Annotated in this window: 48 protein-coding genes and 1 riboswitch (2 of these 49 cut by a window edge); of the genes, 2 read left to right on the plus strand and 46 right to left on the minus strand. The window is 33.5% G+C overall.

Going from position 1 to position 57671, the window contains the following annotated elements:
- From STERM_RS11255 to STERM_RS22520, 16 genes are all read right to left on the minus strand, one after another.
- Window positions 1-2505 carry the 5' portion of an autotransporter domain-containing protein gene (locus STERM_RS11255; protein WP_012861738.1) on the minus strand. The gene continues 4185 nt to the left of window position 1, outside the view, so 2505 of the gene's 6690 nt are visible here — the first part of the coding sequence; its start codon is at window positions 2503-2505; its stop codon lies beyond the left edge, outside the window.
- A 1033-nt stretch (window positions 2506-3538) separates the two neighbouring features.
- On the minus strand, window positions 3539-4099 hold the full coding sequence (locus STERM_RS11260; protein WP_012861739.1) for a DNA-3-methyladenine glycosylase I: 561 nt from the start codon (window positions 4097-4099) through the stop codon (window positions 3539-3541).
- A gap of 42 nt (window positions 4100-4141) precedes the next feature.
- Window positions 4142-5038, minus strand: coding sequence for an SPL family radical SAM protein (locus STERM_RS11265; protein ID WP_012861740.1), 897 nt, complete (start codon window positions 5036-5038; stop codon window positions 4142-4144).
- 15 nt (window positions 5039-5053) lie between these two features.
- Window positions 5054-5521, minus strand: a complete 468-nt coding sequence (locus tag STERM_RS11270) for a GyrI-like domain-containing protein (RefSeq protein ID WP_012861741.1) — start codon at window positions 5519-5521, stop codon at window positions 5054-5056.
- Window positions 5522-5658: 137 nt separating this feature from the next.
- A complete protein-coding gene (locus tag STERM_RS11275; RefSeq protein WP_012861742.1) occupies window positions 5659-6090 on the minus strand; it encodes a toxin-antitoxin system YwqK family antitoxin in 432 nt (143 codons plus the stop codon).
- 101 nt (window positions 6091-6191) lie between these two features.
- Entirely contained in the window at window positions 6192-6665 is a 474-nt protein-coding gene (locus tag STERM_RS21910) for a ribosomal protein L7/L12 (protein WP_012861743.1), read from the minus strand.
- Entirely contained in the window at window positions 6665-7633 is a 969-nt protein-coding gene (locus tag STERM_RS11285) for a helix-turn-helix transcriptional regulator (protein ID WP_012861744.1), read from the minus strand. The genes STERM_RS21910 and STERM_RS11285 overlap by 1 nt, the downstream gene beginning before the upstream one ends.
- Before the next feature lie 539 nt (window positions 7634-8172).
- Window positions 8173-8442: a hypothetical protein gene (locus STERM_RS11290; RefSeq protein ID WP_012861745.1), complete on the minus strand. Its 270-nt coding sequence runs from the start codon at window positions 8440-8442 to the stop codon at window positions 8173-8175.
- 23 nt (window positions 8443-8465) lie between these two features.
- Window positions 8466-8753, minus strand: a complete 288-nt coding sequence (locus STERM_RS11295; RefSeq protein ID WP_012861746.1) for a hypothetical protein — start codon at window positions 8751-8753, stop codon at window positions 8466-8468.
- An 11-nt stretch (window positions 8754-8764) separates the two neighbouring features.
- A complete protein-coding gene (locus tag STERM_RS11300; protein WP_012861747.1) occupies window positions 8765-8974 on the minus strand; it encodes a hypothetical protein in 210 nt (69 codons plus the stop codon).
- Window positions 8975-9169: 195 nt separating this feature from the next.
- Window positions 9170-9607: a precorrin-2 dehydrogenase/sirohydrochlorin ferrochelatase family protein gene (locus tag STERM_RS11305; protein ID WP_012861748.1), complete on the minus strand. Its 438-nt coding sequence runs from the start codon at window positions 9605-9607 to the stop codon at window positions 9170-9172.
- A 26-nt stretch (window positions 9608-9633) separates the two neighbouring features.
- Window positions 9634-11664, minus strand: a complete 2031-nt coding sequence (locus STERM_RS11310; protein ID WP_012861749.1) for a DUF2207 domain-containing protein — start codon at window positions 11662-11664, stop codon at window positions 9634-9636.
- A gap of 52 nt (window positions 11665-11716) precedes the next feature.
- Window positions 11717-12331, minus strand: a complete 615-nt coding sequence (gene yihA, locus STERM_RS11315) for a ribosome biogenesis GTP-binding protein YihA/YsxC (protein ID WP_012861750.1) — start codon at window positions 12329-12331, stop codon at window positions 11717-11719.
- Window positions 12332-12543: 212 nt separating this feature from the next.
- The gene (locus STERM_RS11320) at window positions 12544-13284 is read right to left on the minus strand and encodes an amino acid ABC transporter ATP-binding protein (protein WP_012861751.1); all 741 of its coding nucleotides are present in this window, start codon (window positions 13282-13284) and stop codon (window positions 12544-12546) included.
- Between the two features lie 4 nt (window positions 13285-13288).
- A complete protein-coding gene (locus STERM_RS22515; RefSeq protein WP_012861752.1) occupies window positions 13289-14086 on the minus strand; it encodes an amino acid ABC transporter permease in 798 nt (265 codons plus the stop codon).
- Window positions 14087-14167: 81 nt separating this feature from the next.
- The gene (locus STERM_RS22520; protein ID WP_012861753.1) at window positions 14168-15007 is read right to left on the minus strand and encodes a transporter substrate-binding domain-containing protein; all 840 of its coding nucleotides are present in this window, start codon (window positions 15005-15007) and stop codon (window positions 14168-14170) included.
- Between the two features lie 61 nt (window positions 15008-15068).
- Window positions 15069-15232: riboswitch (Lysine riboswitch) on the minus strand.
- Window positions 15233-15374: 142 nt separating this feature from the next.
- On the opposite strand from STERM_RS22520, the gene STERM_RS11335 reads away from it, so the two are divergent.
- Window positions 15375-16688, plus strand: coding sequence for a PTS sugar transporter subunit IIC (locus STERM_RS11335; protein ID WP_012861754.1), 1314 nt, complete (start codon window positions 15375-15377; stop codon window positions 16686-16688).
- Window positions 16689-16756: 68 nt separating this feature from the next.
- Here STERM_RS11335 and STERM_RS21275 read toward each other — a convergent pair whose 3' ends face one another.
- From STERM_RS21275 to STERM_RS11465, 26 genes are all read right to left on the minus strand, one after another.
- Complete coding sequence (locus STERM_RS21275; RefSeq protein WP_012861755.1) at window positions 16757-17251, minus strand: MarR family transcriptional regulator; 495 nt, start codon at window positions 17249-17251, stop codon at window positions 16757-16759.
- A 221-nt stretch (window positions 17252-17472) separates the two neighbouring features.
- Complete coding sequence (locus STERM_RS11345) at window positions 17473-19440, minus strand: alkyl/aryl-sulfatase (protein ID WP_012861756.1); 1968 nt, start codon at window positions 19438-19440, stop codon at window positions 17473-17475.
- A 638-nt stretch (window positions 19441-20078) separates the two neighbouring features.
- Entirely contained in the window at window positions 20079-20672 is a 594-nt protein-coding gene (locus STERM_RS11350; protein ID WP_012861757.1) for a TetR/AcrR family transcriptional regulator, read from the minus strand.
- Between the two features lie 230 nt (window positions 20673-20902).
- Entirely contained in the window at window positions 20903-23212 is a 2310-nt protein-coding gene (gene lon / locus STERM_RS11355) for an endopeptidase La (RefSeq protein ID WP_012861758.1), read from the minus strand.
- A 15-nt stretch (window positions 23213-23227) separates the two neighbouring features.
- Window positions 23228-24454 (minus strand): ATP-dependent Clp protease ATP-binding subunit ClpX, encoded by a 1227-nt coding sequence (gene clpX, locus STERM_RS11360; RefSeq protein WP_012861759.1) that lies wholly within the window; start codon window positions 24452-24454, stop codon window positions 23228-23230.
- 13 nt (window positions 24455-24467) lie between these two features.
- Window positions 24468-25040 carry an ATP-dependent Clp endopeptidase proteolytic subunit ClpP gene (gene clpP / locus STERM_RS11365; RefSeq protein WP_012861760.1) on the minus strand — a complete coding sequence of 191 codons (573 nt, stop codon included), beginning with the start codon at window positions 25038-25040 and terminating at the stop codon, window positions 24468-24470.
- 53 nt (window positions 25041-25093) lie between these two features.
- On the minus strand, window positions 25094-26386 hold the full coding sequence (gene tig, locus STERM_RS11370) for a trigger factor (RefSeq protein ID WP_012861761.1): 1293 nt from the start codon (window positions 26384-26386) through the stop codon (window positions 25094-25096).
- 8 nt (window positions 26387-26394) lie between these two features.
- Window positions 26395-28077 carry a single-stranded-DNA-specific exonuclease RecJ gene (gene recJ, locus STERM_RS11375; protein ID WP_012861762.1) on the minus strand — a complete coding sequence of 561 codons (1683 nt, stop codon included), beginning with the start codon at window positions 28075-28077 and terminating at the stop codon, window positions 26395-26397.
- 4 nt (window positions 28078-28081) lie between these two features.
- A complete protein-coding gene (rbfA, locus tag STERM_RS11380; RefSeq protein ID WP_012861763.1) occupies window positions 28082-28444 on the minus strand; it encodes a 30S ribosome-binding factor RbfA in 363 nt (120 codons plus the stop codon).
- Between the two features lie 10 nt (window positions 28445-28454).
- On the minus strand, window positions 28455-31805 hold the full coding sequence (gene infB / locus STERM_RS22820; RefSeq protein ID WP_012861764.1) for a translation initiation factor IF-2: 3351 nt from the start codon (window positions 31803-31805) through the stop codon (window positions 28455-28457).
- Window positions 31792-32313 (minus strand): DUF448 domain-containing protein, encoded by a 522-nt coding sequence (locus tag STERM_RS11390; protein ID WP_169305403.1) that lies wholly within the window; start codon window positions 32311-32313, stop codon window positions 31792-31794. The genes infB and STERM_RS11390 overlap by 14 nt, the downstream gene beginning before the upstream one ends.
- Before the next feature lie 23 nt (window positions 32314-32336).
- On the minus strand, window positions 32337-33413 hold the full coding sequence (gene nusA / locus STERM_RS11395) for a transcription termination factor NusA (protein WP_012861766.1): 1077 nt from the start codon (window positions 33411-33413) through the stop codon (window positions 32337-32339).
- A complete protein-coding gene (locus STERM_RS11400; protein ID WP_012861767.1) occupies window positions 33410-33883 on the minus strand; it encodes a ribosome maturation factor RimP in 474 nt (157 codons plus the stop codon). Before STERM_RS11400 ends, nusA begins: the two co-directional genes overlap by 4 nt.
- A 313-nt stretch (window positions 33884-34196) precedes the next feature.
- On the minus strand, window positions 34197-34595 hold the full coding sequence (locus STERM_RS11405) for a hypothetical protein (RefSeq protein WP_012861768.1): 399 nt from the start codon (window positions 34593-34595) through the stop codon (window positions 34197-34199).
- 31 nt (window positions 34596-34626) lie between these two features.
- The gene (gene truB / locus STERM_RS11410) at window positions 34627-35496 is read right to left on the minus strand and encodes a tRNA pseudouridine(55) synthase TruB (RefSeq protein ID WP_049768982.1); all 870 of its coding nucleotides are present in this window, start codon (window positions 35494-35496) and stop codon (window positions 34627-34629) included.
- A 73-nt stretch (window positions 35497-35569) separates the two neighbouring features.
- Window positions 35570-37066, minus strand: coding sequence for a cardiolipin synthase (gene cls / locus STERM_RS11415; RefSeq protein WP_012861770.1), 1497 nt, complete (start codon window positions 37064-37066; stop codon window positions 35570-35572).
- Window positions 37041-38534 (minus strand): sensor histidine kinase, encoded by a 1494-nt coding sequence (locus tag STERM_RS11420; protein WP_012861771.1) that lies wholly within the window; start codon window positions 38532-38534, stop codon window positions 37041-37043. The genes cls and STERM_RS11420 overlap by 26 nt, the downstream gene beginning before the upstream one ends.
- Before the next feature lie 48 nt (window positions 38535-38582).
- Window positions 38583-39254, minus strand: coding sequence for a response regulator transcription factor (locus STERM_RS11425; RefSeq protein ID WP_012861772.1), 672 nt, complete (start codon window positions 39252-39254; stop codon window positions 38583-38585).
- Between the two features lie 95 nt (window positions 39255-39349).
- The gene (gene sfsA / locus STERM_RS11430) at window positions 39350-40054 is read right to left on the minus strand and encodes a DNA/RNA nuclease SfsA (protein ID WP_012861773.1); all 705 of its coding nucleotides are present in this window, start codon (window positions 40052-40054) and stop codon (window positions 39350-39352) included.
- A 114-nt stretch (window positions 40055-40168) separates the two neighbouring features.
- A complete protein-coding gene (gene rph, locus STERM_RS11435) occupies window positions 40169-40867 on the minus strand; it encodes a ribonuclease PH (RefSeq protein WP_012861774.1) in 699 nt (232 codons plus the stop codon).
- Between the two features lie 16 nt (window positions 40868-40883).
- A complete protein-coding gene (glyA, locus tag STERM_RS11440) occupies window positions 40884-42125 on the minus strand; it encodes a serine hydroxymethyltransferase (RefSeq protein WP_012861775.1) in 1242 nt (413 codons plus the stop codon).
- A 248-nt stretch (window positions 42126-42373) separates the two neighbouring features.
- Entirely contained in the window at window positions 42374-42688 is a 315-nt protein-coding gene (locus STERM_RS11445) for a 7(1) septoil knot domain-containing protein (protein WP_012861776.1), read from the minus strand.
- Between the two features lie 311 nt (window positions 42689-42999).
- Window positions 43000-44226, minus strand: coding sequence for a competence/damage-inducible protein A (locus STERM_RS11450; RefSeq protein ID WP_012861777.1), 1227 nt, complete (start codon window positions 44224-44226; stop codon window positions 43000-43002).
- Window positions 44227-44358: 132 nt separating this feature from the next.
- A complete protein-coding gene (locus STERM_RS11455; protein ID WP_012861778.1) occupies window positions 44359-45132 on the minus strand; it encodes an SDR family NAD(P)-dependent oxidoreductase in 774 nt (257 codons plus the stop codon).
- A gap of 1 nt (window position 45133) precedes the next feature.
- Window positions 45134-45559, minus strand: a complete 426-nt coding sequence (locus STERM_RS11460; RefSeq protein ID WP_012861779.1) for a MerR family transcriptional regulator — start codon at window positions 45557-45559, stop codon at window positions 45134-45136.
- A 436-nt stretch (window positions 45560-45995) separates the two neighbouring features.
- The gene (locus STERM_RS11465) at window positions 45996-53303 is read right to left on the minus strand and encodes an autotransporter domain-containing protein (protein WP_012861780.1); all 7308 of its coding nucleotides are present in this window, start codon (window positions 53301-53303) and stop codon (window positions 45996-45998) included.
- 967 nt (window positions 53304-54270) lie between these two features.
- Between STERM_RS11465 and STERM_RS11470 the strand changes: the two genes are divergently transcribed.
- Window positions 54271-54966 (plus strand): type 1 glutamine amidotransferase, encoded by a 696-nt coding sequence (locus STERM_RS11470; RefSeq protein WP_012861781.1) that lies wholly within the window; start codon window positions 54271-54273, stop codon window positions 54964-54966.
- Between the two features lie 125 nt (window positions 54967-55091).
- Here STERM_RS11470 and STERM_RS11475 read toward each other — a convergent pair whose 3' ends face one another.
- From STERM_RS11475 to STERM_RS11490, 4 genes are all read right to left on the minus strand, one after another.
- On the minus strand, window positions 55092-55958 hold the full coding sequence (locus STERM_RS11475) for a DUF6920 family protein (protein WP_012861782.1): 867 nt from the start codon (window positions 55956-55958) through the stop codon (window positions 55092-55094).
- A 19-nt stretch (window positions 55959-55977) separates the two neighbouring features.
- Window positions 55978-56664 carry a hypothetical protein gene (locus tag STERM_RS11480; protein WP_012861783.1) on the minus strand — a complete coding sequence of 229 codons (687 nt, stop codon included), beginning with the start codon at window positions 56662-56664 and terminating at the stop codon, window positions 55978-55980.
- Window positions 56665-56747: 83 nt separating this feature from the next.
- Complete coding sequence (locus STERM_RS11485; RefSeq protein ID WP_012861784.1) at window positions 56748-57458, minus strand: ABC transporter ATP-binding protein; 711 nt, start codon at window positions 57456-57458, stop codon at window positions 56748-56750.
- Window position 57459: 1 nt separating this feature from the next.
- On the minus strand, window positions 57460-57671 hold the 3' portion of the coding sequence (locus tag STERM_RS11490) for a GntR family transcriptional regulator (RefSeq protein ID WP_012861785.1). The gene runs 148 nt beyond the window's last position; 212 of the gene's 360 nt are visible here — the last part of the coding sequence; the start codon falls outside the window, past its right edge — the gene reads right to left on this strand; it ends in the stop codon at window positions 57460-57462.

The following is a 57671-nucleotide window of genomic DNA, read 5'->3' on the forward strand; positions in this document are numbered from 1 at the left end:
ATATGAATTCGGATTTAGATTAAATGTAAGAGTTCCCCCGGCGGAATTAAACATATTAGTTATATCTGCAGGATTTATAGGAGCATTTAATCCGCTTCCTACATATTGAAATCCAATACTGCCCGCCCCGACATTTACTGCTGTATTCCCGGTAATACTATAACCGCCGCCGTTCTTTGAATAAAATGCATATGCATCAGTTCCGCTTACATTTAAAACCAGTCCCCCGATTTTAAAATTTGAACTTACCACACCATCGGAAAAAAGTGCTATTGAATTATCTCCGCTTACAGTTAATTTATTGGAAAGAGTCGTATTCGTTGCAGCTCCTTTAGAATATACCCCGATTCCTTTATCCCCGTAAACCTCTATTTCTCCTGCATTAACAAACGTCCCCTCATTATATACCCCTGCTGACAGATTCGTGGAAGTATTTTGGAGCAGGAGCTTTCCAGCGGAAGAGTTCGTTCCCTGACTGGCAGAGCCTAATACTGACATTCCTACAGCCCCTGCATCATTAGAACCTATGGGTTTTACTCTTTCCGAATTATTAATAATGACTCCGCTGTTAGTTACCCAGCCGCCGTTATATGCCACAAGTCCTTTTGCATTTTTAGCAGTATTGGTTATAGTTATGTCTGCATTATTCACTATTTTTCCTACCTGAGAGGCGGACTGTCCAGTTCCGTTTGCCATAAATAATATATTATCAATACCGTTTGTTATAACTCCGCCCAGTGTTGTTACTCCTGTATCATAAGAACCTATTCTGGCTCCCACGCTTGCATCAATTATAGTTGTATATCTGTCACTACGCACAAGAATACTGTCTATTGAGTCATCACCATAAGTTAAGGATTTTATCTGTATACCTGTCAGCTCTATATCATTGGTTTGCAAAACAGCAAAAGAAGAATTTCTTAATATTCCCACATTCTGCTCACCATCAACCCGTAAATTCAGATTGCTTATATTGTCAACATAACCCACAGCACCTATTTTTTTGGATAATGATAATCCTATGTTTTTATTTCCCTTGATATTTATAAGTCCGTCTCCCCCGGCTCCGTATTTCCCGGAATCACTTTTCTCCCCGTGAATTCTTACATTATCAAAATAATTTTGTGAAGAGGAAAAAATATCATAAACTCTTACTCCGTAATTTTCTGTTCCGTTTATTTCAATATCTCCCGTATACATATCCGAATTCAGGGGTCCGTCATTATAAGCGCCGAAATCTATACCTATACTGTTGGAACTGTTACTGCCCAATATTATTTTCCCGAGATTATAGGTCTGAGACGGCGTACCAAAATCACCATATGCAAATTCTTTTTCCAAGGTTATTCCTATCATCTGTGTACCGTTATTCAGATATATATTCCCGCTGTTTATAAGCATGGAATAAGTTGTTGAGGGAATAGGCGAAGAAAATCCTGCCAGTATTTGATGTTCCAGACCAATCAGATAACCGCCTCCTGTATTATTAAGTTCCAGATTGCCGGAAAAATCCAGATACTGTGTCGTACTGATTGCATATGGATTATAACTGACAAATCTTGTCTGTCCGGCTATTGTATGATCTATCTGCCAGTCTCCTTTTATGGTTACGCTTTGATTTATTACACTGCTGTATAAAGCCGGCGGAACACCTGTTCTGGCTACTGTACTGTTCCATGTCGTCAATGCTCCATTCCCGTATCTGATATTTCCTGAAAAACTACCGCCGGGACCTGTTATCAAAGTAGTCAGTGAATCTGCAATTACTTCTTTATAATTATCTATCATAACATCAGAAGTTGTTGTCGTCCTGAAAGCAGAAGAAGTTCCCTGTATAAATCCCGTAACCTGAAACGAAAGCTGCGGTACTGAAAAAGGCGGTGTTATGTTTACATCTAATTCAGCCGGCTGGAATTTACTCATTGATACCAAAGGAGTAAGTGACGGTGATGGAATTATTACTGTATTAAAGCTTCCGGATACAGTCGGACCTGAATTTGGTTTGACATTAAAATCCGAAAAATTTCTGTTTGTTACATTTATTGGAATATTTACCCCCAGATTTATTTCCTTCGGCTGCTGAAGCTCCTTATATGGCTTTCCGGCTGTACCGTCTTTGAAGCCGCTTGTTACTATATGGCTGCCTGTTGTGTCATAATATCCTGTTACTTTTGAATGATACAATGCATTTTCCGAACTGTTATCCCTGCCCTCATTATATTCGTCATAAAATCCCGCAAAGAATACCTGCCATTCGAGATATTCAGGCTTTACTATGTAATCATTCTGTAAATATAAATCTTTTAATTCTTTATTTTTTTGCTTAAGTATTTTTTCTATTGTTTGGTAAGTTTTTTCATTCGATTTACTGGTTTCCATATTTTTTACTATGCTATTATACATTCTGTCATATTTTGCCGAAGATATCCCTGATGCAGGCGCATAAGACGATGCCATTGCATTTAATGCCAGAAACGATACTAATAATTTTTTATTTTTTTTCATTATTCCTCCTACGCTATTAATTCCTCTTCATCCTGTTTTTATTCTGTCCGGTTTAGTACATCAGTATTCTCTTTTTTCCAATAGTATACATACTGAACCCTGAAATTTTTGTAAGAATTTTTCATATGACTAATATCCGCTGCCCTGTGTTCTGATCATAATCCTTTGTTATGCTTTCTTCCAATGATCTTTCTATTCTTGTTTTATTACAGTGAATAGTAAACAACAATACCAGCAATAAAAAATCAATATTTTTTTATTTTACCTCCTGTTTTGAGAATTTATTAAGATATTTCAAAACCTTGTTCTGTTTTAAATCTTTTTTAGCTTTACAATCCGATTTTATCAGCTTCCTCCATTTTGTCTTCACAGCTTACCATAGTTGTTATTACAAATATAAGCTTACTTCTCCTTCCTCCTTTCAGAAAATAACGATACTTAAGCAGGTTACTATTCGTATTTGTTAAATTTTACGAATAAAAAACTATTCTTTTATATGTCAAATATTAATCTGATAAATAGTTACTGAAAAATTTTTTCTATTAAAATTGACTTTAAAGATTAAATTTAGTAAAATATTCATAATTGTTTATTTGTAAAATTTAACAAATACGTCTTTTTTTTTAATATTTTATATAATTATACCACTTTTTTATAATTATTTTCTCTGCCTTATAAAATTTTAATATTTATTTCTATAATCAGATATTAATAATGAAGTTTTTTTATTAATAAGATTGAATCTTTTTTATAAAAGTTATTATTAAAATCTTTTTTTTATAAAAAAACAGTATATTTTTATATTCAAAATTAATCATTATTTCCATTTTTATTGCATGAACATTTGTTAATACATCTAAATTTTTCAAAATTTCTATATTATTCATATCTAATTTCTTTTTATATTAAGAAAAAGTAATATATAAATCCATAAAAAAATAAAGACTAACAGTTAATAACTGAAAGTCTCCATTTCATCAGCAAAATATCTATTTAATAATAATTTTTCAAAAAATATATCTTCCATTAGAAGTTATTTTTTCTTAAAACTGCATGTCACTATATGATCGTCTATTATGCCCACAGCCTGTAAATATGAATAAATAATAGTAGAACCTACAAACTTAAAACCACGTTTTTTCATATCCTTGCTTATCTTATCCGACAGTTCGGTTTTCGCTGGGAGTTCTTTCATGTCTTTCCATTTGTTTACTATCTGCTTATTATTTACAAATCCCCATATATATTTGTCAAATGATCCGAATTCTTCCTGTACTTTTATAAAGGCCTTTGCATTCTCTACTGTAGAATTCACTTTTAGTTTATTCTTGACAATTCCGTCGTTCTTTAGCAGCTCATCTATTTTATCCTGTTTATAATCCTTTATTTTGTTATAATCAAAATTATCAAAAGCTTTTCTAAAATTTTCCCTTTTGTTTAAAATAGTTATCCAGCTTAATCCTGCCTGAAATCCTTCCAGAATAAGCATTTCGAACATATATGAATCATCATGGGACGGTACTCCCCATTCATTATCATGATACTCTCTTTCGGAATCTTTATTTGCCCATCCGCATCTTACTGTTTCTTCCATGTAAATCTCCTTTCATCTGCCGTTTTTCTTGTAATATATATCTTAAAATAACGTTCCTTTTATTCCGTTGCTTTTATATTCTCTTATTATATCATGCATTTCATAAAGAAGTCCGTATTTTTTACACTCTGCCTTAAAAAAGCTATACATATCTCTCATATTTAATATATTACAAAAATATTTATTCCCGTATATGCGTATGTACTTACTTTTTAATCCGGGAAAATGCTCATCCAGCTTTTTGAAATAATATGTTCTCTGATTCTGACGCAGAGTCACTCCTCCGCCAAAAAACACAAATTTTGCCCCGCTTTCATAAGAAAGCCTGATAACATCGGAAATATTCTGCATACTGTCTGTTATGAAAGGAAGAACGGGCATCAGCAGAATACCCGTAAATATTCCTATATCCGAAAGCTTTTTCAATGCTTCAAATCGCTTTGAACTTACTGCAACATTAGGCTCTATTTTTCTTGCTGTTTCATCATCTGCAGCAGTTACTGTCATCTTTATACATATAGGTGAAAATATCGAAATTTTCCCTAAAATATCATAATCACGTGCAATAAGATCACTTTTTGTGGTAAGATCCACACCCCAGCCGTACTTATAAATCAGCTCCAGACTTTCTCTTGTCAAATTCAGCCTGGCTTCAAGGGGATTATACGGATCGCTCATAGCCCCTGTTGATATAACACCTTTCAGTCTTTTGCTTTTTATTTCCTTCTCCAGAATATGAAGTGAATTCTTTTTTACTGTTACCTTATCAAAATTCTCTATTCTGTAACAGTCGCTTCTTGAATCACAATAGATGCAGCCGTGACTGCATCCTCTGTATATATTCAGGTTATAATCCGCGCCAAACCATCTCTCCTTGTGTTTATTCTTGGTAAGGAGCGTTTTTGCTTCTATATATTCTATATCATCAATTATATTCATACTACCCCTGTTTATCTATTTTATAGGTACATATATATCTAATTCCGACTCATCCGAATCATCTATCCATCTCTCATCATAATATTCAAAGCTGTATTCCGGTATACATTCCAGCTTTTCCTCAGGCATCCATTTCATATATATATCCCCTATAAACTTACTTATATTATCTCCTTCTATTTTTCCTTTAAATGTATAAACAGCATATTTATTTGCCGGAAGTTTTATCTCTTCGAATCCTTCCGGAATTTCTGTATATGATTCCTTTTCCATCCCGATAGTATAATCAAATAATTCTTCAGTCATTCTCATATTATCCGAAAGTCCGTAGCTGTTCATATGCTCAGGATTAAATTTTCCTTTGGCAGCCTCGAAGAATTCACCCCACGCTTTTGGAAGATCTCCTACTGTTTTCGGGCCTACATCTTTTGTTTTTTTTCCGTATATTGTTATTTCCGGAAGTTCTTTTATTACAGCTTTCATAAATATCACTCTCCTGTTTTATTTTCTTTAATTATACTGTCTTTACTATGACAATAGTATGTCATATTGCCTAAATAAGTTTTTATTTTATAATTTTTATAAAAAAAATTCCCCGTTTTAATGAGGAATTTTATGAATTATCTTACTAATTCTCCGTTTTCATATTTATCTACCTGTTCGATATTTCCATTTTCATCATAATATGTAATATCTCCGTCAGGTTTTCCGTTCTTGTAGTTACCTTTTGAAGCTATATTTCCGTTTTCATGAAATTTTACAAATAATCCCTGTACCACATTATTTTTATCTGTTTGATAAATTAATGCCGGTGTATTCGTAGCTACAAAGAAGTCAGCCACTACTTTAACTCCGCCTTTTTGCTTATATGCTCTTTTATATGAAACAGCAAGTGTTCTGTCATTTATAGGTGCACCTGTTTCATCTACATACGTTATAAAAGTTCCTTTTTTATAATTCAATTCATCATAGACTTTAAGGCCTGTACTTTCATATGAAAAACCTATTATTGTTACAAAAAGAAATAAGCAAAGGAGCAGTATTTTTTTCATAAAATCACCTCATCATTATTTTTGTTGTACTACTATAGTATAATATAACATAGTTTGATTTTCCATATTTTTAAATTAAAATAAAATTATTTTTTTATTTTTTATTTAAAATTATTTTTTTCATGCTTTTCTACAAGGTCTTTTGCGTCTTTCAAACCTAATCCTGTTAATTCTCTTACTCTTTTTATCTTTTCAATTTTGGAAATATCAGAATCAAGCAGCTCTTTTAAAGATAATTCATTATTTCCGGGTATTTGGTCAGTTAAGCTTTCTTCACTCGGAAATATTCCTCTTTCACTTCTCTCTACTAATTCCTTTGAACTTTTTAAGTCCAAATTTGTAAGTGAATGAATCTGCTTTATCTTCTCCAGCTTATTATAATTTCCTCTGAGTATTTCATCTATTTTTGTTTGATTATTTATATTTCTATCTGAAAACACTGTATTTTCATTATTGCTCTTTATTTCGACATAACCGCTGAATTCACTCTGCTTCATATTTTTCTTTTCTTTTTCTCTTTTTTCATAATATTCTTCTACATCTGTCTTTTTTTTGAAAAAATCAAATATCCCCATTATTCATCCTTTCCATTATACATGTTATACATGTTTTTTATTCTCTGTATTATTTCATTCCTTAATTCTTCCGGTTCCAGCACTTCCACATTATCACCAAGGCTCAGTATGAACTCAAGAAACCATTTATCTATTCTCCAGTTCAGCTTTATTATAACATAGTTTTCTATAGATGTAATATTGTACTTTTCCCTGCTTTTCTTTATATCCAATACTTCATAATTATCCAGAAAAAATTTAGCTATCTCAAAAAAATTTTTCTTATACTTTAATATTATTTCATTATGTATATAATCACTGAAAAATCCTTTTTGCGAATATATTTTTTCTGAAATATCCGGATCTTCTGTAAACTTTTCATTTGTAATTTTTATTTCAAGTATTCTTGATACCCTGAATATCCTCAGTTCCTTCCTGAGAAGACAATTGGCAAAAAGATAAACCGAATTACCTTTTATAGAAATAATATACGGCTCGAGCTGTCTCTCGCTTATCACATTATCACTGTTTATATACTTTACCTCTATAATATTTTTGCTTTCAATCGCTTTTTTTATTGAGGATATATTTTCCTTTTCTCTTTTATGCATAAGATAGCCTTCTTCTATCTTAAAATAGTCAAGTTTTCTCTGTTCTTCCATCTCTTTGTCAGAAATTATGTTTTTGAATTTTTCTATAAGCAGCTTTGTTTTACTGTCCTTATAATAGTAATTATTTAATATAGATATTATTCTTGTCAGTTCAGACTTTGAAAAATTTATATTTTCCAGCTTAAAATTTTCTATTATACTTATACCGCCTTCAAATCCCATTTTTCTCTCTATAGGTATCCCCATATTTTCCAAAATATCAAGATCACGGTATATTGTTCTCTGCGATACTTCAAATTCCTCGGCCAGTCTTTTGGCGCTTACTTTTTTATATCTATTCAGATAGTATAGTATATTTAAGATCCTGTCTGTTTTCATATATCCCCCTGTCCCGGTTATTTTATAAAGAAAATTAATTTATTTAAATATTTATCTGAAATTCTGACCCGTTTATAATATGTTATTTAAGGAAAAAATACAAAGATTTTTATATTGATATTCCAGATCATTTTAGCCATAAATTTGGTTCAGTATCTGTTTTATTTATATTCTGAGTATAACAAAAATTCATTATTATTACAATTGAAATGAACATACTTTATTAAAATTCCCAATAAGTTAATAAATCAGTTTTGGCAGCAAATACAGCAGCCTGTCTGCTTCCTGCTAAACAGGCTCTTATAGTATCATTAGTTCTATAATCATATCTTTATATAATTAATTTTTTTTATTCTTTTTTATGATCTTTCTGGTGATATTTTCTTTTTTTAGAAACCTTACATTATTATCCTGCTTATTATCCTATTATTTTTTCTCATCACTAATAAAGCAAGTCAATTCATAAAATCACCAAATTTTTCACAAAATAAAAAACAGCACTTATGCTGTTTTTTATGTAATTAACTAAATATATAAGTTTATCTGATATTGTTTTCTGCCTTGTACTGCTCGATTCTAAATAGAAGATCTTCTATTTCCTGTATTTCAGCTACTTTTTTATCTATTTGCTTATCCACCTTAGTCAGCTCTTTTTCCAGTCTTGTTCCACTGTTTAAATGCTGTCTAAGATTTGTCCACTTTCCTCTTGCTCCTTCTCTTAATTCTCTTCTATACTCATAAGTAGGAGCTGCACTTGCCATCATTCCTGCAAATACACATAAAGTCATTATAATCCCAAATTTTTTCATAAATTTTCTCCTCTTTGTCTTTCTTATCTTTTTCTTCTCATTCTTGCCTGTTCATCTGGCATTAATTCTTCCTCTTCAGCTTTTATTCTATCAAGCATAGTATACCAGTAACCTCTTTTTTCAGGTAGTGTTACATATACTGATTCCTGAGCTCTTCTTAAAGCTTTTTCATATGATGAGTATACACCGTCCTGATCATAATCTTTTGTTATACTATCTTCAACAGATTTACTCACCTGAACATCACCCTCTGCACCATACGCTGCAAAAGCCATTGTTCCCACTAAAAAAACCAATAGTATTTTTTTCATAAAAATTCTCCTTACTTTCTTGTTTTATTTAAGTACTTAAGTACTTTGTTATATTCAGTTTTATGCCATGCCACATCTTTTTTAGCTCTATAATTTTCGATTTTATCGGCTTTCTCCATTTGTGCTTGCATATCAGGCATTTCTGGTATAGCTTTTTCTTTCTTAGCTCCCAGAGACATTATACTTAATGCCATTAATACAGCAATGATTAACTTTTTCATAATTCTCCTCCTGCGTCCTTCTGTTTAATTTTATTTTATAAAACTTCATTATTTTATAAATTCCTCTACTAAATTTTAGCATTTTTTTGGATTTTGTCAACCATTTTTTATTTCCCAAATTTTTATTTCTTTAAATACTTAACTTTCAAAGGATTTGTTTTTTAAAAATTAATCATAAAAATTCATAAATAAACACTATTTTATTATATTTTTAATTTCATCTCTTAGTTTTTTTGAATTCTTACAATTTTTACCATGACTTGATACCAGTATTTGATAATCTTCATCTTCCAATATTGCTCCAAAACGTACATTCATTTTATTTTTGGATGTCACATTATTTACCAGAATATTATTCTTTATACAAAATTCTGCTATTTCTTCATTCAGCTCTTTATCGTCTGTTGCTGCTACTACCAGCATATATTCCCGTAAATTCTCATCGGAAAATCTCTTTTCTCTTATATCGATATTCCCTATTTCCCTTATCTTTTCTTCTTTTATTTCCTCAGCTATTACTGTAATGTCAGAATTATATCTGGACAGTGTTTTTATCTTTTTATAAGCAATCTTTCCTCCGCCTATTACAAGACACTTTTTATTCTCAATATCTATACATACAGGAAAAAACATCCTTCCGCCTCCCAAAGTTCAGAATTTTACCAGCTTCCGCCGCCTCCGCCGCCATGTCCTCCGCCAGAGGAATGACCTCCTGAGGAGTAGCTGCCTCCGCTTCCGGAAGAGGATTCATGAGAGCTTACAGCACTTGAATATGACCTTATTACATGGGTTCTTATTGTATCAGCCCTGTATCTTCTTCTAAAATTATTATTTATTTCATCATGTGAAATATAACTGTTTAATGATATACTTTCCATCAGCTTTTCCATACCATATGTCAGATCTAATGCTGCTATATAAGGATAAATTTTATCTATATAGCCTGTCATTTCCTCTGAGCTCAGAATATTTCTTACATCAGATTTATAATTATTCACGGAAGCTTCTATATTCTCCAGCTCATAATTAATGCAGACACCGTATTCCGTATAACGTTTTTTCAAATTTGTATATTTGCTGTATGCATATCCAAATAAACACCACACACCCAGTAAAAAAACATTTTGAGTAGCAGCAAAAAGCAGTATTCCTATAGCTGCTCCCCATACCCATGATCTTTTTGAAGGATTTCCAAAAACAAACATTGAAAGTCCGATCATTGTCCAAATACCGAAATTTACTGCAATTACAATACCGCCTGTATGATCCTTGGTTATCATATATCCTATTTTATATTCGGCAAACACTATAAGACCGGTTATAAGTATTGCAAAAAAATAAACAAAATTATCCTTTACCATCATTTCCATTTTTTTATTTATGAGTCTTTTGTTCAGATTATTTTGAAAAGTATAAAAATAATCCTCCGGGATATTTGAAAATTTGTTTATTTTTCTGCTTTCTCCCTTTTCCGCTGCTTTTTTTAATTTATTCAGCTTTTCCTCGTCCAGATCAAGTCCGCTTTCTCTCAAAAGGTCATTTATCTTATTTTCAAATATAGTTTCTACTTCTCTCTGACTAAATTTTTGCCTTTCCAGAGTAGTTTTCAAAAGACGCTCTTCTTCTGTGAGTGCTTCTTCGGAATTCAGCAGTTCAAATGCATCGTCACTTATATCAGGATGCAGCTTTAAATGTTTCTTTGATATTAATGACAATACCCCTATACTAATTATATTTTCCATTTTTTTTTCATTTTTCAAAAATGCTGTAAACATAGGAGAAAGTTTATTAGGTATCTTCCCATACGAAGCTTTGTCTATCTCCGGATCTTTTTTCAGAGTCAAAAGTCTCAACAGCATAAATATCAGGAATGATAATAGAAATATTACTGAAAGAGCCAATAATTCATTCTTATAGATAAGGCCTTCTAATTTTTTTAAAGTACTGATATGAATTTCATCTGTCTCAAAATTTAAAAAAATCGAAAGACCATTATTTTTCTCCAATATTTTTGCTGCTGATATTCTTATAATATCAGGCTCCATAATATAGGTGTAATCTTTTCCTTTTTCATTAAAGGCACCGGTATATATTTCTAGTTTTGTTCCTTTTGAAAATATTTTTTTATTGCCTTCAAAGGATATATTTACTTCACTGTCTAATATGTCACATGTCCAGCTTTGTCCTACAGCATTCCAGTCTATTTCATATCTGTTCCCACCTTTTTCGGTTACTGCACCAAATACAGTATAATTCAATACATATTTGTTCATACCTGTAACATATGCTTTTGCATTGCCTATTCTGAAGTTTACCGTTCCATCTTCATATACTGCCTTATATTTTTCCTGTTTACCGTTTCTTGTTATATAGTTCATCTTTACCGAAATATCACTTTTAGCTCCGCCGGGATAAGAAAGCGGAATAATTCTATATATTCCATGCTTCATACCTGAAGAAAAAAAGTAATCTATTTCTTCATTTATTGTAATTGTTCCGTCTTTATTAATCTCTGCATTCACAGTCATATTTTTTATATGTTCCCTGTAACTGTAGATTCTTTTATATTCTTCCTCAGTATAGTTATGTTCTTTTTCTACTGCCTTGCCGCTTTCTGCTCCTTCAGATGCTGCTGCTGCAAATATAAGAAGAAATACACACGCTAATAGTAAAAGTAATCTCCTCTTCATTATCTCTCCTGTTTCCAATTATGCTTCATTTATCCGCAAATAAAACATAAAGCTAGTCTAAAGTTCTTTTCAAGCCTGTTTTTCCTGCTTTTTCCCTCTCATCAAAAATAAATTCTTCCAGTTCTTCACGCCCTGTATTTTTTAAGGCTGAATAGAAGAAAACATCCTTATTATCAAATTCCAGTTTCTTTTTTATTTCCTTAAGCTGTTTAAATTTTTGATTATTTGAGAGCTTATCTGTTTTGGTAAATATTATATAGTAATTAATGCTGTAATGCTCCAGCCACTTAAGCATTTCTATGTCTTCAGCCGAAGGCACTCTTCTTATATCAAGGAGCAGAAATACTATTTTTTCTCTGTCACTGTTCAGATAGTCAGCTATTATTTTCCCCCAGTTTTTCTTCACAGCTTCCGGAACCTTGGCAAATCCATATCCCGGAAGATCTACAAAGTAAAAATCTTCATTTACGTCAAAAAAATTTATAAGCTGTGTACGTCCGGGAGTTTTACTTGTTCTTGCAAGGTTTCTTCTGTTAGTAAGTGAATTTATCAAAGATGATTTCCCCACATTTGACCTTCCTATAAATGCAAATTCTATTTCTGTCGTTTCCGGATAATCATTTATTACGACTGCTGATTTTATAAAATCTGTCTTCTTTATTCTCATTTGTTCTCCTTATCTAAACTTATATTACAAAATAAATGTTTATTTTTTATAAAATATTCTGTTATATTATATCATACACTGAAATTAAAATCACATAGTTTATATATTGTTTTTTTGGCTGTCAGTCACATAAACAGATCATTATGCCGAATACTGGCTGTTATATAAAAAAGACAGGAGCTTTTATACTTCCCGTCTTTTGATTATTATATTTATTTATTTAGCATACGTGATAAAAACTCCTGAGTTCTTTTATGCTGCGGATTATTAAATATTACCTCCGGTTTGTCATCTTCCACTATTACTCCCTGATCCATAAATACCACACGATCGGAAACTTCCTGAGCGAATCCCATTTCATGTGTTACTACCAGCATTGTCAACCCGCTTTGTGCCAGATCCTTCATTACCTTTAGTACCTCACCCACCATTTCAGGATCAAGAGCCGATGTAGGCTCATCAAATAAAAGAACCTCCGGCTCCATAGCCAATGCTCTTGCTATAGCTACCCTCTGCTTTTGTCCGCCAGATATCTGACTTGGTTTTGCATTTATGAATTTTTCCATTCCTACCTTGGTAAGGAATTTCATTGCCATGTCCTCACTGTTTTTTTTGCTTCTTTTTAATACTTTCATTTGTCCAATCACGCAGTTTTCCAGTACTGTAAGATTATTAAAAAGATTAAACTGCTGAAATACCATTCCTACTTTTGATCTTAGCTTGGCAAGAGACATTTTTCCTGTTGTTATATCTTTATCGTGATAAAATATCTCACCGCTTGTCGGTCTCTCCAGAAGATTTATGCAGCGAAGCAGTGTAGACTTACCGCTTCCCGAAGAGCCTATTATACATACTACTTCTTTTGGTTTTACAGTAAAATTAATATCTTTCAGGACACAACGGCTTCCGAAATCTTTTCTCAGATGTTCTATTTTTATAATTTCATTACCCACACTATTACCTCTCTTTCAACAAATTACTGTCAATCTCTTTCTCAATTGTCTCTGCAATTTCAAAATTTTTCGGACCGTCGATTTTCTTTTCTACAAATCTCAGAATCAGACTGATTGTAAATGTAAGAAAGAAATATATTGCACTTGTTATTATAAATACTTCATAATAACGAGTATACGTTCCTGCCAGTGATTTTGAAGTGAAAAAGAGTTCGGTAACACTGATAACGTTAAGAACCGATGTATCTTTTATATTTATAATAAACTCATTTCCTACAGAAGGTAATACATTACGTATTGCCTGCGGAAATATAATGGATTTCATGGTTTGAAAATGACTCATTCCTATTGCCTGGGCTCCTTCAAGCTGTCCCTTATCCACAGAATCAATTCCGCCTCTGATTATCTCAGCCATGTAAGATCCGGTATTTATTGATACTATGAATAATGCTGCCGGTATAGGATCAAGATTAAAATCAAATCTTTGTAGAAGTACTGGAAGCCCGTAATAAATAACCATTGCCTGTACTATCATAGGTGTTCCCCTGAAAACAGCTATATATATTTTTATTATTATCTGAGATAGCTTAATAAAAAACTTTTTTATTACCGGTGTTTTTTCATCTATATACGCTTCCCTTACTAATGCAACACATAATCCGATAAAAAATCCCACAATAGTTCCTGTTAGCGAAATATAAAGAGTCGTAATGGTACCGCTTAAGAACTGGTTTCCGTTTTTTTCTATGAAAAAAGCTACCCAGCCTAAAAAAGTCCTCGTACCATCTGCTGCTAAAAACATAATTTCCCTCTTTCCAGTATCCTGGCTTCTCTTTGGTTCTGCTCAGAATACATCTTGACTTGTTTAATTTTATAATAAAATCTAATTTTCTAACGGCTGATTCTTAATAGCATCTTCCATTATTTTTTGACGCTCTTCTTCTGTAATTCCGGCAAGAATTTTATCTATCTGGTCTTTAAGATCTGTATTTCCTTTTTTCAGTCCCACAGCCACATCGACTTCCTCATTGGAATATTCAAAACCCTTTCCTTTTTCAAAAGTAATATATTTCAAATTTGGGTTTGCAGTTTCTGCTGCCATTGCTCCCGGTCTTTCAGAAACATAACCGTCTATTTTCCCGGAATTAAGTGCTACTATCATAGCAGGAAAATTTTCCATTGCTGTCTGCTTGTTCGCTCCTGTAAGCTGATCTATTACAGTATAGTGAAGTGTATTCAGCTGTCCAGTTATTTTAGCTCCCTGAAAGTCTTCAAGTGTTTTTGCATTTGCATATTTTCCGTCTTTTGCTACTACTACTACAAGATCCGACTTATAATAAGGCGATGTGAAATCCAGACTTTCTTTACGTTCTGTAGTTGGTGACATACCTGCTATTACTGCATCTATCTTACCAGACTGCAGTGCCGGTCCAAGAAGTCCGTCCCAGTCTGTCTGTACTATTACAAGTTCTTTTCCAAGACCTTTTGCTACAAGCTTTGCTATTTCCACGTCATAACCGCCGCAGTATCCGTTGCTCGAATTCTTTACGGCACCGTTGCTGTCATCACTTTGGAACCAGTTAAAAGGGGCATATCCGCATTCCATTCCCACTCTGAACTCATTGCTTTCTTTTTTTCCTTCTCCCCCGCTTCCGCCTTTTCCACAGGCTGTTAATACCACAAGCATCAATATTAAAGCAAATAAATTAATTTTTTTTATCATATTTTCCTCCTAATTTATAAAAAAAGGTTGTTCACTATTATGACAACCTGTTTATATATAGTTGTTTAATAGTGCCATCCAATGGATGAGTGACAAAGATGTTATCTCTGCCCCCACATTATACTCATGCCTTCATATAATGTTCGGCGATGGTTACCTTTCATATGCTTCCCAGCCTGCCAGCTCTGCATATTACTAATTCTCACCGCTACCTCTATAAAACCTAATTTTATTCTATTGTTATTAAATAATGATAGCTGATATTTCCAGAAATGTCAAGTATTAATGAATATATAATATATAATTTGCTATTTTATACTTTATGTAGTAATATTAGAATGAATTTAATTTTTAGAGAGGAGAAAAAATGGGAAATAATTTTTTTAGTTTTATGGAAAAAACTCTTATGGGGCCTATGTCAAAGCTTGCTAACCAAAAGCATCTGCTGGCTGTAAGAAATGGAATGATATCTACTATTCCTCTTACTATAGTAGGAAGTTTCTTTTTGATACTTGCTTCTCCGCCACTTAGCCCCACATTTTTAAAATCGATTGACTACGCTAATAAATATGGAATGAATTTCGCACTGGTGTTCAGACTTAGTATGGGGATTATCGCCGTTTTTGCCACTTATAATATTGCTTACTATCTGGCAAAATCTTATAATCTGGATGGTGTATCGGCAGGAACACTTGCTCTTGTCGCGTTTATGATGACACAGGTTCCTTTATTTCTGGAATTTACATTGAAAAATGCCGCAGAGCCTACAAAGGGATGGGTAGTTCCTATGAATAATCTTGGTTCGGCCGGATTATTCGGAGGTATTATAATAGCCTTTTTCGCTGTGGAAACTCTCCGGTTCTTTAAGGAACACAGGCTAGTAATAAGAATGCCTGACGGAGTGCCCGAAGCAGTGGGAAGATCTTTTGAATCACTATTCCCCACTATTTTTGTGGTAGTAGTTGTCTATCTTGTTTCTATACACTTCGGATTTGATATTCATAAATTTTTATACGGATTTTTTAAACCGCTTATCAGCCTTGTTAATCATCCTGCCGGAGTTATAGTTATTGTTTTTCTTATTACTTTTTTATGGGCATGCGGTATTCACGGAGTTGCAATAATTGGTTCTGTTGCAAGACCAATATGGCTTATCCTTCTGGATCAAAATGGTGCAGCTCTTGAAGCAGGTGCAAAGGTGCTCCCTAATATTGGTGCCGAACCTTTTTATCAGTGGTTTATCTGGATAGGCGGTTCAGGATGTACTATAGGACTTCTTATTCTTATGGTTTTTTCGAAGTCAAAGCAGTTAAAAAGTCTGGGCAGAATTGCTCTGCTTCCCGGAATTTTTAATATAAACGAGCCTATTATATTCGGAACACCAATTATGTTAAATCCGTTTTTGATTATACCATTTATGCTTGCACCAATAACTACAGCTCTTTTAAGCTATTTTGCCATGGCTGCCAATATGGTATCAAGAGTTTCTACTCTTGCCCCTTGGACATTTCCGGGACCTATAGGTGCTTATCTGGCTACAAACGGTGATTTCAGGGCAGTAATACTGGTATTTATAAATATAGCAATTTCTACAATTATTTATTTTCCTTTTTTCAAACTTTATGAGAAAAAATTAGTTGCCGAAGAAAAACTAAACTCTGAAAAGAAAGCAGCAAACTAAAAGCAGACCGGAAATCCGGTCTGCTCATTTTTATTTTAATAAATACAATTATTATATTTTATTTTCTTTCAGCCAAATAAATCAATATTATGAAAAAGCTTTAATGAAATTCGTTCCAGACACTTTAACTCTTCATCTGTAAATTCTGAAAAGATTTTTTTATATCTGGAATGATATTCAGGAATTAAACCATTCAGGAAACGGTATCCTTCTTCAGTCATTGTTATTTTATAAACTCTTTTGTCACTTTTATCTTTTACTTTTTTTATAAATTTCTTTTGACATAATGTCTTAATAACATTACTAATAGTGGGAGCAGACAAACCAAATTTTTTTGAAATATTTCCGGCAGTTTCCGGCTTATTGTGATTTAAATACAAAGTTAACAGTATTGACAGCTGTGTACTCGTAGTACCAAAGTGGCTTAAATGACTCTCCACTCTCCCGTTGGCTTTTTGTGCGGTCATCATAAAACTAAAATATGCTCTTATTACATCTAAATCATTTATTCCATACTCTTCAGATAAAATGTTAAATTTTTCCATACCGGGAAATTTATTCATAAAAGAGGCTCCATTCCTATTATAAAATCAAAATTAAACATTCTGTTTATTATTTAATGCAATAAATTATATAATTTCATAGTTCATTTTGTCAATAAGAATTATTTTATTTCCGGATCAAAATAGCTTTTCTGCACTGTTTTCCGCTAAGAACACTTAATGCTTATTTTTTTACAATCAAAAGGGAATCTGCCGTTAGACAAATTCCCCCAAAATATTTATTACGGTGTTACTATATTAAAGTCCGGAGTAAATGAATCAAAAGTTTCCAGCAGTTCATTAAATTTAGATGTATCTCCTGTAACTTTGGCTCTGCCTGCCTGAACTTCCTTATCCAGTGTTGTAGCATTTCCAGCTATTCCAAGTAATGATTCTTTCGGAATAGTCATGCTTAAATCTGCATTTCCGAAGCTGTTTACTTTTCTATAAACTAATACACTATTCTCGAGTGTAATTACATATTTTTCCTTTAGATTAGGTTCTTCCCAGTTTATTACCATTTTTTTGCCGTTTGCCTTATCTCCTATGATATGTATTCCAAAATAATCCAGTATCATATCAGGAGTCATAGCATTAAGAGTATCAGGACTGGCAGTAGTTGCCGTAATTTTTGGCGTACCGTTTCTAAGCTCATAAGCACCCATTAGATATTCGTTTCTCCATGTACCGTTTTCTGATTGGTAACCCAGCTGCTCGAGTATATCTGCCTGAAGATTTTTAGCGGCTGTGTTATTTGGTTCCGCAAATACTACCTTATTCATTACTTCAGCAGCCCATCTGTAATCACCTTTATTATATGCTTCTCTGGCTTTTTTCATTACAGCTGCTGATCCTCCCATATACTCCACATATTTTTTAGCTGATTCTTCCGGCGGCAGCGGATTCAAATTCGCTGGATTACTGTCGTACCATCCCAGATATCTTTGGTATATAGCTTTTATGTCATGACTCACACTTCCGTAATATCCTCGTAATGCCCAATCCTGATCCAGATTCTGAGGTAATTTAAGATTTTCTGCTATTTCATTCATTGTATATCCCTTATTTATCAGTCTTAAAGTCTGGTCATTCAGATATTTATATGCATCTCTCTGATTAGACAAGTAAGATACTATTTCTTTATTACCCCATTTAGGCCAATGATGCTGTGCTATTACTACATCAGTTTTGTCTCCGTAACGGGCAACTGCTTCATCAAGAACTTTCCACCAATTTTCAGCGTCTCTTACCTGTGCTCCTCTCAAAGTATAGAGATTATGTAATGTATGTGTCGCATCTTCCGCTGTGTTCAGAAGCTTGAACTGCGGAAAATACATAAGCATTTCAGCCGGAGCTTCTGTATTCGGAGCCATCAAAAATTCTATCTGTACTCCGTCAATTGTTCTTTTTTCCCCGGTAGTTTTTATTATATCAGTAGGCGGTATAAGCGTAACATTCCCCCCTGATGAAACAGTTTTTCCAAGTCCGGTATCCACATGCCCTTTAGGGTTTCTTGGTAGCATAGAGCCATATTGGTAAAAAGAACGTCTGCTCATGGCATTTCCTGCATAAACATTTTCCTTAACGGCTTCTTCCAGAAAACCACTCGGAGCCAGTACTTTTACTTTACCGCTTTTTACATCTTTTTCATCAACTATTCCCTTTACACCGCCATAGTGGTCAACATGGCTGTGACTGTATATTACCGCTGATATAGGCTTTTGCGGTCTATTTTTATAATAAAGGTCTAAGCCGGCTTTTGCTGTTTCTGCTGAAATCATAGGATCAATAATGATAAGTCCTTTAGTTCCCTCTATTATTGTCATATTTGAGATATCAAATCCTCTGATCTGATAAACTTTATCAGTTACCTGAAACAGTCCATTCAGCGAATTTATCTGTGCTACTCTCCATAAACTGGGATTTACAGTAACAGGAACTCCTGTTCCCATTTGATATTCATAGCTTTTCATATCCCACACTACTTCACCTTTATCATTTTTTATTATTAATTCCGGAGTAGTTGCTATAAATCCTTTTTTTGCATCCGTAAAATCCTGAGTATCACTAAAAGGCAGATCTTTTAACACCTGTGCATTTTTTTCCTTTGTGAATGATGAGGCATCTTTAGGTTCTTCTGCTGCATATAAACTAATTGACAGCACTAAAGACATAACTATCAGTTTCATAATACTTTTCTTACTTTTCATCGTTACCTCCTAAAATCTGTTTTATTATATAATTTCTTATTAAAAACAGGAACTTATGCATTTTCAATATAAATATTATCTTATAATGAAAAATCAAATGCATATAAAACCTTATCCTGATTCAGTAATCTAAAAAAGAGAATCTGACCTTGAGTATATCTCAATTTTTTCTAATTCTTCTTTTCTTTATTTCTTTTATTTAAAAACTTTCAGCTTACACTTATATATAATTATTCTGCTGAATAATATGACTGTTAAGGTATAAAAAAACAATAAATGTAGCTCGCTAACTAAGTTTATTATATATTTTATAATTTAGTTTGTCAATCATTTAATTAAATTAATAATTTCACAATATTAATAAATATTGAATATGATTTTTTATCTGAACTAAAATATCTTTTTACTTTATATGAATTGATTTGAGATACTTGTAAGGGATTCATGAAACTTTTGGATATGTAAAATATTGTTAAAAGTGACTTTTTTTACAAACAAGGGAATTTTCTAAAATATTAATAAAATAATTCATTCACTTAATTTTTTTAATATTTTTATTTTTGTTTATTTATTATATGTTAAATAAAAATTCTGACAAACATAACTGAAATAAAACTTCATATTACATTGCAGAATTTTCATTCTGACGACAAACCGGACCATATTAAATTAAATAATGCATCTATTTTTTTGTCATCTAAAGTTAAATTATTTAATACTACATCCTGAACTACCATATCATGCATAACTGATGTAATAAATGATATCAGGATACTCGTAGAAACATCTTTTATTGCTTTGTTTTCTTTTAATTTTTCCAAAAATTTCCAGTATATATCTTTTTCAAGTCTTATTTTTTTCTTCATTTCCTGTTTTATGTATGAAGAACCGTTGATTACTGTAATATAATTAATTATATGAGGATTATTTTTATAAAAAATTATCATTTTTGTTATAAAAGATTTAAATTCTCTTTCCAAAATCTCTATGCTGCAGTTATCATAAAATGCCTCGTATTCTTTAGGCTTTATTGCACTGCTAAGCAGATCTGAACAGTAAAAGCAAAGTGAATTAATAATTTCTTCCTTGCCTCTAAAATAATAATAGATATTTCCCGGACTTATCTTTATTTTCTGTGATAATAATGCTATTGAGGATTTTTCCAAGCCTACTTCCCATATTAATCTTAACATTCCAGTTAAAATCTTTTCTTTTGTATGTAAAAACTCCATTATTATTTGACACCCCTTCAATAAAACATTGATACTCCTATCATATCATACTATTAATAAAAAACAAATATAATTTTTCTTTTTTAGTATATTTTTTTAAACTTAAACAACTGTTATGATTAAAAATAAAGTTACCGTATCATTATCTTTTCTTCATAGAAAGTAATATTATATGATATTTAAAATAAAGTTTTCATAAGAAAAAAAGGAGTTATAAAAACTCCTTTTTCTTATTTTTTGAAAGCTATTTTTTTTACATCATCATAAACTTTTGCAAAATAAAATTTCATATCATCTTTTATTTCCTGTGGAAGTTCTTCTGTGTCTATTTTATTATCAAACGGCAGAATTACTTCTCTTATTCCCACTCTGTGTGCACCTATTACTTTTTCCTTAATACCGCCTACTGCGAGTACTTCGCCGGTTATAGTTATCTCACCGGTCATTGCTATATCCTGTCTTACTTCTTTATTAGTCAGAACAGATATAATTGCAGTTGTAATAGTTACCCCTGCTGAAGGTCCGTCTTTCGGAACAGCACCTTCTGGAAAGTGTAAATGCACATCATCCATTTCATAAAATTTGTCTTTTATTTTCAGTTTATTTTTTATTGATCTCACATAAGAGTAAGCTACTTTTGCAGATTCCTGCATAACACTTCCCAGCTTACCTGTAAGCAACAGATTACCCTTTCCTTCCATTTTTACAGCCTGAACCTCAAGAGTTGTCCCACCTACAGATGTCCATGCAAGACCGTTAACTACCCCGATCTTACTTTCTTTTTCTCTTATTTTATCAGGTCTGAATTTGGCATTTCCAAGATAATTTTTTATTTTATTTTTATTTATTACTATCTTGGCTTTTCTTTTATCCACTACTTCTTTAGCCACTTTTCTGAAAACCTTGCTTATTTCACGGCGAAGGTTTCTTACTCCGGCTTCTCTTGTATATTCATTTATTATCTTAAATATTGCCTCATCATCGAAATCTACCTTATAATCTTTAAGTCCGTTTTCTTCCTGAGTCTGAGGTATAAGATATTTTTTCGCTATATTAAGTTTTTCAAATTCAGTATAAGATTCAATGTAGATTATTTCCATTCTGTCTCTGAGAGGGCCTGGAATTCCGCCAAGATCATTTGCCGTAGTTATGAAAAACACTTTTGACAAATCAAAAGGCGCATCTACATAATGATCTTCAAATGTATTATTTTGTGCAGGATCCAAAACTTCCAGCATTGCTGATGAAGGATCCCCTCTAAAGTCAGAAGCCATTTTATCTATTTCATCAAACAGCATTACAGGATTATTAACGCCTATTTGCTTCAGGGCACTTATAATTCTCCCCGGCATTGATCCTATATATGTTCTTCTGTGTCCTCTTATTTCCGCTTCATCTCTTACACCGCCAAGGGAAATTCTTACGAATTTTCTGTCCATGGCTCTTGCTACAGAATGTGCAAGAGAGGTTTTTCCCACTCCCGGAGGTCCAACCAGACAAATAATTGAGCCTTTGAGGTTATTATTTAATTTTTTTACTGCAAGAAATTCAAGAATTCTTTCTTTTACTTCTTCAAGACCATAATGATCCTCGTTTAATATTTTTTCTGCCTTTTCTATTTCGATGCTGTCTTCTGTTGATGTTGTCCATGGTATATCCAGTATTGTTTCTACATAAGATCTTATAACAGATGCTTCTGCAGAATAGTCAGGCATTTTTTTCATTCTAGAAATTTCTTTTCTGAGCTTCTCTTTTAGTTCAATAGGAATTCCTGATTCCTCCATACGCTCTGCAAGCTCTTCCACTTCATCCTCAGAATCAGTATCATCTCCCATTTCCTCTTTCATGGCCTTAATTTTTTCTCTCAGGTAGTAATTTTTCTGTACTTCGGCCATTTGTTCCCTAACTTTATTCTCTATATCTTTTTCCAGCGAGAAAATTTCTATTTCCTTTTCAAGAATACTTAGAATTTTATACGCTCTTTGTTCTATATCAAGAATTTCAAGCAATTCCTGTTTTATTTTTGTTTCTATCAGCAGATTTGTGCATATCAGATCAAAAGCTTTGTCTATATTCTTGATCTCTTTCAGGTTATAAATAAGATCCGGAAGAATTCTTCCTGTAATTTTTGCGTAATTTTCGAATTCTTCTATTACTTTTCTTTTCAATGCTTCTGCTTTTGTTTCTTCTATTGGTTTCGAGAAAATATCTTCATAATCGGAATAAAAAATTCCGTCTTCTTCCATTACCTCTTTAATCAATACTCTGTGTTTAGCTTCTACAAGTACTTTTACATTTCCATTAGGCATTTTTACAGTCTGAAATATATGAACCAACACTCCTATACTGTATATATCTTCCGGAAAATTTGGTTCTTCCATATTGGGATCTTTCTGTGTCGACAAGATAAGCTTGTTATTATATTTGGAAATTGCTTTTTCCAAACTTGCCAGACTTGCCTCACGCCCCACAAATATCGGAGTTACTACCCCGGGAAAAACTACTAAGTCTCTAGTTGCAATAAATGGTTTTTTTATCATATTGCCTCCCAACCTTTACTCAATAATTATTTCATCTTTATTTTTTACTGCTTCTTTAGTTATTATAACTTTTTTGATGTTTTTCTTAGAAGGAATATCATACATTACATCTATCATAATCCCTTCCATAATTGATCTAAGACCTCTGGCTCCTATTTTTCTTTCAAATGCCATTTTTGCTATTTCTTCTATTGCATCCTTCTTAAATTCGAGACTTACATTCTCAAGCTCGAGATACTTCTTATACTGTTTTACCAGCGAATTTTTCGGTTCTGTTAATATTTTTACCAAAGCTTCCTCATCCAGTCCGCTGAGAGCTGTTATTATCGGTACTCTGCCTACCAGCTCAGGTATAAGACCAAACTTGATGAGATCTTCCGGAAGTACATTTTTGAAGATAGTAAGCGAATCAAGTTTTTCTCTGGTATGATCCACACCAAAACCTACTCTTTTTATATTCAGTCTGTTTTCTATTTTTTCTTCAAGTCCTTCAAAAGCACCGCCTACTATGAATAGAATATCCTTAGTGTCTATTTCTATCATTTCCTGATTAGGATGCTTTCTTCCTCCCTGCGGAGGAACAGAAGATACTGTTCCTTCTACTATTTTCAGCAGTGCCTGCTGAACTCCTTCACCCGAAACATCTCTTGTTATAGACATATTTTCAGATTTTCTTGCTATTTTATCTATTTCGTCTATATAGATTATTCCGTGCTGTGCTGCATTTATATCATAATCAGCAGCTTTTATGAGTTTTAACAGTACATTTTCCACATCATCGCCGACATATCCTGCTTCAGTCAGTGTAGTAGCATCGGCTATAGCAAAAGGTACGTTTAATATTCTTGCCAGTGTCTGCGCCAGTAACGTTTTACCGCTTCCTGTAGGTCCCATCAGAAGTACATTTGACTTTTGCAGCTCTATATCATCCACATTCTGAAGTTTGTGGGTTATTCTTTTATAATGGTTATATACCGAAACTGCCAGTACTTTTTTGGCTTCATCCTGACCTATAATGTAATCATCCAGCTTCTTTTTTATCTCACTAGGCTTATACAGCTTTAATCCGTGATCTTCTTCCAGATAATTATTATCATACTTCATCTCATCTTCAATCAAATCATAGCATGATTCTATACATTCATCACATATAAATACCGTATTATCGGGATTTGCAATTAATCTGTATACTTCATCCTCATACTTATCGCAAAATGAGCATTTATGTACTTTTTTATTCACTTCTTCACCTCTATTATTTTATCACTTTGTCTATCAGCCCATATTCCAACGCTTCATCTGCATTCATAAAGTTGTCTCTTTCAGTATCTGAATATATTTCCTTGATGTCTTTCCCGGTAGCTTCACTTAATATTTCATTAACCAGTGTTTTTATTCTTTCCATTTCTCTTGCCTGTATCAATACATCTGTTGCCTGTCCCTGAGCACCGCCCAAAGGCTGGTGGATCATAATTCTGGAATTAGGAAGGGAATATCTTTTTCCTTTTGTTCCCGCTGCCAGAAGTAAAGCACCCATGCTTGCCGCCTGCCCAACACATACTGTAGATACATCTGCATTTATATGCCGCATGGTATCGTATATTGCGAGACCTGATGTTATTACTCCGCCGGGACTGTTAATATAAATCGTAATATCTTTCTCACTGTCCTGTGCATCCAGAAACAGAAGCTGTGCTATTATTGAATTAGCCATATTATCTTCTACTTCCCCGCCCAGAAATATTATTCTGTCTTTCAGCAGTCTTGAATAGATATCATAACTTCTTTCTCCCCGGCCGTCGTTTTCTATTACTATCGGATTATACATATGATGTCTAGCCTCCTTAATTTATAAAGTATCATACTATCCTTATAATTTCCTTATTTTTCCTTTGCTTCTTTCATTAAAAACTCTATAGTCTTTCTTGCAATCAGGTCATACTTTATACTGTTTACAAAATTATTATAATTTCCTGCTCTTTTTGCTTCATTTACAAGCTGAGCTTTTTCCATTCCATACATAGCTGCCACTTCTTCTATTTTTTTCTCTACTTCGTCAGCTTCTGCAGCTATACTTTCTTTCTTTGATATTTCACTTATTACAAGGTCAGCTCTTACTGCTTTTGCTGCATCTTCTTTTAACGGTGCTCTCATACTTTCGATGCTCTGACCAGTCATTTCTACATATTTACCTAAGTCCATCCCCTGCATTCTTAACTGAGAATCAAACTGTCTTAATCTTTGGTCTATTTCTCTTTCTATCAATACTTCAGGTATATCTAATTCAGCATTTGCTACTATCTGCTCAAGAACTTTACTTTGAAATTCATTATCAGCTTTTGCTTTTTCAGAATTTTCAAGTCTTTCTTTTGTTTTTGCTTTTAATTCATCAACATTTTCAAAATTCTGATCTTTAGCAAATTCATCATTTAATTCAGGCTTTTCAAGTCTTTTTATGCTGTTTACCTTTACTTTGAACATAGCCGGTTTACCTGCAAGATCAGCTGAATGATATTCTTCAGGGAAAGTAACATTTACTTCTATATCTTCACCTTTTTTGTGTCCAGTTATCTGATCTTCGAAGTTATCTATGAATGACTTTGAACCTAATTTAAGGTCAAATCCTTCTGCTTTTCCTCCTGCGAATGCTTCTCCGTCTACAAAACCTTCAAAATCGATGTTTACTACATCATCAAATGCTGCCGGTTCGGCATCTTCTATTTCTTTAAGCTTCCCGTTTGTTTCTCTTAATCTTTCAAGCTCTTTTTCCAGAATCTCATCAGTGATTTCAGGAGCTGTTTTTTCAGCTTCTATTCCTTTGTATTCCCCAAGCTTGATTTCAGGCATTACCTGTATTTCACCTATTAATTCAAGCTTGTCGTCATCAACGTTGAAATCTTTTATCTTTAAATAATCTATAGGCTTTATTCCTTCTTTTTCAAGAATTCCCGGATATTCCGCTTCGATTACTTTATTTGCTATTTCTTCTTTTATATTACCCTCATAATTTTTTTCAATAACACTGTCAGGTACATGCCCTTGTCTGAAACCATCCATTTTCACATTTTTTTTCAGAGTTTTTATTGCTTCTTTTCTCATTTCTCCGATTTCTTCTTTTTCTCTAGTGATTTTCACCTCATATTTTGATCCTTCTAATTTTTTGATCTCGTACATCTTTCCTCCTAATTATATTTAAAATCTTTTAGTTTTAATTCTATAAAAAAATCATTTTTACCATATTTCAGAACCGGAGTATAAAGAATTTCTATCTTTTTACCGGAATTTTTTGTGTCTATCTTATCTCCGAGGTTGTAGCCAATTACAGGTAATTTTTTATTTCCTTTGACTACCATTCCTTTAAAATGTCTGGAGTCTACACCAAATTTAGTGTAATTTAACAGTGTTACATTATTGTCTGTAAAGTTCGGTTCCTGATTGTCAAGACCAAACGGAGACAGTTTATTTATTTCCTTCACGAGAGTTTTATTTATATTTTCTATTGATAAATATGAGTCTATAAGAAATTTTTTCTCTATATCTGATTTATTCAGTCTGTAGAGTTTGTTTTTCAGATACTTTTCTATCTGAAACAGCACTTTTTCCGTTACCAGAAATCCTGCTGCCAGATCATGCCCGCCGAATCTCTCGAATTTATGAGATATCTCTTTCAGAATATCAAATATATTCAACCCTTCCACGCTTCTGCACGAAGCCTTTCCATAACCGTTTTTTATCGATATGATTATAACAGGTATGTTATACTTTAGTGATAATCTCGAAGAAACTACACCTGTTACTCCGGAGTGCCATTTCTTGCTTTTCATAAATATATATTTAGGCTTTTCTCTCATTTTAGCTATTTTTTCTTCAATCTCGTTATAAATGTTTATCTCGAGATATCTTCTTATTTTATTCGCTCTTTTCATTTCTTCAATGATATTAAAAATTCTAAAGTCATCTTTTTCTATGTAAAAATCTACTACCATTTTTGAACTGTCTATTCTTCCCAGTGCATTCAGCATTGGAGCAATGTAAAAGCCGATGTCGCTTGTATTTATACTGTAAGCATTTAGCTTTAGGTATACTATCAGATATTCCAGCCCTTTTACCTTGGTTTTTCTGAGGTTTGCCAGTCCCTGCTTTATAATAAACCTGTTTTCATCAGTCATCGGCACTACATCTGCCACAGTTCCTATCATGACTATATCCATATAATCATGAAGTATTTTCTTACTTACTCCCAGCCTTTCATAGACAGCATCAGCCAGCTTATATGCCATGCCCGATCCTGACAGATGCTTGAAAGGATAAGTTTTACTTATTTTGGGATTTATTGTTTTTACATCCAGTTTTAGTTTGTTTGTCTGCCTGTGGTGGTCGGTTATTATTAAATCTATTCCGTTTTTAGTCAGAAGTTCTATCTCTTCAGTACTTCCAAAACTTGTATCCACTGTTATTACCAGTTTTGCATTTCTCTTTTTTATGTAATTTACAAAATGTTTGTTGATTTTTGACCCTTCATGCACCCTGTTTTGGATAAAGTAATCTATATTAATACCCAGATTTCTTAATACTATGATTAAATAAGCTGTTCCGGAAATTCCGTCCACATCATAATCACCGTAAATAAAGATTTTTTCTTTATTTTTTCTGGCAATAATGATCCTTTCGACTATTCTTTCCATATCTTCAAATAAAAATGGATCATTAATATTTTCCATTGACGGATTCAAAAACTTATCTACGTCTTCTTTATTTGTAATTCCCCTGTTCAGTAATAACTCAGTTATTAACTTATCAGTATGAAACTCCTTACTTTTACTCTGAATGTATTCGTCGTTATAATTTAATAACTCCCACCTCATAGAATCACTCGCTATCTTTTTTAGATATCTGATTAAGAATCGAAGATATTTTTACTCCGTATTCCGCAGTATTATCTATGTGTATTCTTACTTCCGGAGTATGTCTTATTGTCAGTTCCGAACCAATTGCCTTTCTAAAAAAGCCTTTTAGCTTATTCAGATCTTCTATGAGTTTTTCCTTATTTAGGTTTTCATCTATGTCTAAAATGGAAAAAAACAAATCTACATACTTTCCGTCTTTACTGAGAGTTGTCTCTTTTATGCTTACCAGTCTTCTTATTTTATCATTTTTTACCTCTGTAAGAAGTGTTGTCCCAACTATTCTTGATATTTCCTTTTCCAGTCCCTGTCTTCTTCTATCATTCATATAATCACCTTTATCTAGGAATCTCTTCCGATATGTAAGCTTCTATAAGATCTCCTTCTTTTATGTCGTTAAAATCTTTAATTCCTATTCCGCATTCCTGTCCGTTAATTACCTCTTTTGCATCATCTTTGTATCTCTTTAACGAACCGATCTCACCTTCATATAGAATTATTCCGTCTCTTAGTACTCTTATCTTAGAATCTCTTGTTACTTTCCCGTCTACAACCATAGCTCCGGCAATATTTCCTGCTCCTGTTACCTTAAAGACTTTCTGTACTTCTATTCTTCCATGGTAAATCTCTCTGAATTCAGGATCAAGAAGTCCTTTCATGGCTTTCTCTATTTCTTCTGTAATATGATAGATTACATTATAAGTTCTTATTTCTACACCAAGTTTTTCTGCTTCATTTCTTGCAGGTGTAGTAGGTCTTACATTAAATCCTATTATTATCGCATTAGAAGCCTCCGCAAGCATTACATCGCCTTCAGTGACAGCTCCTGCACTTGCCTGTATAATATTTATCATTACTTTTTCATTTGATAATTTTTCAAGAGATTCTTTTAATGCTTCTACAGAACCTTTAGAATCTGCTCTTATTATACATTTCAATTCTTTAAGCTGCTGGTCTTCCAGCTCTTTTGACAGACTTTCCAGTGATATATGCTTCTTCTTGTTTTGTTCATTCTGTTTTCTTTCTTTCAGGAAGTCTTCCACTATTTTTTTAGCCTGCTTGTCATTATTAACTACATATAAAACATCTCCGGCCTCAGGTATATTATTAAACCCGGTAATTTCCACCGGTTCAGAAAGACTTGCTTTTGTAATTCTTGCTCCTCTGTCATCCACCATTGATCTTACTCTTCCGTAAGACTCTCCGGCTACGAAGATATCACTTATTTTCAGGTTTCCTTCCTGAATCAGAATATCTGCTACAGCTCCCATTTTAGGATCAAGTCTTGATTCTATTACTACTGCTTTTGCTCTTTTCTTAGGATTTGCCTTTAATTCCAGAAGTTCTGAAGTTATAGTTATAGTTTCCAAAAGCTCATCAAGATTTGTTCTGCTCTTAGCAGAAATTTCCACAAATTCTGTCTGCCCGCCCCATTCAGGAGATACTAATCCGTATTCCAGAAGCTCCTGTTTTACCTTCATAGGATTTGCTTCAGGCTTGTCTATTTTGTTTATAGCTACTATTATAGGAACTCCGGCTTCTTTAGCATGTGATATTGCTTCTACTGTCTGTGGTTTTACACCATCATCGGCAGCTACTATCAGTATTGCTATATCCGTTACTTTTGCTCCTCTTGATCTCATTTCTGTGAACGCCTCATGACCCGGTGTATCTATAAAGGTTATTTTCTGGTTCTTCCACTTTATCTGGTAAGCTCCTATTTTCTGTGTAATTCCTCCTGCTTCGTCGTCCATTATATGTGTCTTTCTCAAAGCATCCAGAAGTGATGTTTTCCCGTGATCTACGTGTCCCATTATTGTAATTACCGGCGGTCTTACTTCAAGATCGTCTGTTTTATCTGTTATTTCAAGTTCATATTTATCCCCGTAGCTTACTTCTTCTGTTTCTTCTTTTTCTACAAGAACTTCATATTCCATAGCAACTTCTTCAGCTTCTTCGAAACTCAGTATAGCATTTGCAGTAAGAATTTTTCCCATCATGAAGAATTTTTTTATGATATCTGAAAGATTTAATCCCATTTTTTCGGCAAGTTCTTTTATAGATATCTCATCCCCAATGGTAATCATTCCGACTTTTTCTATTTCAGCTCTTACAAGATCATTTCTTTCAGCAGTTCTGTCTTTTTTCTTGAATTTTTTCTTTTTATCTTCTTTTCTGAAATCTGATCTGATATCACTAAGTTTTCTTTCTTCATCTTTTTTTCTTTTTTCTTCCTCGTATTTCTTTTTATCAAATTTTTTCTTAACAGACGGCTTTATTGTTTTTGCTTTTTTATCATCAGCTGCTGCTGGTGCTGCTGTGCTTTTTGCATTATCTTTGTTTCCTCTGTAATCATTACTTCTATTTTGTCCGTCTCTGTTCTGATTATCTCTGTTCTGCCCATAATTTCTGTTCTGTCCGTCTCTGTTTTGATTATCTCTGTTTTGTCCATAACTTCTGTTTTGTCCGTCTCTGTTTTGGTTGTAATTTCTGTTCTGCCCGTCTCTGTTTTGATTATCTCTGTTTTGTCCATAATTTCTGTTTTGTCCGTCTCTGTTTTGATTATCTCTGTTTTGTCCATAATTTCTGTTCTGTCCGTCTCTGTTTTGATTATCCCTGTTCTGCCCGTAATTTCTGTTCTGTCCGTCTCTGTTTTGATTATCTCTGTTCTGTCCGTAATTTCTGTTCTGCCCGTCTCTATTTTGATTGTAATTTCTATTTTGTCCGTCTCTGTTCTGATTATCTCTGTTCTGTCCATAATTTCTGTTTTGTCCGTCTCTGTTCTGATTATCTCTGTTCTGGTTGTAATTTCTGTTTTGCCCGTCTCTATTTTGATTATCTCTGTTCTGGTTGTAGTTTCTGTTTTGTCCGTCTCTGTTTTGATTATCTCTGTTTTGGTTGTAATTTCTGTTCTGTCCGTCTCTGTTTTGATTATCTCTATTTTGGTTGTAATTTCTGTTTTGTCCGTCTCTGTTCTGATTATCTCTATTTTGGTTGTAATTTCTGTTTTGTCCGTCTCTGTTTTGATTATCTCTGTTCTGGTTGTAATTTCTGTTTTGTCCGTCTCTGTTTTGATTATCTCTGTTCTGGTTGTAATTTCTGTTTTGTCCGTCTCTGTTTTGATTATCTCTGTTCTGGTTGTAATTTCTGTTTTGTCCGTCTCTGTTCTGATTATCTCTGTTTTGGTTGTAATTTCTGTTTTGTCCGTCTCTGTTCTGATTATCTCTGTTCTGGTTGTAATTTCTATTTTGTCCGTCTCTGTTTTGATTTAGTTTATTTTCATCATCTCTGTCATGACTGAAATTCTTATTTGGGTTATTTACTGTATTCTCCATATTTTTATTCTCAGATTTCACTGCCTTTTCTATATTATTTTTTACAGTTTTGATTTCTGTATGTTTTTCCGTTCTAGCATCTCTCGGATTTTTATTAGCTTCCACACTGTTAAAGACTATTTTTTCCTTAACTATATGATTTTCGCTTTTCGCCTTATCTTTTCCGGCGTTTATTTCTTTTTTGGAATCTATACCTGTGGTTTGAGCTTTCTTCATTTTATTTCTTATCGATTTCTCTTGTTCATCACTTAATCCTGATAAATGAGATTTCACCTCAACTCCGACTTTTTTTAGTTTATCTATAAATTCCTTATTTTCAAATCCAAGTTCTTTAGCTAACTCATGTACTCTCATCTGTCACCTCCAACTTTTTCATTATTCCTTCTATGGCTCTTTTATTCATAATCCCTACGATATTGAGATTTCTTTCAAATATTTTCTCCAGATCCTCTCTTTTTCCCGTAACTATCTTTTTCACCTTGTGCCTTTCACAAAGAGTTTCCAATTCTATCATATGATTTTTCTTTATATCTGCCGGAACTACTATTAATTTTACTCTGCCTTTTTTCATGGCTTCCATATTTTCTTCCATTCCATAAACCAGATTTTCCGAGCCTCTCATAGTTTTTAAAATATCTAAAATATCTTTATTCTTCTTTTTTAGTACATTCAGAATTTTTATCAGTTCGTCTGCTTCCACTTTTACTTTTTTATGCTTTGATAATGCATTCAGACATGCCGGATTATCACATAAGTAAAAGCCTCTGCTCTGAATCTTCTGTTTTTTGTCATAAAGATATCTGCCATCTACAGATGAAAACCTAAATAAATTTTGTTTTTCACTTCTTTTTTTGCAGATCATACACATTCTTTCGGGCATAGCACCTACTCTTCTTCCGGCTCAGAGTCATCTGGAAGTTCTGAAGTAAAGATGTCTATTTTTATGCCGCAAAGCTTTGCTGCCAATCTGGAATTCTGTCCTTTTTTCCCTATAGCCAGCGATAACTGATCACTTGCCACTTCTACTTTAGCCACCTCTTCCCCGTTATCTTCAATAATTTCCACAGAAATTACCTCTGCCGGATTTAAAGCATTTTTTACAAAATATCTTATGTCCTCATTCCACAAAACAATATCTATTTTTTCACCTTTTAGTTCATCAATTATACTTTGTATTCTCATTCCGCCTTTTCCTATACAGGCACCTTTTACATCAAGATTGGGATCATCAGAATAGATTGCTACTTTTGTTCTGCTTCCTGCTTCCCTTGCCACAGACTTTATCACTATTACACCGTCTTCTATTTCGGGAATTTCCAGATCAAAAAGCTTTCTTATCATTTCTTCCGACTTTCTTGAAATAAATGTTTTTGTGAACTTTGTTCCCTCTTCTACTTTACCGATGTATACTTTTACCCTGTCACCCTGTTTAAAAACATCGGTATCAGAAAGTTCTTTTTCGGGAATTATTGCCTCAAGACCGTTAATATCTATATAAAGGCTTCCTTTTTCATCCACTTTTCTTACTATACCTGTTACTATAGAATTTTCTTTTTCTTTAAAGTTATTATAAATATTTTGTTTTTCACATTCTCTTACTTTTTGTATTACTATCTGTTTTGCATTTTGTATTGCATTTCTCTTGAAGTCCTCGGCGTTTATCTCAAGCTCTACTACGCCTCCTACTTTTGCCCTTTTTTTAAAATTCTTCGCATCGTCAAGACTTATTTCATACTCGGGATTTTCTACCTCATCCACTATTTCTTTTCTGGAAAAGACTTTTACTTCACCTGTATCGTGATTAATCTTTACCTCTGCGTTTTCTTTTTCTCCGTAATTTTTTTTATATGCTGCAAGTAGGGCTGTTTCTACTGCTTCCAGTAATTCTTCTTTTTTTATTCCCTTTTCTTTTTCCAGTTCATCTAAAGCCTCTAAAAAGATTCTCTGATCTTTCGCTTTCATACTTCCTCCTTAAAATCCGGCATTTCATATATGAGATTTGCCTTTTTTACTTTTTCCAATGGAATATTTATAAGTGTTCCCTCTACGTCTACTACTACTTCATTGCTGATAAAGTCTACCAAATCTCCCGTCAGAACTTTTTTATCATTAACCTTACTTTTTAGAGCCAGTCGTATCTTTTTACCTTTGAATCTCAAAAAATCCTTTTCCTTTCTTAATCTTCGTTCTATCCCTGGCGTAGAAACCTCTAAAAAAAACTTGTCTTTTATAAAATCCTCTATAAGTGGATCTATTTTTTCGCTGAAACTCACACAATCCTCTATGCTTGTTACCCCGTCTACTCTCTCAATATATATTCTCAAGTAGTTATATCCTCCTTCTGGCACATATTCAAGATCGGCTAATTCCAGATTCATTTCGTCCAAATAAGAAGCTATGGTTTTTTCTATTTCTAAAAGAATCTGCTCCATTTTTTACTATCACCTCTTTATTTAAAAAGCAAAGAGTGGAATGAACCACTCTTGCATCTAAGATTATTTTTCAATAACTATAATATCATATTTTCCCTAATATTTCAAGGGTTTTATATAAAAAATATATGAGAGTATTTAAAAAAGTTATTGCTTTCTATAATAACTATCCTCACTATACTAAAAACAAAGGGTTTCAAAGTATCTTACATTGACAAGTCAGAAAACAGACAGCAGAAATATTTTTATATGATTATGAATAAAATCTGCCATTTATGTTTAGACTCTAAAAAGAAAGCCGTAACTTTTAGATTTATTCAAAAAGCTTTGATATTCTGTATCTTTCAATAAGCATAATCAGAGGTAATCCCGCCAGCACAGCTGCCATTACGAATAACCCTGATTTTATATCATCGGTAAGTGCCCGAAGTACAATAATAACTGCTAAAAATATTCCCAGAATGTCAATTATTTCATTTCCTGACACGTCATACTCTACTGTCACCCCCACCGGCTCTTTATAAATTCTGACTTCTCCTCTGTTAACAGATCTTAAAGGATTGGCTTTACTTGTCCACATTGGTTTTTTGAAGGTAAAGCTGTTCTCCTCTTCATTTATTATGCGTCCGTTATAATAAGTTATATTATTTATAATTCTATTTTTTACTTCTTCTACACTTTTTAAATCTGTTATTACTTTTTTCCCTTTCAAGCTTTTTATTCACCCCGATTATTAAATATTATCAGTTAAAATATCTGAATCTTTTCAGTATCCCGTCGGCTGATATACCTATCCCCTTATATTCCCCGTTATTATAAATGCTGTAGTATCCCACCGGAATTTCTTTATTCAGTTTTATCCCGTTTTTCATCTTAAAACATTCTTCATCTGTAACATCAAGTGCAGGATAATCGAATATCTTTTCTACGCTTAATAATACAGAATCATCTGATATTTCTTTTTCCCTGTATGCATTTTCAAGTGAAAATTTACCTATCTTTGTTCTTATCAGCTTAGTCATTGTCGCATAAGTCCCGAGCCGTCTTCCGAAATCCTGAATTACAGACCGTATATAAGTCCCGCTTCCCGCATGTATATAAAACCCTATTTTATTCCCATTTATACTTATTCTGTTTATATATTCTATATTTACAGTTTTGCTTTTACGCTCTACTTCTATTCCCTTTCTCGCAAGGTCATAGAGCTTTTTTCCGTTTATCTTGATAGCCGAGTACATCGGAGGTGTCTGTTCGTATTCTCCCTGAAAATCTTCAAGAATGTCTGTTATTTTTTCTTTATCAACCGAAATTTCACCATCATAAACCTGAGTTTTTTCTCCCGTGCAGTCATATGTATCTGTTTCATAACCCAGTTCACACTCAGCATAATATTCCTTGCTTTGTTTCAAAAGCATATCCGAAAGCTTCGTAGCATTATTGACAAGCACTATCATAAGTCCTTCCGCCAGAGGATCAAGCGTTCCAGCATGTCCTACCTTTTTCAGCTTCAGTTTATACTTAAGATTATTTATAGCTTTGAATGAGCTTATATCTTTTTCTTTGTTTAACAAAATTATTCCGTCCATTTTTCCGGCTCCCTTTTCACTTTTCATATTTTTAAATTTACCCTAAAAAATAAAATCTCTCCGAAATTCAGCTTTTATTTATTCCGGAGAGAATCATTTTTTATAATATCGGCGATAAAACTCTGAAAACAGAATCTCTCAGCCTCAAAAGAAATCCTTTTCTGTCAAGATCTTCATTTTTTATTTCTGTACAGTATTTCAAATCCTCAAAAAACTGTTCCCTTAATTTTCCTGCCATTTCTTTATTATAGTATACAGTATTTATCTCATAATTAAGTTCAAAGCTTCTGAAATCAAAGTTACAGGTTCCCATTGTTGCCAGCTTTCCATCAATTATTATATTTTTACAGTGTAAAAATCCTTTTTGATATCTGTAGATTTCCATTCCTGAATCTATTATTTCCTCAAAATAAGTTTCAGCAACCCAGAAAGGTATTTTTTTATCAGGCTTTCCTGCCATAATGATTTTTACTTTTATCCCTGAAAGTGCGGCTATTTTGAGCTGCTCGAATATACTGTCATCCGGTACAAAATAAGGACTTTCTATTAGAATTTCCTCTTTTGCCTCGGTAATCATTTTGGTATAAAGCATCTGCAATGACGACCAGATAGTATCAGGCCCGCTTGCACACAGCTGCATCAGATAATCCCCCGATGAGCTGTCCTCGATTTCCGGGATAATAAAATCAAATTTTCCGCTGCTGTTCAGCCAGTCAGAGATAAATACAGCCAGATAATGTACACACATTTCGCCGGTAATCCGTATATTTGTATCTCTCCATGATTCGAACTGTTTTCCGCCGTCTATATATTCCTGACCCAGATTCATCCCGCCGGTATGCAGTACATTCCCGTCCACTATTACCATTTTTCTGTGATTTCTATAGTTAAGTTTCAGGATATTATATCTTACATCAAGAAAATATCTATATTTTATCCCTGCTTTTTCAAGGGCTTTTTTATACTTTCTTGAAATACGGCCGAACGAACCCAGACCGTCAAATATAAGCTTTATATCTATACCTTCACTTGCTTTTTTTATCAATACATCTTTTACTCTCTCTCCGAGCTCGTCAGAACGCCATATGAAAAATTCTATATATATGCTTTCTTTGGCATTTTCCAAATCTTTTATTATACTGTCAAATGCCTCCCCGCCGTCAAAATAAAAATCGTAAGAAGTATTTAGTGTGAGATATGTGCTTCCGGTATTATAAAGAAGCTTTGCCACATCACTGTGATCCTCCATATCTCTCATATATTTATCTGTTCTCTCGACATTATCCTTGTACGAACTGAATATATCCCTCGTGTCATATTTGCTGAGCTCGTTTTTAGCCAGTTCATTTGACAGACTTACAAACATTTTATGCGGACTGTTTTCAAGCTTATTTTTCAAAATTCTTCTTCTGCGCCAGTTTACTCCTAATACCATATAAAGAATTATTCCTATTATGGGTATGAATAACACTGTAAAAATCCATGCCATTATAGAACCGGATTTTTTCCCCGAAGCCAGAATTCCTATTACAAATATCAGTACTACCACTATATAAAGGTGTTCAAACCAGCTAAATATCTCCAATGAATTCATCATCATTCCCCTCGCTATATTCTGTAAATAACAGAGTTATTTTAGTTCCTTTATTAATTTCACTTTCTACGGTAATTTCAGAATTATGTGCATCTGCTATTTTCTTTACTATTGCAAGACCAAGTCCTGTTCCCCCGGTATCTTTGGAGCGGGATTCATCCACTCTGTAAAATCTCTCAAAGATTTTGGCATGTTCCGATTTATCTATTCCTATTCCCATATCTGAAACAGATATACGGGCTTTTCCATCCTCTATATACGAATCTATTGTTATTGTAGTATTCGCAGGAGAATACTTTATTGCATTTTCTATTAGCGCCCTTATTGCCTGTTTTAACAGCGACCTGTCAATTTCAAGAATGTAATCGTCATTTTTGCCAAGTACTATATCATGATCCACAGAAAGAAGCTTACTGTCAAATGCTATCTCTTTTATGAATTTTTTCATAGGCGTTTTGGCAAGTGAAATATTCAGTCTCTCTTCTTCTCCTTTGGCAAGCATCAGTAATTTCTGCACAAGATTTTTCATATTCTCTGTTTCGTTGATTATTGCCTCTATTGATTCATCAAAGACTTCTTCGTCCGAAAGTCTTCTTTTCTTTATTATCTCAGCATAACCTTTTATTATGGCAAGAGGAGTTCTTAATTCATGCGAAGCATCAGATACGAACTTTGACTGGCTTTCAAATGACTTTTGTATTCTGTCAAGCATCTGGTTCAGTATTTTAGTAAGTTCTTCCAGTTCATCCCCAGAATTTATCACTTCTATTCTTTTGCTGAGGTCATCTGTAGATATCAGCTTTCCTGTCTGCATTACGTTATTAATGGGTCTTAATATGACTTTACTTATTTTTATACTTATAAATACAGTAATTAATATCCCCAAAACAGTAAAAAACAGGATCAGAACCCTCAGTCTGTCGAAGATTTTGTTTTCCTGACTTATATTTTTCAGAATATATATATCGAATTTTATTCCTTTTATATCCTGTGATATATTTTTATATCTGTAAATTTCATTTCTTCCGAGACTTATTGTGCTTACTTTATTTGATACCATTCCCTGAGAATGCGTTTCTATGCTTTTCATGACAGAATCTGCCGTAAGGTTTGAATTTGAATTTGCAAAATCAATATTATAAAAACTGTTTATTGCTACTTCATTATTTATACTCACAATATACAGAAGATTTTCATTTCCTGGATCAAACGGCTTCGGATATACCAGCTTTTTTCCGTCTATCTGTGTATTAAAATTCAGGGAAAGCGAGTCATATCTTTCCGAATATGATGAAATTCTGTCCAGAAATGTATGTATCTCTGTCTCCTTTTGTATCAGCTGCCGGTCTACGACGCTCAGACTCTGCTTTTTCAAAAAATAAATTGTTAATAAGTTTGATAACAAAATTAAGATAAGAAACAGCCCTGCAAAACTGACTGTTATCCTATCTTCTAATTTTATTTTTAACATGTGTACCTCGCTTAAATATAATCTACACCAATATTTACACTGTTATTTTTATTTAAAAATAAATCCCAGACCTCTTACTGTCTGTATAAATTTTCTTTCATAAGGCTTGTCTATTTTATCTCTCAGATATTTTATGTACAGATCAAGAATGTTATCATTACCTATATATTCAAATCCCCATACATTCTCAAGAATTTTATCCCTTGACAGAACTATCCCTTTATTCAGCACAAGATAATCCAAAAGCTCGAATTCTCTTTTTGATAAGCTTATTAATGTTTCTCCTCTAAATACTTCATATGTAGAGTAGTTAATTTTCAAATCCTCATATACAAATTCTTCCTGATTATTTCTTTTTTTAGTACGTCTTATCAGTGCTTTTATACGGGCTATCAATTCCTCATTTGAAAAAGGCTTTGTCATATAATCATCAGCACCGTAATCCAGTCCTACTACTTTATCACTTATTTCATCTTTTGCAGTTAACATTATGATAGGTACCTCTGAAAATTCTCTGATTCTTTTACATACTTCAATCCCGTTCATTTTAGGCAGCATAAGATCCAGAATTATTAAATCATAAGAATTATATTTTGCACTGTTCAGCCCTTCCTTCCCGTCATAGGCAAAGCTTACTTCAAATCCCTCGAACTTTAGTTCAATTTCTATAAGTCTTGATATTTTCGGATCATCTTCTATAATCAATATTTTCTCTTTCATTCCTATCACCTTTCTGTTTTTTTGTTCATTATACCATATTTTTAAAAAATATATAATAAAATGATTTCATTTTCTTTTATCGTATGATTATTTTTTTATAAATTTTTGGAGCAGAGCGGTATAATCCCCCTGTAAAAAATCTTTCCGTCTGTAAATTCCAGCTGTATCGGATAAACTCCTACACCTTTTTGGCTTATTTCAATAAGCTTTTCGCTGAATTCCGGATCTGTTTCGAAATTCGGCATAAAATATTCCGACTTTCTGAAAATGAGTATCAGTATGGCAGCTTTATTTTCTCTGCTTAATTCCTCAAGCTCCCTCAGATGCTTTAATCCTCTTTTGGTAGGTGCATCTGGAAACATTGCTGCTTTTCCTATTGTAAGCGTGCAACCTTTTACTTCCAGCCAGATTTTCTCTTCTCCCTTTTCCATATAAAAATCCAGTCTGCTGTCTTTGTATTTAGCTTCCGGCTTGATATAATCATAGACTCCGAACTCTGATACAGCAAAATTTTTCAGATAAGCTTCTGCTATATATCTGTGATATGCAGAATTCAGCAATACTGTTTCTCCATTATTTTCTACTGCTATAAGATCCCATCTGGTTTTTCTTGCAGGATTTACAGCCCTTTTTATATACACCTCTGCTCCCGGGATAAGAAGCTCCTTAAGCCTCCCAGGATCATGAACATGTACTAATTCTATATTTCCGTCAATCTCCACTTCTGCAAGATATCTGTTTGGTCTGCTTATAAATTTTCCCGTTTTATCATGTTTTATTTCCAGTAAAATTTCTTTCATTTTCTTCTTCCTTTGATTAACAAATTTTTGTCTAAAAAAATTTCCCTTTTTTAAGCACATCTATACCTAAAAAAGGGAGTCTTTTCCCGAATCACTGTGGTATTACTAACGGATTCAGCCTATTTCAAATAATTTTTCGAATCCTTTTTTGGCCGCTTCTATAAATTTAATAAGTTCATCGTAGCTGAAAGTAGCCTCTTCACCTGTTCCCTGAATTTCTATAAATTCATTTTTACTGTTCATTACTATATTCATATCTACTTCTGCCAAAGAATCTTCTGAATATTCAAGATCAAGAAGTATTTCACCCTTAACTTTCCCTACACTTATTGCCGCCACCTTAGCTATAACAGGATTTTGGGAAAGCAGACCGCTGTTTATAAGCTGTTCTACAGCTGTTTCAAGAGCAAGATAACCGCCTGTTATAGAAGCTGTTCTTGTCCCTCCGTCAGCCTGGATAACATCACAGTCTACTATGATAGTTCTCTCTCCGAGCTTTTTCAGATCGACTGCTGATCTCAGAGATCTCCCTATCAGTCTCTGTATTTCCATTGTTCTTCCTGTAGGCTTTCCTTTGTTTACTTCTCTTTGTGTTCTTACATTTGTCGCTCGCGGAATCATACTGTATTCAGCAGTTACCCATCCGCTTCCGCTTCCTTTCAAAAATGGCGGAACCTTTTCTTCCACAGTTGCATTACATATTACTTTTGTATTGCCGAACTCTATTAATACAGATCCTTCCGGATGCATTATAAAATTTTTTGTTATTTTTATTTCTCTTAGTTCGTCATTTTTTCTGTTGTTATTTCTCAAAATACTTCTCCTTAAATTAGTCTTTATATAACGGAAATTTTCCGGTAAGCTCCGTTACATCATTTTTTACTTCTTTTATTATATTTTCATCATTTATATTATTAAGCACTCTTAATATCAGATTCCCTATTATCTCCATTTCAGGTTCTTTCATGCCTCTTGTGGTAACAGCCGGAGTCCCCAGTCTTATTCCGCTTGTTACAAACGGCTTTTCAGGATCATTTGGTATTGCATTTTTATTACATGTTATACCGGCTTTCTCCAGTATTTCCTCTGCCAGCTTTCCTGTTACTTTTTTACTCTGAAGGTCTACCAGCATCAGATGATTGTCAGTTCCTCCGCTTACTATTCTAAGACCGCCGTCTTCAAGCGTTTTTGCCAGTTTTTTAGCATTTTTTACTACCTGTGCCTGATATTCGGCAAAAGACGGATCAAGTGCTTCCTTGAATGCCACTGCTTTTGCGGCGATTACATGCATCAAAGGGCCGCCCTGAATTCCCGGAAATATATTTTTATCTATTTTGGAAGCTATTTTTTCATCATTTGTCATTATTATCCCGCCGCGCGGTCCACGCAGTGTTTTATGTGTAGTGGAAGTTACGATGTGTGCATCTTCCATTGGGCTTGGATGCTGCCCTCCGGCTATAAGTCCAGCTATATGGGCTATATCTACCATTAAATATGCACCGATTTCGTCTGCTATCTCCCTGAATTTTTTAAAATCTATTATTCTTGAATATGCACTTGCACCTGCTACTATCATTTTTGGCTTATGCTCATGTGCAAGAGTTCTTACCTGCTCGTAATCTATAAGCTCTGTGTCTGATTCCAGACCATAGTTTACTGATTTATAATTTTTCCCCGAAAAGTTCACCTTATATCCGTGGGTCAGATGTCCGCCTGCATCCAGTCCCATACCAAGTATAGTATCTCCCGGATTCAGCAGTGCCACATACACTCCCATATTTGCTTGTGATCCTGAATGCGCCTGTACATTCACATATTTTGCATTAAACAGTTTCTTTAATCTTTCTATAGCCAGATCTTCTACTACATCGACATTTGAACATCCTCCGTAGTATCTTCTGTGCGGATAACCCTCCGCATACTTATTCGTCATAACAGAACCGGCAGCTTCCATCACAGCCTTTGAAACAAAATTTTCCGATGCAATAAGCTCTATTCCTTCTTCCTGTCTTTTCTCTTCTTCCATTATTGCATTATAAACTTCCAAATCCTCTTCTTTTATAAATGACATTTAGTCCTCCTAGTGTTTGTCTGATTTATACTTAAATACTACCTCTTGATGCTGATACTTTACACCTTTTTCTTTATGTAAACATAAGAACAAGGCATGATGCCTTATCGTTTTTTTGAATATAAAACGGATAAAATTCCCGTTTATTCAGAAATTAAGACTATTATATCATTTTTCCCTTTATTTTTAAACTTGATTTTCTATATAAAAGCTTTAATTATATATATAATTGCTGCAAAGCTTCTTTTTTATTTTACCCCGGGAAAGCTGTCTGTCATTCTTATGGTAAAATCAGGGAAACTATCTACATATTTAATTGTAAAATCTGGAAAGCTTTCCACGAACTGCCATTCTCCGCAGTCATCAGGGAAACTTTTCACTTTTTTTACTTCAATATCCGGAAAACTGCTGACTATTTTTACCTCAAAATCTGCAAAGCTTTTTACCACTTTTACTTTTCCGGCGAGCTTGATTCCATTTATACTGCAGCTCTTTTTATCAATGGGATTAGCGGCTGACAATACAGCGGCTGACAGCAAAAATACAGTCAATACTTTTTTCATAATTATCACTCCTGTTTTATTTTTTAGTTTATATTATAAATATACCATAATTTCAAAAATAAAAAAGGTTCTTTATTTGTCTGTGTTTTCACAGGAATAGAGAACCTTTTGTTTGTATTTCAAACTTATTTAATATTACAATTGCAATAAATCATTTTTTTACGCCTAGTACCATGAAAAATAATAGAAACAGGACTAAAAATATCAAAAAAAACATTTTTACCTCCTTTAATCTAATTAAGATTGCCAGATACTTATAATAATATGTCTTACTAATTATATAATATATTTTTCGTTTCAATTTGTCAAGTTTATTTTATGAGCTTCCAAAGCTCAAGAAGCGCAGCTCTGACAGCCCTTTCCCTTATTGCATTTCTCATTCCTGAATAATCGTATTTTCTTATACTTTTTTCTCCTTTTATGCTCAATCCTATAAAGACTGTTCCCACTTCATTTCCTTTTTCATCTTTATCAGGCCCTGCCACTCCTGTTGACACTATGTAAATATCTGCCGGGATTTTTCTTTCCGTTCCCAAAAGCATCTCCATGCATATTTCACTGCTTACGGCACCGTATTTATCAATTTTCTCTTTATCTATCCCGAGAAGATTTTCTTTTTCTTCATTTGAATATGTAATAAAACCGCCCTTATATACTTTTGACGCTCCGGAAACCCCTACTATATAATCAGCTATCTTTCCGCCGGTAACAGATTCTGCCGTGGCAAGCGTAAGACCTTTTTCACGCAGTGTCCTTACTACCACATCGTTAAAACTTTCGTCACCAGTTGTATAAATATTATCAGGATAAATTTCCCGTATTTCTTTTTCTATTCTGTCTATTTCCCTGATGAGCTCTTCTTCATTTTCACCCTTTGCCCCTATTCTCACATGTACTTCTCCGGTTTTGGCATATGGTGCTACAGTGGGATTAGACATTACGAAATATTCAGCCAGATCCTCATCTACCTTACCCTCGGGAACACCCATTATTTTCAGTGTTCTGAATCTTATCAGGTCGTTTGAATACTTCAGCAGCTCCGGCATTACTTCCTTATCGAGCATTACTGTCATCTCTCGCGGAGGTCCCGGCATAACTATTGTTATTTTATTGTCTTTCTCATATAAAAATCCGGGTGCTATTCCGACTTCATTCTCAAGAAGTCTTGAATTTTCTAATATTGATACTTCTTTTATCCCGCCTGCCGGAACTTCCGCATTCATCTGCTTATATCTCTTAGCCAGTATATCATAGTATTTATCGACTTTTACCAGTTTTTCATTATGATATTCCGCTACCACCTCTTTAGTTATATCATCTATTGTAGGTCCGAGACCGCCTGTAAGTATTACCAGATCGGCTCTTTTATATGCAGCTTCCAGTACTTCCTTCAGCCTCTTATGATTATCTCCTACCACTGTCTGATAATAAAGATTTATTCCGATAGCTGCCAGTTTTTCAGAAATATATTTTACATTTGTATTTAATATATCCCCTACCAGCAATTCAGTTCCTACACATATTATTTCACTATTCATCCATCTCTCCTTATTGCTCTCTTTTTTTATATTATAGTTTATTTTAAGAAGAAAATGAATTTTTTTATTGAATTTTAATAAGTAAAATAATATCCAAAATAACCGTAAACCATCATACTATGTCTAATATTACTATATATTAAGTGATTTTTTTAATATTTTTCCTGATATCTCTGCTGTTTTCTTTCTTGTTAGAAATCTTGACAGCAAAGTTACCCCATAATTTTTCACACCGTCCACTACATACAGCTTGTTTTTCCCTGCTGCTTTTACTGCCGTTTTGACTACTTCCTCAGCTTTCCTGTGCATGCCCATTCCCACAGGACCGGCTGTATCAAAAAAACTTGTTTCAGTAGCACCGGGACATACTGCCGTGACTTTTATCCCATAGTTTTTATATTCCTGATGAAGAGCTTCCGAAAACGATAATACAAAAGCCTTTGTCGCTCCATATACTGCCATATAAGGTACAGGCTGAAAAGCCGCTGTAGATGCTATATTTATTATATTTCCGCTGTTCTTTTCTGCCATATCTTTTATAATAAAATATGTAAGATCTGCCAATGAAAGGCAGTTTAATATAATCTGATCATGCTGGCCGGCAAACTCCTTTTTATGAAATTCTCCGCTTGTGCCGAATCCGGCATTATTAACTAATATATCCACATGCAGGTCATTTTGTTTTAATTCCCTATATAATTCCGCAGCCGAATTTTCTTTTGCCAGATCTTTTATCAGCACTTTTACGTCTACTGAAAACTTTTTTTCTATTTCTTTCTTTATTTTATCAAGTTTATCCTTTGATCTTGCAGTAAGTATGAGATTTTTTCCCTGACCGGCATACTCAAAAGCAAATGTTTTTCCTATTCCTGATGAAGCTCCTGTGATCAATACTGTTTCGCGCATATTATTCTCCTTCTTTCTTAATATATGTATTATAAATTTTTTCTATTAATTTATCTGCTTCTTTTTCCTCACCGTCTTTTGGCTTTTCAAATAACAGAATCAGCTTGAATAAATTAATCAGATTTGTATATTCCTCCTTTTTTCTTTCCAGCTCACTGATTTGCTCTTCAAACATTTCACCTGCCAGAGTTCTGCTCTCACTGCTTGAGTCGCATGTTTCATACAAAGTAACCAGTTCTCTTATCTTAGCTATGCTAAAATTAAAACTTTTCAATATCAGAATACATTTTATCTTCATTATGTCTTCTTTAGCAAAAATCCTGTAGTTATTTTTATCTCTTTTCGGATTTATCAGCTTTTCATTTTCATAATAGTGCAGACTTGAAACCGGAATTTTTAATATTTTACTTACTTCTTTTACTGTCATTTTATTTACCTGCCTCTAAAGTTTTTTCTATCTTAACACTCAACCTTACTTTAGTGTCAAGAAAAACTTTAAAATTATTTTTTGTTTCATTACTATTATTTCAAACTAACTCATATTTTCAGGTAAATTATAACTAATCAAATTTAATAATTAAACAATGCTCTTTACTGTACTGCCAAAATTCTACCTGTTTCTATCCAATTGCTGCTGTCTTTGATATTCTGCAGTAATCTGTTACTGTATTTTCAGTTTTACATATTCTTTTTAAAACAAAAAAGACCAGTATCAACTGATCTTTTAAGTATCTTTTATTTAAATAATTGAGGAATTTATTTTAAATAAAAAGTTTTATATATATTTTATCTGCCTGAAAAATTTTTCACTTCAAATATGAACATACCATTTATTTTTATTTGAATTCCGCTTTTTTAAAACCCTAAAATACTGCCTTAAGTGTTACTCCCACTCTGTAATCATCCTGTTTGTCATTTCCGGCTCTGTAGTCTCCTGTTACAAAAATTCCATATCTGTCTTCTACTTCCACACCTAATGAAGCTCCTGTTCTTATCTGGCCTTTATCCTTCTCCGGCTTTGCCAGCTTATGATAATCTGTCTCTACATTTACAAGCTTTGCATATTCTCTCTCATTCAGGTCACCAAGCTCATATTCATAAGCCACATCTACTGCTCCTTTTAGTTTCCAGCTTTCACTGCTTCCTAGCGGCATTTCTCCTTTTAGCTCTACCCCGACTCTTGGTTTTACACTCCATGCATCATTTCCTTCTACTTCCAGTGCTTCCAAACCATTCTCGCTGAATGTCGGTCTTGTTGTGTACATAGCTTTTAATCCTCCGTAAGGTGTTACACTTGCTCTTTTTCCCAGTGATATTTCCTTTCCTAATTTATTATCACTTGTTATACTGTAAGTTTCATAATTCCCGCTCATATTTGAACTTCCTGCATTTGTCCAATCCAGATTTCTGTCCACATTATGCAGATTCATTCTTCCTGTCAGGTCATTTCTTAATATCCAGTCATTCGACTTATATTTGCTGTGTAATCCTAACTGAACAGTATCTACATCTTCCTCACTGTTATTACCGTCTTTGAATTCAAAGTTCGTATGTGAATATCCAGCTGAATAACCGAATGTATGCTTGTAAGTTCTCTCTACTTCCCTTAGTGCCAAGGCTCCTACAGTTTCATAATCATATCCGACTACTCCTTCTGTATCTTCTTTTACGCTTCCTTTTCCTGCCAGTACATTTATTTTTACATTTTCTTTTGTATTATTCTTTGAATTTTGCAGAAGATTCAGAGAACTCTCAAATACATCTGCTATTGTTTCTTCTCTCTGGTTCATATTTGCATATATGTCACCTGCAAGGTTTGACATCGTTCTTCTGAAATCATATTCTGTTTCTATTGTATCTATCTTATCAAATATCAGTCCGGCATTTCCTGCTGAGCCTGCATATTTTGTATCCAGAGCCAGCCCGAAGTCTTCAAACCATAAACCGCTTGTAAACTCGTCATACGGTATCTTCTGCATCCAGATATCTACATTTCCTCTGCTGTTTATTACCGGTGTTGCTGACCATGTCAGTGATTTACTCTTTACCTTTACAAGTCCTGAATTTGGTCCTCCCTCTTCTGTTGTGGGATTAAATACATCTTTTAGTTTATATGTTTCCGCATGAGTACCTGCTGCAAATCCTGACATTATATTTATAGGATCTGTTGTACTAAAGCTTGGCGCATAAAATTTTACTGCATCTGATACAAAGGCTGCTCCCATATCCTCCATTATTTCTGCTGTTCTCATTGAATCGGGATCTGCTTTTATTGATATATCCAGACCGTTTGTTTCAAAATTCTCGCTTACATTTATTACACCTGCATTTATTATACTTGGCACCGGATAACTGCTTGCTGTTCCGTAAGATACCGTTTCCGAATTTACCAGTCCTGATGCTAAGTTTATTGTTCCGGAGTTTACTAATTTACCTTCTCCTTTTAGAAGTACTCCCTGACTGTTATTTCCGTTTATATTTATCGTACCCTGATTATCAAGTGTTGAAGCAAGATTTAAGTATACACCCTGTGAGGAATCCCCGTTTACCGTTACTATTCCGTAGTTTGTTACTGTTGCTCCTTTATTTGCATAAATTCCCATTGAGCTGTTTCCGCTTAATGTTACATTTCCATAATTATCAAGTGTACCGTTCTCTATGAAAAGCCCTATTGCTCCCTCTGCATCTGATATTATATTACCGTGATTTTCTACATTACTTTCCGAACCAAAAATTCCTACTCCGTAATATCCTACTTTTATATCTCCGCTGTTATATATCTGTGAATTCTTTCCGTATATCCCTACGGCATATCTGTTATTTTCAGTATTCATCGTATCCAGTATTACAGAATCTCCTACTGTTATATTTCCTGTATTGTATATACTTCCATCTTTATTGTAAATTGCTATATTAGATACTCCTGTATCACCTGTTATATTTCCGCTGTTTGCTATAGCTCCGCCGTTTACCGTATAAAATCCGAATGAATCTGAGCCTGTTAATATTACATCTCCGCTGCTGCTTATAGTTCCGGCACCGTCTCCATATACAAATGTTCCGTTATCCGCTACAGCTGCCTGTGAATTATTTGTCAGATTTGATCCCGATTTCAAAGCATAACCATAGCTTCCGTTTCCTACTGCTGCAGTTCCTGAATTTACAACATTACTTCCATTTATTGCGTATACTCCTACTGCACCATTATCTCCTGTTATCAGGTTAGAACCTGTATTCAGATTTACTGCTGCCGAATCTGCATATACTCCTATTCCTCCTGTTGTTATCACAGAATCTTGATTTACTGTTCCTCCTAAGCTGTATACACCTATGCTGTTTATTCCAACTGCTATTGTCCCTGTATTAGTTATAACATCTCCGGCTGTTTTACTGTATATTCCTATTCCGGGATTTGACGAATTTAATGAATCACCTATTCTTATTGTTCCAATATTATTTATTGATTTTATTCCCGTACCTTCTGCATGTATTCCTCTTGCCTTATCACCGCTTAAGTCTATCAGTCCGGCATTTGTCACAGTTCCTGCATTGGAAGTATTCAGATACATTCCTACTGTTTCCGGAGAACTTCCGTTTATCACTCCGCTCATCGTGTTAGTTACTTTATCTGTTTCTTTTCCGTATATTCCCACAGAATTTGCTCCTGCTGTTACTGCTCCTGAATTGGTCAATGATGATCCCGTTCCGTTTGTTTTCATTCCCAGTGAGCTGTTTCCTACAGTTATATTTCCTGAATTCAGCAGTCTTGTTCCATTTTTCCCGTATAATCCTGCTGAGTTATCTCCAAGTGTTATATTTCCTCTGTTTTCTCCATCTGTATCCGGTATAAATCCTGCCGGCAGTGTTCCTATATACTGACCGTCCAGTGAGACAGCCACCACATTATTGCCTGTTGCTGATACATTAGAATTACTATCCAGCAATACTGCCGAATTATTTCCCATTATCAAACTTCCATTTTCAGATAATGATGATGTACCGTCATATATAAATGTAGTATTCGATATTTTACCTACTGTATATGTAGACCCTGCTGTGGAACTTACTGTAAAATTATTATTAAATATCCCGTTTGAAGTTACATTAAATAATGCTATATTCTGCCCGTCTATATTTATATTCCCGTTTCCATTAAAAGTTGTTGTTCCGTCAAGGTAAAATCCCAGTGAATTATTTCCTTTTATATTTAATGTCATACCGCTCAGGTTCACATTACTGTCCTTTGCATACATTCCAAGCGAGTCTGAACCTACTGTAAGTGTTCCTCCTCCTGTTACTGTTGTATTTACTGCATATACTCCTGTTCCGCCTTTTGAACTTGATATATCTATTGTACCGTTCCCAAGATTTATTTTGGAATCTGCTGTAGGAACGGCATTATTGGCTGCATATATTCCATATACTTTCCCAGTTCCTTCAGATACTATTTTACCATTATTAGTTATATCTATTTTATTATTTCCATATCCTAATACTGATGAATCTGTTACTCCGTCAAGATAATTGACCCCGTATATTCCTGCACTGCTGGTTCCTCCAGTTATTATATCCCCGTTATTTTCGGTTACCGTTCCGTTTGCTGAATACACTCCTACCGACTTATCTCCTGTTGTTCTTACCTTATTATTATTTATTATATGTCCGTAATCTGTAGCTAAGCCTATTGCACCGGAACCGCTTAAATCTACTGTTCCTATGTTTGTTATTTTTACTGTATCTACTCCTGATGAGCCGGCATAATTTCTCTGAGCTATACCTGTCTGATTATTCTGTGTTCCTGTTATTATTTTTCCGCTCTCAAGGCTTACAGAAGCTGATGAAAATTCTGATCTTTTATATAGCTCACTGCTGTTATCCATATTTATATTTCTGTCTAATACCAGTGTTCCTTTATTCATAGATACCGGTATATAATCCGAGGCACTTGCTGCATTTATTGTTACATTATTCCCTATTGCCCCTCCTGCATTTGTTACACTGTCAAGAGCGGTCAGATTAAATGTTCCGCCTTCACCGTCAAGAATATACAGCTTTGATCCGGATTTTAACATTAAGTCAAGATTTCCCGTTCCGATAAATGAATTATTCAGATAATTTGTCAGTGTAGTACCTGATTTTATGTAAAAGGCATTTCCGCCGTTTTCTACTGTTGCGCCCACTGTTCCTGTAACATTATATTTCCCTGTCAGTGCAGAGCCGTCATAGTTATAGAATAAAAGTCCTTTGTTTCCTGCTGTAAGATTCACTCCCTGATTAAGATTCATTACAGATCCTGTTCCTGCATACAGCCCTATTCCTCCGTTTTCAGATTTTATTGTTCCGCTGTTAAGAGCAGCCCCTGCATTTCCTGCTTCACTGTATACACCTACAGAAGCCAGACCGTCAACATTTATCGTCCCGCCATTCATAGTAAATGTGCTGTCATTATATACACCAAGGTTTCCGGCTGATACATTTATTGTTCCTGTATCGCTTAATTCACCTGTTCCGCCTGTTTTTACCGCAATTCCTGTATTATTGGTTCCATTTACTTTTATATTTCCGTTTTTATGATAAAAATATCCGTAATCTTCTATCTGGACTCCGACCTGTTTATTTCCGTCTATATTCATTATCAGACCGTCAGTTGTTACTCTTGCACCTAAGAATCCTAATAAATCAACTGTTTCTGTATAGCCCGGATTCCATACCGGATCCGGCTCATATGTTACTGTTGATGAATTAGAGCCGCGTAAATATATCCCGGCATTTCCTTCACTCCCAGCCAATAGATTTATTTCATGATTTGTTGTAGTATCCGAGGAACTTCCTAAAATAACGTCTCCGTAATCTTCTACTCTTAGGCCTACCCCTCCTCTTGAATATTCGCCTACATTAAGAAGATAGTCTGATAATGTAAACTGTGGATTCTCTGCCATATATCCGCTTATATTCACATTATTTGCAGGATTATTCTGATCATATACATATTTTGAATAATACATTACATTGTTTCCCATATTTACATATATGCCCGCAGCACTATCTGTGTATGCCGAACTCCCTCCGGCAATATTACCGCTGTTTTCAAGACCATTCACTCCTGCCGAGCTTGCTGCTGTCTGTCTTGGATCTTCTGTTCCTATATCCACCTTTATCTTGGAATTGGCAAAGTTAAGCTCTCTCTCTATATCTACTCCTATACTTTGATCTCCAAGTAATGTTATAGGATTATAAAGTCTGATTTCTGTTCTTTGAAGACCATTGTATATTGATTTTGATTCATTCCATGTTCCATTTGAATAATAATATGCATACTCATTTTTACTCATCATCGGGGCATTATGTGTGTATACACCTATATTATTATTTCCGTACAGCTTCATATCACCATTGTTCATTAATATATGTTTTCCCGGATTATCACTTATATTATTATTTCCATAACTATCATTTGATTCATTGTAACTATATGAATATGCGTTATTTGTCATAAGAAATAAAACGCTTTCAGGTGCTCTCATTTCTATTAATCCTGTATTATCAAAACCTTCCTGCTTTCTCTGGCTTCCGCCTTCAGTAAACATAAAAGCAACGTGCTTCCCTACAAGGTTATTAGTACTGCTTGCCTCGTTAAGTCCTATTATTTCTCCCCTGTTCATAAATATACTGTTGGCATCCTGATATCCGCTGTGTGCCTGGAGATTTACCGCTACGACATTTGAGCCTTTCAGATTCCATGAACTGTTATTTTCCACATACTGAAACCATCTATTATCTGTAGTATGCCCCAGTGTAGTATCCAGAAATTTATTCCCTAATTCTGTTTTTTCAGCAGCTGTAATCCAGTTTCTTTCCTCCAGCTCATCAAGTGCATAATTTTTCCATTCTCCTGTAACAGGATCCTGCATACCGCTGTAATGTTCATCATAGTGAAGGATCTGTACCAAATAATCTGCATTTACTACATCCCCTTCAAGTGTTACTTTCAAATCATTAACATTCCCGCCTGCAGTCCCAAATCTTGTTATTGGATTATCTATTACTTTAAATAATCCCTGCACCTGACCACCCTGCGGATTATTATTAATAGAGTTTGTATATATTCCTGTTGGTAGCAGTGCCTCTTCATAGGTCCATGTTCCTAATACAGGGTCATAAGTCCCTCTTTGATTATATTCAAGACCGGCAGATGGTGTTCCTATTACATTATCCAATGTATAGTCATAAAATCCCGGATTTGTAGTTGACCAGGTCAACACTGGGTTAATATTCGTTCTCACATTTATAGTTCCGCTCGTAATATCCATCTGTGATATTATTGAGTTTGATCCATTATCATCTCCATAAGGGAAGAAACCTGTTATTCCTCCGTTTCCTCCTCCTGTACCATTCAGACTTAATACTGGTATCGAATTAAAGTTTATTGTTGTTATATTTGGTATTGTCGGATTAAATGATGTTATATTCAGATTCGGTATATCCAGTGCATCCGGCATTGTGAATTCAAGAGTTCCGCTCTCTAAATCCGATACTGCTACATCAGTTATCAGAAGATCAGTTATCCCTCTGTCCACACCTTTCATATTAATGCTAATTCCTAAATCCACTACTTTAACATCATTATCATTTCTATATGGCTTAAATTTTCCTAATGTACTGTAAGTCATTCCCTGAAATAATTTGTCAACTAATTCTTTTTGGTTTGTCGACAATTTTTCATAATCTGCTTTGTTTCCTTTTAGTATACTTTGCAGCATATCGTTACTTACTCCGCTTTGCAGTATACTGTTATATATTTCTCCACTTATTGTATTTAAACTTCCCGCTGTTTCCGGAAATGCATAGTACTTTGCATTATCCAGCGTATTATCTCCTCTTTCTTTTTCACTGTAAAAACCGCTGAAAAATACCTGCCATTCGAGATATTCCGGCTTTACTACATAGTCTCCCTGTAAATACAAATCTTTTAATTCTTTATTCTTTTTATTAAGTATATTTTCAAGCAGTTCATAATTTGATTTATTTGACTTTCCTGTTTCGGCATTTTTTATCATTTTATTATATAGCTGATCGTACTTTACCTGATTTACTCCGGATTGAGCACTGCCCGCTGCGACTGCAAGCGAGTTTAATGCTAAAACAGTTAATAATTTTTTATTTCTTTTCATTTCGTCTCCTTCATTTACATTACTAAGCAAAAACAAATCCCAGCATTTTATATCAATAATTAAAAAACTGACTCTCCCTTCTTTTGAAGCTTCTGCATATTTTTGATATAATCATTTTGAGATTATTAAATAACTTTTGTTTTAATTTGGCAAGTAAAAAGATTATATACATTTTAAATTTGTAAGTCAACTAATTTTTAAAGTAAACTCTAGTACAAAATTTTCAGACATTTCTTTATTTTTTAAATTTTTTCATTAAATTCTTTTTTATATTTCCCCAATTATACTAATCGTTTATTTTATTAACTGTAAGTAAAAACATTTCATTTCTCCATATTTAATATTAATATTTTTATTATTTTTTTTATATTTTAAAACAATTATTATTTATATAAAAAACATTTTATAAATAATCTTTTTAAAAAAATTGTTATTTTATATTTTAATAGCAAATAATTTTATGCTTATATTTTACATTTTATATCTCTTTTACCATTTTTCATTATATAAATGCTATTTACATAATACTTCACCTGATTCCAATATTTTACGTGCCTTTCCTCCTTCATAAAATTTCTCTTTAGTAAGTAAAAATATATTTCATAATATCAGTGTTCTAGATATTAATCTCCTAAATTTTCTATTCTTTTTTGATTTCATTCCACAGTCTTTATTTTAAGCTCTACGCCTTCTTTCTTTATATTTATATAATAGTACTTTTAATTTTTTTATTGCTTATACAATCATTAGAATTTCATTTTAATTTCGAAAGTAATTTCAAAGAAATAACAAATATAATTAAATATTCTTATTCTTATTCTTATTCTTGAGTTTAAAAATATTCTGCCAAAAATCATTTTCAACTGTTAAAATTCAATATTTATATTTTTATTTACTTTATATTCTATACTTTTTCTGTTATAATTTTATAGAAAATAATTAAACATAATTTATAAAGGAGGAAAAAATGAATATTCATATCCTTCAGCATGTTCCTTTTGAAGATATAGGAGCAATCGACCGCTGGATAAATAAAGGAAATCACAAAAAATTTTATACCAAATTATATGCAGATAATCCTTTTCCGGCTATAGACAGCTTTGACTTTTTGATTATACTCGGCGGTCCCATGGGAACTTATGAAGAAGATAAGTATGTCTGGCTGATTAAAGAGAAAGAGTTTATTCATCAGGCAATAAAAGCCGGCAAAAAAATTCTGGGGATTTGTCTGGGCTCTCAGCTCCTTGCAGATGTTTTAGGTGCCAAAGTATATAAAAATAATAAAAAGGAAATCGGATGGTTTCCCGTGACGCTGACTCCTGACGGCAGAGATCATGCTTTATTTGCCGGCATTGAAAATAGTATAAATGTACTTCACTGGCATGGTGATACTTTTTCTCTTCCAGAAAAAAGCATCCATCTGCTGGAATCAAAGGCATGTACCAATCAGGCCTTTCTTTATGAAACACATGTTTTAGGTCTGCAGTTTCATTTTGAAGCAGCACCTGACAGTGTGACTTCTATGCTGGAAAATGACAGCAAGGATCTTAGTATTTCTTTAGATTCCATACAAACTTCAGAAGAAATTCTGAATAATCTTCATTATTCCGGCAAGTCTAATGAAATTTTATTTACTTTACTGGATAGATTTTTAGCTTTATAATTTTTTAAATAAAAAGAGCTGTACCCAAACAGATTTATAATAATCTAAATATATAAAGGTAAATCCTTTTCTATATTTTATAATTAGATCTCCGTTTTAATACAACTCTTTTTTATGGCAGAAATTTATTTTCTGTATTCTATATTTTCAATATTAAATATGTAATTGCTGTCTAAATTACCATTCTTCTCATACCATGAATATTCAAGATGTGTCGGCACCATAAATCCGTTTATTTCTTTATACTCGGATTTTTCACCTACTTCTCTTAATATTGCCTCATTTCCGTGAAGCATATAATCTTCTGTTTCCATCTTGGTTATTTGATTTTTTTCATTAAATGTTACCAGATATCTTCCTTTCAGATCTCCGTATGTTATTTCCAGATAAGCATGCTTTTCATCTTTCGGAAGCCATTTTATATACTTGCTCGGCAGAAGTGCCCACGGAAAGTCAACTGCTGTTCCGTAATAACGAAGCATAAGATAAGTATATAATGATTTTCTCTGCTCCTCTGAGTAGTCTGTAGACATTACAGTTTTCTGACCAAAAGCCTTTGCTCTCATATTATGCTTGTCCACAGAAAATGCATCTCTGCTTTCAAGTATCGGAAATTTTAGTATTTTATGCATATACAAACCTTCCCACATATATTTCGGCTCTGTAGTTATACTGGTTTGGGCACTTTTTACCGCAAAGTAATTTTTGGATACAGGAAGCTTGAATATTCCTTTTTCTTTCCAGAATACATAGCTTACAGTTACTGATTTCTGACCGTTAAATGTATATTCAAAATACTTTCTTACCGGCTCCGGCAGATCTGTATATCTGTTTAAGTCGAGATTTATTTCCTGCACTTTTTCGTTTGCTGTTAATTCTTTTCTAAGCTTTTTATTTTCAGAACCAGATCTCATAAAACCCGATATATAAAAGCCCAGCAGTATTATTGCTAATGCCAGCAGCATTATAACTGCTCTTTTTAATATTTTCATTTTTACTCCTTATGTATTATTATATTTGATCTATTTTCTTTCTCTGAAGATATACTGTTATTAAAAAAAAGATTATACAGAATGATAAATGCCATATTATTGACCATAATCCCAGTCTGTCGCCGCCGAAATGTCTTCCACTGCGAACAGTATCCGTAGAAAAAATAAGTACATTATGTCTTATCATTCCGTTTATAACAAACCATCCTATTACTGCTCCGGCTGTTATTACCTTTCTCCAGATCCTGCTTATCGAAAAAGATTTTATCCATATCATAAAATATGAAATATAACTTACAGCGAGTGTTGTAAAAAACAGAATTTTTACCGGAAACATGAGCATAGACTCCCATGAAAAGGCAAAATGATTGACTACAGTCATTTTATACACTAAAAAAAATACATATTCTGCAATAACTACTATTAGTACAAGTATATAACTGACTATCAGTTTTGACAGTAAGATCTTTTCCGGTGTACTGTCTGTCATGGACACAAGCGTAAATGTTTCTTTTCCTGTATCATATAAATTGAATTTTATTATAAAAATAACCAATATTATTGATAATATCATTACCCCTATTGCTGGTAAACCATGTGCTCTTCTTGAAATAACAGACATTATATTAAATAATATATAGAATCCTGTAAGCAATATTATAAATCCTTTTGTTTCCCTAAAGTAAAACTGTACTAATCTGTTCATTTTTCTCTCCTTTCGTTACTTTTGATAATTTTATATCTGATAATTCTTTTTTCATTTCTAACTGCTCCTTTTAATATGATTTTTCATGATACTTCAGTTTTCATTATTTCTCTGTAGAATTCTACTATTGATTTATCATTTTTTTCTTTATATTCTTCTACATTAATATCTGCGGTTATTCTGCCTTCCTTCATTAACATTACTCTGTCTAGAAGCATTTCTATCTCATTTATAAAATGAGTTGATAAAATTATTGTTGTTTCCGGATTAAACTCTCTCAAAATAAGGGAGTATATCTCTTCTCTTGCCACAAGATCAATATTGGCAAATGGTTCATCCAGAAGATACAGCTTTACATTTCTTGATAAAGTAAATGCAAGCTTGGCTTTTGCCAGTGTTCCCGACGACATTGACCTGAATTCCGTATTTTCGCTTATATTCAAAATTTTCAGCATATCTGCATTCTTTTTTATATCAAAATCCGGGAAAAGTCCGGAAAAACTTTCTACAGCATTTTTTATTGTCCATTTTGGATTAAAGAGGTTAACTACAGGCATATATGCTAATTCTCTTTTTACTTTGTAATCCTGAACAGAAACACCATTTATACTTACTTCTCCTGAGCTGAGATGTGAAAGTCCGGCTATACAATTCAGCAGACTTGTTTTCCCGCTTCCGTTTTCTCCCAGCAGTCCGACTATCTGTCCTTTTTTTATTTCAAAACTTACATTCTTCAATGCTTTTTCTCTCCCAAAATTTTTTACGGCATTTTTGCAGCTAACCAGTAATTCCACTCTAATCACTTCCTTCTTTCTCTTTTATAAGACTTATAATATCTTCTGTATTAAATCCCATTTTCTTCATTTCCCTGATAAAATCGTTCACTATTTTTTCCGCTGCTTTCTCAGACAGGCTTTCTATTTTTTTGTTATCTCCTGTAACAAAGTTTCCCATTCCTCTTTTGGAATATATATACTCTTCCCTTTCCAGTTCCATATATGCCCTCT

Origin of the sequence: Sebaldella termitidis ATCC 33386 (assembly GCF_000024405.1) — a bacterium.
In the GTDB taxonomy this organism is placed as follows: Bacteria; Fusobacteriota; Fusobacteriia; order Fusobacteriales; family Leptotrichiaceae; genus Sebaldella; species Sebaldella termitidis.

Bases quoted from the DNA above. Each gene is read 5' to 3' on its own strand.
- STERM_RS11260 (WP_012861739.1), bottom strand. From the start codon at position 4,099: ATGGAAGAAACAGTAAGATGCGGATGGGCAAATAAAGATTCCGAAAGA.
- STERM_RS11265 (WP_012861740.1), bottom strand. From the start codon at position 5,038: ATGAATATAATTGATGATATAGAATATATAGAAGCAAAAACGCTCCTT.
- STERM_RS11270 (WP_012861741.1), bottom strand. From the start codon at position 5,521: ATGAAAGCTGTAATAAAAGAACTTCCGGAAATAACAATATACGGAAAA.
- STERM_RS11275 (WP_012861742.1), bottom strand. From the start codon at position 6,090: ATGAAAAAAATACTGCTCCTTTGCTTATTTCTTTTTGTAACAATAATA.
- STERM_RS21910 (WP_012861743.1), bottom strand. From the start codon at position 6,665: ATGGGGATATTTGATTTTTTCAAAAAAAAGACAGATGTAGAAGAATAT.
- STERM_RS11285 (WP_012861744.1), bottom strand. From the start codon at position 7,633: ATGAAAACAGACAGGATCTTAAATATACTATACTATCTGAATAGATAT.
- STERM_RS11290 (WP_012861745.1), bottom strand. From the start codon at position 8,442: ATGAAAAAATTTGGGATTATAATGACTTTATGTGTATTTGCAGGAATG.
- STERM_RS11295 (WP_012861746.1), bottom strand. From the start codon at position 8,753: ATGAAAAAAATACTATTGGTTTTTTTAGTGGGAACAATGGCTTTTGCA.
- STERM_RS11300 (WP_012861747.1), bottom strand. From the start codon at position 8,974: ATGAAAAAGTTAATCATTGCTGTATTAATGGCATTAAGTATAATGTCT.
- STERM_RS11305 (WP_012861748.1), bottom strand. From the start codon at position 9,607: ATGTTTTTTCCTGTATGTATAGATATTGAGAATAAAAAGTGTCTTGTA.
- STERM_RS11310 (WP_012861749.1), bottom strand. From the start codon at position 11,664: ATGAAGAGGAGATTACTTTTACTATTAGCGTGTGTATTTCTTCTTATA.
- yihA (WP_012861750.1), bottom strand. From the start codon at position 12,331: ATGAGAATAAAGAAGACAGATTTTATAAAATCAGCAGTCGTAATAAAT.
- STERM_RS22515 (WP_012861752.1), bottom strand. From the start codon at position 14,086: ATGTTTTTAGCAGCAGATGGTACGAGGACTTTTTTAGGCTGGGTAGCT.
- STERM_RS22520 (WP_012861753.1), bottom strand. From the start codon at position 15,007: ATGATAAAAAAAATTAATTTATTTGCTTTAATATTGATGCTTGTGGTA.
- STERM_RS11335 (WP_012861754.1), top strand. From the start codon at position 15,375: ATGGGAAATAATTTTTTTAGTTTTATGGAAAAAACTCTTATGGGGCCT.
- STERM_RS21275 (WP_012861755.1), bottom strand. From the start codon at position 17,251: ATGAATAAATTTCCCGGTATGGAAAAATTTAACATTTTATCTGAAGAG.
- STERM_RS11345 (WP_012861756.1), bottom strand. From the start codon at position 19,440: ATGAAAAGTAAGAAAAGTATTATGAAACTGATAGTTATGTCTTTAGTG.
- STERM_RS11350 (WP_012861757.1), bottom strand. From the start codon at position 20,672: ATGGAGTTTTTACATACAAAAGAAAAGATTTTAACTGGAATGTTAAGA.
- lon (WP_012861758.1), bottom strand. From the start codon at position 23,212: ATGATAAAAAAACCATTTATTGCAACTAGAGACTTAGTAGTTTTTCCC.
- clpP (WP_012861760.1), bottom strand. From the start codon at position 25,040: ATGTATAATCCGATAGTAATAGAAAACGACGGCCGGGGAGAAAGAAGT.
- tig (WP_012861761.1), bottom strand. From the start codon at position 26,386: ATGTACGAGATCAAAAAATTAGAAGGATCAAAATATGAGGTGAAAATC.
- recJ (WP_012861762.1), bottom strand. From the start codon at position 28,077: ATGAGGTGGGAGTTATTAAATTATAACGACGAATACATTCAGAGTAAA.
- rbfA (WP_012861763.1), bottom strand. From the start codon at position 28,444: ATGAATGATAGAAGAAGACAGGGACTGGAAAAGGAAATATCAAGAATA.
- infB (WP_012861764.1), bottom strand. From the start codon at position 31,805: ATGAGAGTACATGAGTTAGCTAAAGAACTTGGATTTGAAAATAAGGAA.
- STERM_RS11390 (WP_169305403.1), bottom strand. From the start codon at position 32,313: ATGATCTGCAAAAAAAGAAGTGAAAAACAAAATTTATTTAGGTTTTCA.
- nusA (WP_012861766.1), bottom strand. From the start codon at position 33,413: ATGAAAGCGAAAGATCAGAGAATCTTTTTAGAGGCTTTAGATGAACTG.
- STERM_RS11400 (WP_012861767.1), bottom strand. From the start codon at position 33,883: ATGGAGCAGATTCTTTTAGAAATAGAAAAAACCATAGCTTCTTATTTG.
- truB (WP_049768982.1), bottom strand. From the start codon at position 35,496: ATGAAAAGTGAAAAGGGAGCCGGAAAAATGGACGGAATAATTTTGTTA.
- cls (WP_012861770.1), bottom strand. From the start codon at position 37,066: ATGATGAATTCATTGGAGATATTTAGCTGGTTTGAACACCTTTATATA.
- STERM_RS11420 (WP_012861771.1), bottom strand. From the start codon at position 38,534: ATGTTAAAAATAAAATTAGAAGATAGGATAACAGTCAGTTTTGCAGGG.
- STERM_RS11425 (WP_012861772.1), bottom strand. From the start codon at position 39,254: ATGAAAGAGAAAATATTGATTATAGAAGATGATCCGAAAATATCAAGA.
- sfsA (WP_012861773.1), bottom strand. From the start codon at position 40,054: ATGAAAGAAATTTTACTGGAAATAAAACATGATAAAACGGGAAAATTT.
- glyA (WP_012861775.1), bottom strand. From the start codon at position 42,125: ATGTCATTTATAAAAGAAGAGGATTTGGAAGTTTATAATGCAATAATG.
- STERM_RS11445 (WP_012861776.1), bottom strand. From the start codon at position 42,688: ATGAAAAAAGTATTGACTGTATTTTTGCTGTCAGCCGCTGTATTGTCA.
- STERM_RS11450 (WP_012861777.1), bottom strand. From the start codon at position 44,226: ATGAATAGTGAAATAATATGTGTAGGAACTGAATTGCTGGTAGGGGAT.
- STERM_RS11455 (WP_012861778.1), bottom strand. From the start codon at position 45,132: ATGCGCGAAACAGTATTGATCACAGGAGCTTCATCAGGAATAGGAAAA.
- STERM_RS11460 (WP_012861779.1), bottom strand. From the start codon at position 45,559: ATGACAGTAAAAGAAGTAAGTAAAATATTAAAAATTCCGGTTTCAAGT.
- STERM_RS11465 (WP_012861780.1), bottom strand. From the start codon at position 53,303: ATGAAAAGAAATAAAAAATTATTAACTGTTTTAGCATTAAACTCGCTT.
- STERM_RS11470 (WP_012861781.1), top strand. From the start codon at position 54,271: ATGAATATTCATATCCTTCAGCATGTTCCTTTTGAAGATATAGGAGCA.
- STERM_RS11475 (WP_012861782.1), bottom strand. From the start codon at position 55,958: ATGAAAATATTAAAAAGAGCAGTTATAATGCTGCTGGCATTAGCAATA.
- STERM_RS11480 (WP_012861783.1), bottom strand. From the start codon at position 56,664: ATGAACAGATTAGTACAGTTTTACTTTAGGGAAACAAAAGGATTTATA.